At 74.0% G+C, this 54,686-nt stretch carries 56 protein-coding genes (2 of these 56 running past the window's edge); 42 read left to right on the top strand and 14 right to left on the bottom strand.

Annotated elements, in window-relative coordinates:
* Nucleotides 1-1,178: the 5' portion of a GAF domain-containing sensor histidine kinase gene (locus tag ACZ6SQ_RS06790; RefSeq protein ID WP_469557412.1), read on the bottom strand. 46 nt of this gene lie to the left of the window's left edge; the window shows 1,178 of its 1,224 coding nt (coding positions 1-1,178); its start codon is at nt 1,176-1,178; the stop codon falls past the left edge of the window.
* 354 nt (nt 1,179-1,532) lie between these two features.
* On the opposite strand from ACZ6SQ_RS06790, the gene ACZ6SQ_RS06785 reads away from it, so the two are divergent.
* The 10 genes from ACZ6SQ_RS06785 to ACZ6SQ_RS06740 all read left to right on the top strand — a co-directional run bounded on the left by ACZ6SQ_RS06785 (nt 1,533) and on the right by ACZ6SQ_RS06740 (nt 11,809).
* Nucleotides 1,533-3,215 (top strand): sigma-54-dependent Fis family transcriptional regulator, encoded by a 1,683-nt coding sequence (locus tag ACZ6SQ_RS06785; RefSeq protein WP_469557410.1) that lies wholly within the window; start codon nt 1,533-1,535, stop codon nt 3,213-3,215.
* 108 nt (nt 3,216-3,323) lie between these two features.
* A complete protein-coding gene (locus ACZ6SQ_RS06780; protein WP_469557408.1) occupies nt 3,324-4,820 on the top strand; it encodes an aldehyde dehydrogenase family protein in 1,497 nt (498 codons plus the stop codon).
* Nucleotides 4,821-4,890: 70 nt separating this feature from the next.
* Nucleotides 4,891-6,003 carry an NDMA-dependent alcohol dehydrogenase gene (locus ACZ6SQ_RS06775; RefSeq protein ID WP_469557407.1) on the top strand — a complete coding sequence of 371 codons (1,113 nt, stop codon included), beginning with the start codon at nt 4,891-4,893 and terminating at the stop codon, nt 6,001-6,003.
* A gap of 109 nt (nt 6,004-6,112) precedes the next feature.
* Nucleotides 6,113-6,226 carry a mycofactocin precursor MftA gene (gene mftA, locus ACZ6SQ_RS06770; protein ID WP_386381176.1) on the top strand — a complete coding sequence of 38 codons (114 nt, stop codon included), beginning with the start codon at nt 6,113-6,115 and terminating at the stop codon, nt 6,224-6,226.
* Nucleotides 6,227-6,248: 22 nt separating this feature from the next.
* Nucleotides 6,249-6,545, top strand: coding sequence for a mycofactocin biosynthesis chaperone MftB (mftB, locus tag ACZ6SQ_RS06765; RefSeq protein ID WP_469557406.1), 297 nt, complete (start codon nt 6,249-6,251; stop codon nt 6,543-6,545).
* Nucleotides 6,542-7,732: a mycofactocin radical SAM maturase gene (gene mftC / locus ACZ6SQ_RS06760; RefSeq protein WP_469557404.1), complete on the top strand. Its 1,191-nt coding sequence runs from the start codon at nt 6,542-6,544 to the stop codon at nt 7,730-7,732. The genes mftB and mftC overlap by 4 nt, the downstream gene beginning before the upstream one ends.
* Nucleotides 7,733-7,931: 199 nt before the next feature.
* Entirely contained in the window at nt 7,932-9,104 is a 1,173-nt protein-coding gene (gene mftD, locus ACZ6SQ_RS06755; protein ID WP_469557402.1) for a pre-mycofactocin synthase MftD, read from the top strand.
* A 54-nt stretch (nt 9,105-9,158) separates the two neighbouring features.
* Complete coding sequence (locus ACZ6SQ_RS06750; RefSeq protein WP_469557401.1) at nt 9,159-9,944, top strand: mycofactocin-coupled SDR family oxidoreductase; 786 nt, start codon at nt 9,159-9,161, stop codon at nt 9,942-9,944.
* Nucleotides 9,941-11,290 (top strand): mycofactocin biosynthesis glycosyltransferase MftF, encoded by a 1,350-nt coding sequence (gene mftF / locus ACZ6SQ_RS06745; RefSeq protein WP_469557399.1) that lies wholly within the window; start codon nt 9,941-9,943, stop codon nt 11,288-11,290. The genes ACZ6SQ_RS06750 and mftF overlap by 4 nt, the downstream gene beginning before the upstream one ends.
* 150 nt (nt 11,291-11,440) lie before the next feature.
* On the top strand, nt 11,441-11,809 hold the full coding sequence (locus ACZ6SQ_RS06740) for a low affinity iron permease family protein (protein ID WP_469557397.1): 369 nt from the start codon (nt 11,441-11,443) through the stop codon (nt 11,807-11,809).
* Between the two features lie 87 nt (nt 11,810-11,896).
* On the opposite strand, the gene ACZ6SQ_RS06735 is transcribed toward ACZ6SQ_RS06740, so the two are convergent.
* A complete protein-coding gene (locus tag ACZ6SQ_RS06735; protein WP_469557395.1) occupies nt 11,897-12,883 on the bottom strand; it encodes an alpha/beta hydrolase in 987 nt (328 codons plus the stop codon).
* Nucleotides 12,884-13,158: 275 nt separating this feature from the next.
* Entirely contained in the window at nt 13,159-14,646 is a 1,488-nt protein-coding gene (locus ACZ6SQ_RS06730; RefSeq protein ID WP_469557393.1) for a long-chain-fatty-acid--CoA ligase, read from the bottom strand.
* 151 nt (nt 14,647-14,797) lie between these two features.
* On the opposite strand from ACZ6SQ_RS06730, the gene ACZ6SQ_RS06725 reads away from it, so the two are divergent.
* The 3 genes from ACZ6SQ_RS06725 (at nt 14,798) to ACZ6SQ_RS06715 (ending at nt 19,231) form a co-directional block, all read left to right on the top strand.
* Nucleotides 14,798-15,967 carry a PucR family transcriptional regulator gene (locus ACZ6SQ_RS06725; protein ID WP_469557392.1) on the top strand — a complete coding sequence of 390 codons (1,170 nt, stop codon included), beginning with the start codon at nt 14,798-14,800 and terminating at the stop codon, nt 15,965-15,967.
* A gap of 229 nt (nt 15,968-16,196) precedes the next feature.
* Nucleotides 16,197-17,849 (top strand): SDR family oxidoreductase, encoded by a 1,653-nt coding sequence (locus ACZ6SQ_RS06720; protein WP_469557390.1) that lies wholly within the window; start codon nt 16,197-16,199, stop codon nt 17,847-17,849.
* 5 nt (nt 17,850-17,854) lie between these two features.
* The gene (locus tag ACZ6SQ_RS06715; RefSeq protein WP_469557389.1) at nt 17,855-19,231 is read left to right on the top strand and encodes a cryptochrome/photolyase family protein; all 1,377 of its coding nucleotides are present in this window, start codon (nt 17,855-17,857) and stop codon (nt 19,229-19,231) included.
* Nucleotides 19,232-19,274: 43 nt separating this feature from the next.
* Here ACZ6SQ_RS06715 and ACZ6SQ_RS06710 read toward each other — a convergent pair whose 3' ends face one another.
* Nucleotides 19,275-20,354 (bottom strand): MerR family transcriptional regulator, encoded by a 1,080-nt coding sequence (locus tag ACZ6SQ_RS06710; RefSeq protein ID WP_469557388.1) that lies wholly within the window; start codon nt 20,352-20,354, stop codon nt 19,275-19,277.
* A 182-nt stretch (nt 20,355-20,536) separates the two neighbouring features.
* On the opposite strand from ACZ6SQ_RS06710, the gene ACZ6SQ_RS06705 reads away from it, so the two are divergent.
* Nucleotides 20,537-21,058, top strand: coding sequence for an ATP-binding protein (locus tag ACZ6SQ_RS06705; RefSeq protein ID WP_469557386.1), 522 nt, complete (start codon nt 20,537-20,539; stop codon nt 21,056-21,058).
* A gap of 61 nt (nt 21,059-21,119) precedes the next feature.
* Here ACZ6SQ_RS06705 and ACZ6SQ_RS06700 read toward each other — a convergent pair whose 3' ends face one another.
* Nucleotides 21,120-21,578, bottom strand: coding sequence for an ATP-binding protein (locus tag ACZ6SQ_RS06700; RefSeq protein WP_469557384.1), 459 nt, complete (start codon nt 21,576-21,578; stop codon nt 21,120-21,122).
* Nucleotides 21,579-21,764: 186 nt separating this feature from the next.
* Nucleotides 21,765-22,619 carry a SigB/SigF/SigG family RNA polymerase sigma factor gene (locus ACZ6SQ_RS06695; RefSeq protein WP_469557382.1) on the bottom strand — a complete coding sequence of 285 codons (855 nt, stop codon included), beginning with the start codon at nt 22,617-22,619 and terminating at the stop codon, nt 21,765-21,767.
* A gap of 305 nt (nt 22,620-22,924) precedes the next feature.
* Between ACZ6SQ_RS06695 and ACZ6SQ_RS06690 the strand changes: the two genes are divergently transcribed.
* The 15 genes from ACZ6SQ_RS06690 (at nt 22,925) to ACZ6SQ_RS06620 (ending at nt 35,810) form a co-directional block, all read left to right on the top strand.
* Nucleotides 22,925-23,800 (top strand): RNA polymerase sigma factor SigF, encoded by an 876-nt coding sequence (locus ACZ6SQ_RS06690; RefSeq protein WP_469557380.1) that lies wholly within the window; start codon nt 22,925-22,927, stop codon nt 23,798-23,800.
* Between the two features lie 143 nt (nt 23,801-23,943).
* Entirely contained in the window at nt 23,944-24,306 is a 363-nt protein-coding gene (locus tag ACZ6SQ_RS06685) for an STAS domain-containing protein (protein ID WP_386381142.1), read from the top strand.
* A gap of 161 nt (nt 24,307-24,467) precedes the next feature.
* Entirely contained in the window at nt 24,468-25,337 is an 870-nt protein-coding gene (locus tag ACZ6SQ_RS06680; RefSeq protein ID WP_469557834.1) for an STAS domain-containing protein, read from the top strand.
* The gene (locus tag ACZ6SQ_RS06675) at nt 25,334-25,759 is read left to right on the top strand and encodes an STAS domain-containing protein (RefSeq protein WP_469557378.1); all 426 of its coding nucleotides are present in this window, start codon (nt 25,334-25,336) and stop codon (nt 25,757-25,759) included. Before ACZ6SQ_RS06680 ends, ACZ6SQ_RS06675 begins: the two co-directional genes overlap by 4 nt.
* A complete protein-coding gene (locus ACZ6SQ_RS06670; RefSeq protein WP_469557376.1) occupies nt 25,756-26,199 on the top strand; it encodes an anti-sigma regulatory factor in 444 nt (147 codons plus the stop codon). The genes ACZ6SQ_RS06675 and ACZ6SQ_RS06670 overlap by 4 nt, the downstream gene beginning before the upstream one ends.
* Nucleotides 26,199-27,257, top strand: a complete 1,059-nt coding sequence (locus ACZ6SQ_RS06665; protein ID WP_469557374.1) for an ATP-binding SpoIIE family protein phosphatase — start codon at nt 26,199-26,201, stop codon at nt 27,255-27,257. The genes ACZ6SQ_RS06670 and ACZ6SQ_RS06665 overlap by 1 nt, the downstream gene beginning before the upstream one ends.
* A complete protein-coding gene (locus ACZ6SQ_RS06660) occupies nt 27,257-29,014 on the top strand; it encodes a PP2C family protein-serine/threonine phosphatase (protein WP_469557373.1) in 1,758 nt (585 codons plus the stop codon). Before ACZ6SQ_RS06665 ends, ACZ6SQ_RS06660 begins: the two co-directional genes overlap by 1 nt.
* Before the next feature lie 41 nt (nt 29,015-29,055).
* The gene (locus tag ACZ6SQ_RS06655) at nt 29,056-29,550 is read left to right on the top strand and encodes a MarR family winged helix-turn-helix transcriptional regulator (RefSeq protein WP_469557372.1); all 495 of its coding nucleotides are present in this window, start codon (nt 29,056-29,058) and stop codon (nt 29,548-29,550) included.
* 438 nt (nt 29,551-29,988) lie between these two features.
* A complete protein-coding gene (locus ACZ6SQ_RS06650; RefSeq protein ID WP_469557370.1) occupies nt 29,989-31,230 on the top strand; it encodes an NAD(P)/FAD-dependent oxidoreductase in 1,242 nt (413 codons plus the stop codon).
* Between the two features lie 94 nt (nt 31,231-31,324).
* Nucleotides 31,325-32,017, top strand: coding sequence for an SDR family NAD(P)-dependent oxidoreductase (locus tag ACZ6SQ_RS06645; protein WP_469557368.1), 693 nt, complete (start codon nt 31,325-31,327; stop codon nt 32,015-32,017).
* 238 nt (nt 32,018-32,255) lie between these two features.
* Complete coding sequence (locus tag ACZ6SQ_RS06640; RefSeq protein ID WP_469557366.1) at nt 32,256-32,870, top strand: sigma-70 family RNA polymerase sigma factor; 615 nt, start codon at nt 32,256-32,258, stop codon at nt 32,868-32,870.
* A 187-nt stretch (nt 32,871-33,057) separates the two neighbouring features.
* Entirely contained in the window at nt 33,058-33,891 is an 834-nt protein-coding gene (locus ACZ6SQ_RS06635) for a hypothetical protein (RefSeq protein WP_469557364.1), read from the top strand.
* A gap of 110 nt (nt 33,892-34,001) precedes the next feature.
* A complete protein-coding gene (locus ACZ6SQ_RS06630) occupies nt 34,002-34,433 on the top strand; it encodes a hypothetical protein (RefSeq protein WP_469557362.1) in 432 nt (143 codons plus the stop codon).
* Nucleotides 34,434-34,564: 131 nt separating this feature from the next.
* Complete coding sequence (locus ACZ6SQ_RS06625; protein ID WP_386381222.1) at nt 34,565-34,711, top strand: hypothetical protein; 147 nt, start codon at nt 34,565-34,567, stop codon at nt 34,709-34,711.
* Nucleotides 34,712-34,886: 175 nt separating this feature from the next.
* Entirely contained in the window at nt 34,887-35,810 is a 924-nt protein-coding gene (locus ACZ6SQ_RS06620; protein ID WP_469557360.1) for a hypothetical protein, read from the top strand.
* 102 nt (nt 35,811-35,912) lie between these two features.
* Here the strand turns inward: ACZ6SQ_RS06620 and ACZ6SQ_RS06615 are convergent, their stop codons facing one another.
* Nucleotides 35,913-36,368 (bottom strand): DUF3618 domain-containing protein, encoded by a 456-nt coding sequence (locus ACZ6SQ_RS06615; RefSeq protein WP_469557359.1) that lies wholly within the window; start codon nt 36,366-36,368, stop codon nt 35,913-35,915.
* The gene (locus ACZ6SQ_RS06610) at nt 36,365-36,802 is read right to left on the bottom strand and encodes a phage holin family protein (protein ID WP_469557357.1); all 438 of its coding nucleotides are present in this window, start codon (nt 36,800-36,802) and stop codon (nt 36,365-36,367) included. Before ACZ6SQ_RS06610 ends, ACZ6SQ_RS06615 begins: the two co-directional genes overlap by 4 nt.
* 245 nt (nt 36,803-37,047) lie before the next feature.
* Between ACZ6SQ_RS06610 and ACZ6SQ_RS06605 the strand changes: the two genes are divergently transcribed.
* Together ACZ6SQ_RS06605 and ACZ6SQ_RS06600 are read left to right on the top strand one after the other, a co-directional pair.
* Nucleotides 37,048-37,728, top strand: coding sequence for an adenosylcobinamide amidohydrolase (locus ACZ6SQ_RS06605; RefSeq protein WP_469557355.1), 681 nt, complete (start codon nt 37,048-37,050; stop codon nt 37,726-37,728).
* 73 nt (nt 37,729-37,801) lie between these two features.
* Entirely contained in the window at nt 37,802-38,167 is a 366-nt protein-coding gene (locus ACZ6SQ_RS06600) for a UBP-type zinc finger domain-containing protein (protein WP_469557353.1), read from the top strand.
* 93 nt (nt 38,168-38,260) lie between these two features.
* Here ACZ6SQ_RS06600 and ACZ6SQ_RS06595 read toward each other — a convergent pair whose 3' ends face one another.
* Complete coding sequence (locus ACZ6SQ_RS06595; RefSeq protein WP_469557351.1) at nt 38,261-38,821, bottom strand: snapalysin family zinc-dependent metalloprotease; 561 nt, start codon at nt 38,819-38,821, stop codon at nt 38,261-38,263.
* 283 nt (nt 38,822-39,104) lie between these two features.
* Here ACZ6SQ_RS06595 and ACZ6SQ_RS06590 point away from each other — a divergent pair, with 283 nt between their 5' ends.
* Nucleotides 39,105-40,472 carry a pyridoxal phosphate-dependent decarboxylase family protein gene (locus ACZ6SQ_RS06590; RefSeq protein ID WP_469557349.1) on the top strand — a complete coding sequence of 456 codons (1,368 nt, stop codon included), beginning with the start codon at nt 39,105-39,107 and terminating at the stop codon, nt 40,470-40,472.
* Nucleotides 40,473-40,481: 9 nt separating this feature from the next.
* Here the strand turns inward: ACZ6SQ_RS06590 and ACZ6SQ_RS06585 are convergent, their stop codons facing one another.
* Together ACZ6SQ_RS06585 and ACZ6SQ_RS06580 are read right to left on the bottom strand one after the other, a co-directional pair.
* Nucleotides 40,482-40,838, bottom strand: coding sequence for a PRC-barrel domain-containing protein (locus ACZ6SQ_RS06585; protein ID WP_469557347.1), 357 nt, complete (start codon nt 40,836-40,838; stop codon nt 40,482-40,484).
* 255 nt (nt 40,839-41,093) lie between these two features.
* Nucleotides 41,094-42,182: a LysR family transcriptional regulator gene (locus ACZ6SQ_RS06580; RefSeq protein ID WP_469557345.1), complete on the bottom strand. Its 1,089-nt coding sequence runs from the start codon at nt 42,180-42,182 to the stop codon at nt 41,094-41,096.
* 182 nt (nt 42,183-42,364) lie between these two features.
* Here ACZ6SQ_RS06580 and snpA point away from each other — a divergent pair, with 182 nt between their 5' ends.
* On the top strand, nt 42,365-43,024 hold the full coding sequence (gene snpA / locus ACZ6SQ_RS06575) for a snapalysin (RefSeq protein ID WP_469557343.1): 660 nt from the start codon (nt 42,365-42,367) through the stop codon (nt 43,022-43,024).
* Between the two features lie 146 nt (nt 43,025-43,170).
* Here snpA and ACZ6SQ_RS06570 read toward each other — a convergent pair whose 3' ends face one another.
* Entirely contained in the window at nt 43,171-43,899 is a 729-nt protein-coding gene (locus ACZ6SQ_RS06570) for a GNAT family N-acetyltransferase (RefSeq protein ID WP_469557340.1), read from the bottom strand.
* A 407-nt stretch (nt 43,900-44,306) separates the two neighbouring features.
* The gene (locus ACZ6SQ_RS06565) at nt 44,307-44,744 is read right to left on the bottom strand and encodes a hypothetical protein (RefSeq protein ID WP_469557338.1); all 438 of its coding nucleotides are present in this window, start codon (nt 44,742-44,744) and stop codon (nt 44,307-44,309) included.
* An 82-nt stretch (nt 44,745-44,826) separates the two neighbouring features.
* Here ACZ6SQ_RS06565 and ACZ6SQ_RS06560 point away from each other — a divergent pair, with 82 nt between their 5' ends.
* From ACZ6SQ_RS06560 to ACZ6SQ_RS06535, 6 genes are all read left to right on the top strand, one after another.
* The gene (locus ACZ6SQ_RS06560; RefSeq protein ID WP_469557336.1) at nt 44,827-45,897 is read left to right on the top strand and encodes a YihY/virulence factor BrkB family protein; all 1,071 of its coding nucleotides are present in this window, start codon (nt 44,827-44,829) and stop codon (nt 45,895-45,897) included.
* Between the two features lie 149 nt (nt 45,898-46,046).
* Nucleotides 46,047-46,736 carry a GAF and ANTAR domain-containing protein gene (locus ACZ6SQ_RS06555; RefSeq protein WP_469557334.1) on the top strand — a complete coding sequence of 230 codons (690 nt, stop codon included), beginning with the start codon at nt 46,047-46,049 and terminating at the stop codon, nt 46,734-46,736.
* A 264-nt stretch (nt 46,737-47,000) separates the two neighbouring features.
* Nucleotides 47,001-47,519: a toxin-antitoxin system HicB family antitoxin gene (locus ACZ6SQ_RS06550; protein WP_469557332.1), complete on the top strand. Its 519-nt coding sequence runs from the start codon at nt 47,001-47,003 to the stop codon at nt 47,517-47,519.
* Nucleotides 47,520-47,634: 115 nt separating this feature from the next.
* Complete coding sequence (locus tag ACZ6SQ_RS06545; RefSeq protein ID WP_469557330.1) at nt 47,635-48,477, top strand: DUF4097 family beta strand repeat-containing protein; 843 nt, start codon at nt 47,635-47,637, stop codon at nt 48,475-48,477.
* A gap of 107 nt (nt 48,478-48,584) precedes the next feature.
* Nucleotides 48,585-49,577, top strand: a complete 993-nt coding sequence (locus ACZ6SQ_RS06540) for an ATP-binding cassette domain-containing protein (protein ID WP_469557328.1) — start codon at nt 48,585-48,587, stop codon at nt 49,575-49,577.
* The gene (locus tag ACZ6SQ_RS06535) at nt 49,574-50,392 is read left to right on the top strand and encodes an ABC transporter permease (RefSeq protein ID WP_469557326.1); all 819 of its coding nucleotides are present in this window, start codon (nt 49,574-49,576) and stop codon (nt 50,390-50,392) included. Before ACZ6SQ_RS06540 ends, ACZ6SQ_RS06535 begins: the two co-directional genes overlap by 4 nt.
* A gap of 111 nt (nt 50,393-50,503) precedes the next feature.
* Here ACZ6SQ_RS06535 and ACZ6SQ_RS06530 read toward each other — a convergent pair whose 3' ends face one another.
* Nucleotides 50,504-51,706, bottom strand: coding sequence for an MFS transporter (locus ACZ6SQ_RS06530; RefSeq protein ID WP_469557324.1), 1,203 nt, complete (start codon nt 51,704-51,706; stop codon nt 50,504-50,506).
* A 100-nt stretch (nt 51,707-51,806) separates the two neighbouring features.
* On the opposite strand from ACZ6SQ_RS06530, the gene ACZ6SQ_RS06525 reads away from it, so the two are divergent.
* The 3 genes from ACZ6SQ_RS06525 to ACZ6SQ_RS06515 all read left to right on the top strand — a co-directional run.
* Nucleotides 51,807-52,892: a DUF5937 family protein gene (locus ACZ6SQ_RS06525; protein ID WP_469557322.1), complete on the top strand. Its 1,086-nt coding sequence runs from the start codon at nt 51,807-51,809 to the stop codon at nt 52,890-52,892.
* Between the two features lie 217 nt (nt 52,893-53,109).
* Nucleotides 53,110-54,354: an MFS transporter gene (locus ACZ6SQ_RS06520; protein WP_469557320.1), complete on the top strand. Its 1,245-nt coding sequence runs from the start codon at nt 53,110-53,112 to the stop codon at nt 54,352-54,354.
* 191 nt (nt 54,355-54,545) lie between these two features.
* Nucleotides 54,546-54,686: the beginning of a hypothetical protein gene (locus ACZ6SQ_RS06515; protein WP_469557318.1), read on the top strand. It continues 462 nt past the right edge of the window; only the first 141 of its 603 coding nucleotides appear in the window; its start codon is at nt 54,546-54,548; its stop codon lies beyond the right edge, outside the window.

Here is a 54,686-nt window from a genome sequence, read left to right as displayed (position 1 = left end):
GTCCCGTCCTCCTCCCGCACCAGCCGCAGCGCCCCGCCGAGCCGTTCCACCCGGGCGCGCAGGGCGGGCAGTCCGGCGCCGGTGGCCCTCGCGGCCGGCACGCCTCCCGCCGTCCCCGCGTCGGCCGCGCTCCGCTCGCCCGCCGGTTCCTCCGGCTCCGGGGAGCCCGTGCCGTCGTCCATGACCGCGACGCTCACCCGGTCGTCATGGGCGGCGAGGGTGACCACCACGGAGCGCGCCGAGGCGTGCTTCTCCACGTTCAGCAGCGCCTCGCCGACGGCCCGCACCAGCACCGCCCGGCGTTCGGGGTCCAGTTCCGGGGTGCGCCCGACCGGCACGAAACTCGCCGGGACGCCCGTACGGACCTCGAAGCTGTGCACGAACTCCGCGACGTCGGCGGCCAGCCGGCCCGGGTCGTGGTCGGAGTTCGTGTCCCGCAGCCGGGAGACGGACTCGCGCAGGGTGCTGCCGGCCAGGGACAGCTGGTGCTCGATCAAGGCGAGGCGCTGGGCGACGTACGGCGTCTCGCGTGCCTCGGTCTGGAGCCGGCGCAGGGAGGAGCCGATGCCGAACAGCATCGCGCCGACGCTGTCGTGCAGGGACTCGGCGATGCGCCGCCGCTCCGCGGCCACCGAGGTGTCGGCGAGGGTCGCCGCGCCGTCGGCCACGTCCACGGCCAGGGTCGCCAGCCGCGCCAGCCGGCCCAGGGCGTCCACCGTCCGGTCGCCGATCTCCGCGGAGTCGCGTTTGGCGCCGTAGATGACACCCCGGGTCGTGCCGCTGCCGATCGGCAGGCCGATCATGCCGGTGACCCGTTCCCGGCTGACCTGGGAGTCGAAGTCATGGGTGATCCGGGTGGAGCGGCAGTAGTCGCCGACGACCACCGGACGTCCGACGGCCGCGACCCGGCCACCGACCCCGAGCCCCAGCGGAACGGGCAGGTCGTGCAGGGCGTCGAACTGTGTGCCCGACCAGACGCGCAGCACCAGGGCCCGGTCCTCGACAAGGCCCGCGAGGGCGATCTCGAAGTCGTGCTCATGACGTATTCGGTCGGCGAGGGCGCGCAGCACGGCCTGGGTGTCGAGGAGGCTGAGGCGCTGCTCACGCTCCGTGTCCAGACGCAGCAGGACGTCCAGGGAATCCAGGACCTCGTGCTCGCGCTCGCTGTGACCGCTCATGGGGGAGCCCTTCTCGCATCGGCATCGTACGCGCGGGCCCGTCTCGGCAGCCAGAGGCGTCCGACGACGGCTCCGCGGCCACCTTTGCGTGGCGCGCGTCACAGCACCACCCCCAGACGGAGAGGTCGCCTCCACCCCACGCCCCCGACCACGCACGCGCCTCTCCATCCGGGGGTGGCGGAGCGCCAGGGGGCACCGGTATGCCGCACGAAGGGCGTGGCGGGACCGGGCGGGACGGCCGCGCCGCACCAAGGGCATGGCCGGTCCGGGCGGGTGGGACGGCCGTGCCGCACGAAGGGCATGGCCGGACCGGGTGGGCGGGAAGGCTGTGCCGCAACACGAGCGGAGGCACCCATGCGGACACCGGACGAATCCTTCATCGCCGAGGCGGGGCTGCGGCCGGAGATCTCGCAGTCGTGGCGCCGCTCCCTGCTCAGCGGCCTGCGCCCGGACACCGCGCTCGCCCTGGAACCGAGCGAGGACTTCGACCGGCGCGGCCGGCTCCAGACGGCGGCCGCCCCGGTCCTCGACCAGCTGGCCGCGGAGCTGGCGGGCAGCGGATTCGGCATCCTCCTCGCCGACAGCAGAGCGCGGATCGTCGACCGGCGTTTCGGGGTGGACCACCTCGCCGGGGCCTTCGACCGGGCCGGGGTCGTCGTCGGCAGCCGCTTCCTGGAGGAGAACACCGGCACCAACTCCATCGCCACCGTCTTCGAGATACGGCGTGGTGTCACCGTGCGGGGCGAGGAGCACTACATCGAGGCGCTCAAGGCCTTCACCTGCTACGGCCATCCCCTGGTCAGCCGCGTCACCGGACGGCTGGAGGGCGTGCTGGACATCAGCTGCCCGGCCGAGCTGGCCAACCCGCTGCTGGCGCCCTATCTGGTCCGGGCCGCCCGGGAGATCGAACAGCGGCTGCTGCAGGGCGCCCGGGAGTCCGAGCAACGGCTGCTGGCCGCCTATCAGTCGGCGTCCGTCGGCGGGCGGCGCGCGGTGGCCGCGCTCACCGAGGGCGTGGTCATGGCCAGTTCGGCGGCGATGGAACTGCTGGAGCCCTCCGACCACGCGCTGCTGCGCTGTCTCGCGGCGGAGCTGCCCGCCCGCAGGCCCGCCCGCCGGGAGCTGCGGCTGTCGTCCGGGCGGACGGTCGTCGCCGACTTCCGGCCCGTGCCGGGCACGGGTGGGGTGCTGGTCGCCCTGGACGACCCGGCGCAGACCCGGGCCGCGGTACCCCGCGGCCGGGAACGGACCGCCGCGGCCCCGTCGGCGGAGCACGGCGGCGAGCTGGAGCGGCATCGCCTGGCCCGCAGACCGGTCCTGGTCAGCGGTGAGCCCGGCACCGGCCGGACCACCACGGTGGCCGACCTCACCCGGGGCATGTCGGTGTGCCGGCTGGACGCCGTCGAACCGGCCGGGGCCCTGGACCTCGCGGAACGGATCGAGGCGGCCGGCGCCGATGTCGTCGTGGTCGAGGACCTCCAGCTGCTGTCGCCCGCGCAACTCGCCCAGGTGGCCCGGCTGCTCGGCCGCGGCGACCTGTGGACGGTGCTCACCAGCGCCCCCGTCCCCGAACTGGGCCCCGAGCACGCCGCCCTCGCGTCCCGCTGCCTGGCCCGGATCGACCTGCCGCCGCTGCGCGCCCGCCGGGAGGAACTGCCGTCCCTGGTGGGCGCGTTCGTGGCCCGGCTGCGTCCGCAGGCCCGGCTGCGGTTCACCGCCCAGGCCATGCAGGCCCTGGCCGCACACCCCTGGCGGGGCAATCTCCACGAGCTGCGCGAGGTGCTGCTGCACGTACTGGAGAACCGCTCGGCCGGGGACGTCACCCGGCGGGACCTGCCGCCGACCCTGCGCGAGGCCGCCCGCACCCGCGGCCTGAGCCTGCTGGAACGGGTCGAGTACGAAGCGATCGTCACGGCGCTGCGCGACTGTTCGGGCAACAAGGTGCACGCCGCGCGACGGCTCGGGCTGAGCCGCGCCACGCTCTACCGGCGCATTCGCGCGCTGGGCATCGACGACACGGCCGCCGGGACGGGCTGAGGTGTCTCGGATTGCGACAGTTACAGCCAGGTGAACGGATGGATATTCCCTGTCACGCCCGTGTGACAGCCGACACACGGGGCCTCCTCCTCTCTTTCGGAGACTCACGTGACAGAACTTTCCCGTCCCGCGCTGCTGAAGCCGGTGCAGGACTTCGTGTCGACCGGGCGGCAGCTGCTCATCGGCGGCGAGTGGGTACCGGCGCTCAGCGGCGAGACCTTCTCGACCTACGACCCCGCGACGGGCGAGCGGATCACCGACGTGGCCAAGGGCGGCGCGGCGGACGTCGACCGGGCGGTCGCCGCCGCCCGCAAGGCCTTCGAGGAGGGCCCCTGGCCGCGGTTCACCCCCTCCGAGCGGCAGCGGCTGATCTGGAAGATCGGTGACGCGCTGCTGGAACGCGCGGAGGAGTTCGGGCAGTTGGAGGCCCTCGACAACGGCAAGTCGGCCGCGGTGGCGCAGGGCGTCGACGTGGTGTGGGCGGCCGACCTGTTCCACTACTACGCGGGCTGGGCCACCAAGATCGAGGGCCGGACGATCCCGGTGTCGGTGCCCTGGGTGCCCGGCGGCCAGTTCCACGCGTACACCCTGCGCGAGCCGGTCGGCGTGTGCGGCCAGATCATCCCCTGGAACTTCCCGCTGCTGATGGCCGCGTTCAAGATCCCGGCCGCGCTCGCCGCGGGCAACACCGTGGTCCTCAAGCCCGCCGAGCAGACTCCGCTCACCGCGCTGCTGCTGGGCGAGGTCATCAACGAGATCCTGCCGCCCGGCGTCGTCAACATCGTCACCGGCTACGGTGACGCGGGTGCCGCGATCGCCGCCCACGACGGGGTGGACAAGGTGGCCTTCACCGGTTCCACCGAGGTCGGCAAGAAGATCGTCGCGGCGGCCGGCGGCAACCTGAAGAAGGTCTCCCTCGAACTCGGCGGCAAGAGCCCGCAGATCGTGTACGCCGACGCCGACCTGGAAGTGGCCGTACCCGGCACCGCCAACGCCTGGCTGTTCAACCACGGCCAGTGCTGCGTGGCCGGCACCCGGCTGTACGTCGAGGACAGCATCTTCGCCGAGTTCACCCGCGCGGTCGCCGACTTCGCGGCCCAGGTGAAGATCGGGCCCGGTCTGGACCCGGCCACCCAGCTGGGCCCGCTCGTCTCGCAGGACCAGCTCGACCGGGTCACCGGTTACGTCCGCCAGGGCCTGGCCGACGGCGCCCGCGCGCTGACCGGCGGCAACCAGGTCGGGGACCAGGGCTTCTTCGTGGAGCCGACGGTCCTGGTCGATGTGAAGCCCGACATGAGCGTCGTGCGCGAGGAGATCTTCGGCCCGGTCGTGGTCGCGGCTCCCTTCAACGCCGAGCGCGGCGCCATCGCCGAGGCCAACGACTCGCCGTACGGCCTGGCCGCCGGGGTGTGGACCCAGGACGTCTCCAAGGCCCACCGCGTCGCGAAGCAGCTCCAGGCCGGGACCGTCTGGGTCAACTGCTACAACGCGTTCGACACCGCGATGCCCTTCGGCGGCTACAAGCAGTCCGGCTGGGGCCGTGAGCTGGGCGCGGCCGCACTGGAGCAGTACACGCAGACCAAGGCCGTGAACATCCAGCTGTAGAGCGGTAGTTCCGGAGTTCCCTTCCCGCAGCCACGGGGTGCCTGGGTGTCCCCGCTCAAAGGAGAGCCGCATGAAAACCCGAGCCGCAGTCCTCACCGGAATCGGCAAGTCCTTCGAGATCGTCGAGATGGACCTCGACGAGCCCACCACTGGCGAGGTGCTCATCCGCTACGTCGCCGCCGGCCTGTGCCATTCCGACCTCCACCTCAGCGACGGCGATCTGCCGCCGAGGTTCCCGATCGTCGGCGGGCACGAGGGCGCCGGCGTCATCGAGCGCGTCGGCCCCGGCGTCACCAAGGTGAAGCCCGGCGACCACGTCGTCTGCAGCTTCATCCCCAACTGCGGCCATTGCCGCTACTGTTCGACCGGCCGCCAGAACCTGTGCGACATGGGCGCCACCATCCTCGAGGGCAGCATGCCCGACGGCACCTTCCGCTTCCACCGGGACGGCGCCGACTACGGCGCGATGTGCATGCTGGGCACGTTCTCCCAGTACGGCGTGATCTCCGAGCACTCCGTCGTCAAGGTCGACCCGGGCCTGCCCCTGGAGACCGCCGTGCTCGTCGGCTGCGGAGTGCCGACGGGCTGGGGCACGGCGACCAACGCCGGTGGCGTCCGGGCGGGTGACACCGTGGTGATCTACGGCGTCGGCGGTCTCGGTATCAACACCGTCCAGGCGTCCGCGATCTCGGGCGCCACCCATGTGGTGGCCGTCGACCCCGTCGCCCTCAAGCGCGACACCGCGCTGAAGCTGGGCGCCACCCATGCCGTCGCCACCGCCGAGGAGGCCAAGCGGCTGGTCGACGAGCTGACCCGGGGCCAGGGGGCCGACCAGGCGCTGATCCTGGTCGGCACGGTCACCGAGGAGGTCGTCTCGGCCGCCTTCGACGTCGTCGGCAAGGGCGGCACCGTCGTGGTCACCGGTCTCGCCGACCCCGCCAAGCTGACGATCCATGTGTCCGGCGCGGTCCTCACCCTCTGGGAGAAGACCATCAAGGGCACCCTCTTCGGCAGCGGCAACCCGCAGTACGACATCCGGAAGCTGCTCGACCTCTACCAGTCCGGGCAGCTCGAGCTGGACGAGCTGGTGACCCGGCGGTACACGCTCGACGAGGTCAACCAGGGCTACCAGGACCTCGTCGACGGCAAGAACATCCGCGGCGTGCTGGTGCACGACCACTGACGCACCGCGGAGCGCGGGGCGCCGCCGTGCGACCGGCGGCGCCCCGGTCCACCCCACCCCCTGCAGGGCCGCCCCGAGAGGACACGGCCCGTCCCGAAGGAGGAACACCGTGCCCGAGAACCCCCGACAGCACCAGGAAGAGCCCGAGTCCACCGACACCGAACCGGAGCAGGACCTGCTGATCGAGGACGTCTCGATCGACGGCATGTGCGGCGTCTACTGACGCCTTCCGAAGGAGGACCACCATGTTCGACCCGGACCGGCCCTACCGGTGCTCACCCCGTGTCGCCCTACGCGCGGAGCCGTTCGGCGCGCTGGCCTACCACTTCGGCACCCGGCGGCTGACGTTCCTGAAGTCGCCGGCCCTGGTCGACCTGGTGTCCGCGCTGGACGACCACCCCGACGTCCGCACCGCCCTGGCGGCCTCGCCCGTGCCCCCGGACCAGCACGGCTTCTATCTGACCGCGCTGGCCGGGCTCGCCGACGCCGGAACCATCGAGCCCGCCGACCGCCCAGCCCACCGCGCCGGAGCCGCACCATGAGACTCACCGAACACTTCAAGCACGGGCTGAACTCCCCGATCTGCCTCACCTGGGAGCTGACGTACGCCTGCAACCTGGCCTGCGTCCACTGCCTCTCGTCCTCCGGCCGGCGGGACCCGCGCGAGCTGGACACCGCCGAATGCCGCGCGGTAATCGACGAGTTGCAGCGCATGCAGGTCTTCTACGTCAACATCGGCGGCGGCGAACCCACCGTGCGCGCCGACTTCTTCGAGCTGGTCGACTACGCCGTGGACCACCAGGTCGGCGTCAAGTTCTCCACCAACGGCGTCCGAATCACCCCCGACCGGGCCCGGCGGCTCGCCGCCACGGACTATCTCGACGTACAGATCTCCCTGGACGGCGCGACCGCCGGGGTCAACGACGCGGTCCGCGGCCCCGGTTCGTACGCCACCGCCGTGCGGGCGATGGAGAACCTGGCCGAGGCGGGCTTCGGCGAATTCAAGATCAGTGTGGTGGTGACCCGCCACAACATCGGCCAGCTGGACGAGTTCGCCGCCCTCGCCGACCGGTACGGCGCCCAGCTCCGGCTCACCCGGCTGCGCCCGGCCGGCCGCGGCGCCGACACCTGGGACACCCTGCACCCCCTGCCCGCCGACCAACTCCGCCTCTACGACTGGCTCGTGGCGCACGGCGAGAAGGTGCTCACCGGAGACTCCTTCTTCCATCTCAACGCGCTCGGCGAGACCCCGCTGCCGGGCCTGAACCTGTGCGGAGCGGGCCGGGTCGTCTGCTTGATCGACCCGGTCGGCGACGTCTACGCCTGCCCGTTCGCGATCCACGAGCAGTTCCTGGCGGGGAACGTGCGCGACTCGGGCTTCGGCGCGGTCTGGCGCGAGTCCGAGCTGTTCGCCTCGCTGCGCACGCCCGGCACCGGCGGCACCTGTGCGTCCTGTCCGGCGTACGACTCCTGTCAGGGAGGCTGCATGGCCGCCAAGTTCTTCACCGGCCTGCCGCTGGACGGGCCGGACCCCGAGTGCGTCAAGGGCCACGGCGCCCCGGCCCTCGCCGCCGCCGACCGGTCGGCGGCCCCTCGCCCCAGCGGCGACCACTCCCGCACGGCACCCGCCCGCGCCCGCGCCGTCGCGCTGGGCATGCCCGCGCTGCGGACCGCGCCCGCGGCCCGGCACTGCGACGAGAACCCGCTGGCCGGGACCGGCCCGCGATGAACCACGGGTCCGCGCCCGCGGCCCGCCACCTCGACGGGAACCCGCCCGCAGGGTCCGGTGATCGCCACCGCGGCGAGAACCCGCCCGCAGGTACCGGTTCTCGCCTCGACGGGAACCCGCCCGCAGGGTCCGGTTCCGCGACGGACCACGGGACCTCGAACACCCGGCACCACGGCTTCGCGAAAGGACGACGACAGGCATGAGCAGTTGGTTCGAGACCGTCGAGGAGGCCCGCCGCCGGGCCCGCAGGCGGCTGCCGAAGTCGGTCTACAGCGCCCTGCTGGCCGGCTCCGAGAAGGGCGCCTCCTACCGGGACAACACCGAGGCCTTCACCGCGCTGGGCTTCGCGCCGCATGTCGCGGGGCTGTTCCCCGAGCGGGACCTGGCGACCCGGGTCATGGGCCAGGACATCTCCCTGCCCGTGATCATCTCGCCCACCGGTGTGCAGGCGGTGCACCCCGAGGGCGAGGTCGCCGTCGCCCGCGCCGCCGCCGCCCGGGGCACGGCCATCGGGCTGAGCTCCTTCGCCAGCAGGTCGCTGGAGGACGTCGCCGCCGCCAACCCGCAGGTGTTCTTCCAGCTGTACTGGATGGGTGACCGCGACGCGATCCTGCGACGCGTGGAACACGCCCGCGCGGGCGGCGCCAAGGGGCTCATCGTCACCCTCGACTGGTCGTTCTCGCACGGTCGCGACCGGGGCAGCCCCGTCATCCCCGAACGGCTGGACCTCAAGGCCCTGCTGCGCTTCGCCCCCGAGGGCCTCGCCCGGCCGCGCTGGCTGCTGGACTTCGCCCGGAGTCTGCGGCTGCCCGACCTGACCGCGCCCAACCTCGCCGAGGCCGGACAGCCGGCGCCCACCTTCTTCGGCGCGTACGGGACGTGGATGAACACCGCGCCCCCGTCCTGGGACGACATCGCCTGGCTGCGCGAACAGTGGGACGGCCCCTTCATGCTCAAGGGCATCGGCCGGGTCGACGACGCCCGGCGCGCGGTCGACGCCGGCGTCACGGCGATCTCCGTGTCCAACCACGGCGGCAACAACCTCGACACCACCCCGGCACCGATCCGCGTACTGCCCGCGGTCGCCGACGCCGTGGGCCACCAGGTGGAGGTCCTGCTCGACGGCGGCGTCCGGCGCGGCGGCGACGTCGTCAAGGCGCTCGCCCTCGGCGCCCGGGCCGTGATGATCGGCCGCGCCTATCTGTGGGGGCTCGCCGCGGGCGGACAGAGCGGAGTGGAGAACGTCCTGGACGTCCTGCGCGGCGGCATCGACTCCGCCCTGCTGGGCCTCGGCCGTTCCTCCGTCCAGGAACTGACCGCCGACGACGTGGTCGTGCCACCCGGTTTCCTCCGCCCCCTGGGCACGGCCTGAGATGGGGCGGCCTCGCGTGAGGCGCCGCCGGGCACAGCGGGCGGGCCGCGCCCGATGAACGGCCGGGTCGCAGTGGTCACCGGGGCGGCGCGCGGCATCGGCGCCGCCGTCGTCGACCAACTCGCCGCCGACGGTTGGCGGGTGGTCGCCGTGGACGTCTGCGAGGACCTGCCGGGCCTGAGCTATCCGCTGGCCCGCCGGGGCGAACTCGCCGCCCTCGCGCAGGCCTGGCCCGGCTCGGTCGTCGACATGGCCGCGGACGTCCGCGACCCCGAGGCCGTGGCCCGCGCGGTGGAACTGGCCCGGCGGGAGTTCGGCGGCCTGGACGCCGCCGTCGCGGCCGCCGCGGTGATGGCCGGCGGCGCGCCGCTGTGGGAGACGACCCAGGACGAGTGGGACACGCTGTTCGACGTGGGCGTGCGGGGTGTCTTCCATCTCGCCCGCGCCGCCGTCCCCGAACTGCTGGCCCGGCCGCAGCCGCGCGCCGGCCGCTTCGTCGCGGTCGCCTCCGTCGCCGCGCACCGGGGCCTGTGGCGTCTGGCCGGGTACAACGCCGTCAAGCACGCCGTGGTCGGCCTGGTCCGCGGACTGGCCTGCGATCTGCGCGGGACCAGGGTCACCGCGACGGCCGTCTCGCCCGGCTCCACCCGGACCCGGATGCTGCGGGCGACGGCCGACCTCTACGGGCTGGTCGACCCCTCGGACTTCGCGCGGCAGCAGCTGAACGAGCGGCTGCTCGAACCGGAGGAGGTCGCGGCGGCGGTGGCCTGGCTGTGCGGTCCGCACTCGTCGGCGGTCACCGGGACCGTGGTGCACGCGGACGGGGGCTTCACCGTATGAGGCTCACCCCCGACACCACCCTGCGGGTGCTCGCCGACGGCCGGACCCTCATCGGCGGCTCCCCGCTGCGGGCCGTACGGCTGTCCCCGGACGGCGCCCGGCTCGTCGGGCGCTGGCTGGCCGGCGAGCCCGTCACCGCACCGGCCCACCACGCCCTGGCCCGGCGGCTCGTCGCGGCCGGGCTCGCCCACCCGCGCCACGGCGCCGGCCGGTACCGCCCCGAGGACGTCACCGCCGTGGTCCCCGTCCGCGACCGGCCCGAGGAACTGCGCGAACTGCGCGCCTCCCTGGGGGAGTTGGACCACGTCCTGGTGGTCGACGACGGCTCCGCCGTGCCCGTGGCCGGCGCGGTGGCCCGGCACCCGTCGCCCCGGGGCCCGGCCGCCGCGCGCAACACCGGCGTGCGCTCGGTGACCACACAGGTCGTCGCTTTCCTCGACTCCGACGTCGTACCCCGCCCCGGCTGGCTCCGGTCCCTGCTGCCGCACTTCGAGGACCCGGAGGTGGCCGCGGTGGCGCCCCGGGTCCGCAGCCGGCCCGGACCCACGGCACGGGAGCGCTACGAGGCCGCCCGCTCCCCGCTCGACCTCGGACCCGAACCGGCCGAGGTGCGCCCCGGCGGCCGCGTCGGGCATCTGCCCACCGCCGCCCTGCTGGTGCGCACCTCCGTGCTGCGCGCGCTCGACGGCTTCGACGAGTCCCTGCGGTACGGCGAGGACGTCGACCTCGTCTGGCGGCTCCTGGAGGCCGGGCACCGGGTGCGGTACGAGCCCGCGGCCGAGGTGCTCCACCGCCCGCGCGCCGACTGGCCCGCACTGCTCCGGCAGCGCTTCGACTACGGCGGCTCCGCCGCGCCCCTCTCCCGCCGCCACGGCGACGCGGTCGCGCCCGCCCGCCTCTCCCCGTGGACGGCCGCCGCCTGGACCGCCGCCCTCACCGGGCATCCCCGCACCGCCCTCGCCGTCGCCACCACCACGGCCGCGCTGCTGCCCCGCACCCTGGCCCCGGCCGGCGTCCCGGCCCCCGAGGCGCTGCGGATCGCGCTGCGCGGGCACCTCGGCGCCGCACGGATGCTGGGCCAGGCCGCCCTGCGCACCTGGTGGCCCGTCGCCCTGCCCGCCCTCGCGGCCGCCCGGCCCGGCCGTACGGCCCTCGCGGCGCTCCTCGTCTCGCGGCTGCGCGGCCGGCCGAGGGACGTCCACCCCCTGCTCTGGTGTGCGGCCGGCCTCGCCGACGGCCTCGCTTACGGCGCGGGCGTGTGGCACGGCGCCCTGCGCGAGCGCACCGCACTCCCGCTGCTGCCCGCGTGCACCGGACCGGCCCGGGGGAATCGCCGCCCTCCGTGAGCCCGGCCGCCCGCCGGGTACTCGAACGGCGCGGCCGGGACGCCGCCCGCGATCCGGGCGTCCCGGACACCGGCCGGCCTGGGCGTGCCGCCGTCCGCGACCGGGCGTCGAGGGCACCGGCGGTCCGGTGCCCGTGGAGAGCGAGGACGAATGACTTTCGAGCATCCCGCCGACCGGGGCGGCGACCGCCGCAGGAGGTTCGAGCGGTTCTCGGAGTCCGCGTCGAAGTTCACCAGCTCACCCGTGTTCTTCCTGCTGTGCCTGGCCCTGGTCGCCTGGATGGTGAGCGTCCACGTGGCCGGGCTGGGCACGGAGTGGCAGGTGCTGGCGGGCGACTGCATGACGGCCGTGACCCTGATCCTGCTGGCCCTGCTGAAGAACTCGGAGCTGCGGGCCGAGCGCGCGATCCAGCGCAAGCTGGACGCCATCGCCGCGGCGCTGCTGGAGGCGCAGGAGGGGTCGCCGGGCAAGGCGCACGAGGACCTGAGGGCCGCCATCCGCATGGAGGAGGAGACCTGACCGTGCCCGGCGGCCGGGGCAGCGGCCGGGAGCGCGGTGCCGGGCATCGGACGCCCCGGCCGGGGAACGACGTTCGGGCCCCGGCGATCAGTTCTGGGGCACGGGACGCCGGTCGGGGGTCCCGGCCAGTACCCGGCCGACCCAGTCCGTGCGGGTACGGCGGGCCGAGACCGAGATCCGGGCCTCGGGGTACAGGGTGTCGAAGCCGTGGAAACCGCCCGCCCACACATGCAGCTCGGCCTGTCCTCCCGCGGCCCAGATACGCCGGGCGTAGTCGGTGTCCTCGTCGCGGAAGACCTCGGCGGAACCGGTGTCGACATAGGTGGTCGGCAGGCCCGAGAGGTCGTCGGCCAGGGCGGGGGAGACGTACACCGGCACCTGACCGTCGGCGAGGTCACCGAGGACCGCGCTCCAGCCGAAGGCGTTCATCTCGGCGGTCCACACGCCGGGCACGCCGGAGTACTGGCGGCTGGAGACGCTGGTGTTGCGGTGGTCGAGCATGGGGGAGATCAGCATCTGCGCGGCGACGGCCGGGGCGCCGAGGTCGCGGGCCAGGAGAGTGACACCGGCGGCGAGGCCACCGCCCGCGCTGGCCCCGGCGACGACGATCCGGGCGGGGTCGACCCCCAGTTCGGCGGCGTGCTCGGCGACCCAGAGCAGTCCCTGGTGGCAGTCGTCGACCAGGGTGCTGCCGGTGGCCTCGGGGGCGAGCCGGTAGTCGACGGAGACCACGACCGCGCCGAACCGGTCGAGCCACTCCAGCGGAATGTCCAGCTGCGCGAAGCGGTCGCCCATGACCATGCCGCCGCCGTGGATCCAGTACACGCAGGGCGCCCCGTCGGCGCGGCCGGTCCCCGCGGGGCTGAACACCGACAGGGGGATCCGCGCACCGTCCTTCGCGGGCACGACGACCTCGCGCCGGTCGACCCGGCGGTTCTCCAGCAGGGAGTCGACGGGTGCCGACGGCAGCCGGCGCAGTTCCGCGAGCACCTCCGCGTCGAGTCCGGGCAGCAGGGGCAGGCCGGCGAGCAGCTCCCGGAGTTCCGGGTCCAGGGACGGGCGCGGAGTCGTCATGGCCGTTGCCTTCCGTGACGTGGCGGGCATGTGTGGGGGTACGGGTTCCCGGACCGAAGAGTCTCGTGCCCCCTGGTGCCGCGATGAACCCACGCCTCTCGACGAGCTCCGCGCCCCACCGGACCGGAACGCGCGGCCCGCGCCCCCGCGGTCCGGCCGGCCCGGGCGAGGTGACGCGTCCCGCCGGGCAGGCCCCGGGCCGCCGCCCGGGACCGGCCCGGCGCGTCGGCCCGAGGCCTGCGCCAGGGCCCGGCGGGAAGGAAGGGCGGGCCGGATCAGCCCGCCGGAGCGGTGATCTCGCGCTTGAGGATCTTGCCGCTGGGGCCCGTCGGCAGCTGGTCCACCAGCCACACCGCACGCGGGTACTTGTACGCAGCCACCCGCTCCTTGACGAACTCCCGCAGCTCGTCGGGGGTGGCCTCGGCGCCGGGGCGCAGCACGACCGCGGCGGCGATCTCCTCGCCCAGGCTCGGATGGGCGGTGCCCACCACGGCGGCCAGGGCGACGGCCGGGTGCTCGTGCAGCACCTCCTCGATCTCGCGCGGGTAGACGTTGTACCCGCCGCGGATGATCAGGTCCTTCTTGCGGTCGACGATGTAGAAGTAGCCGTCCTCGTCCTGCCGCGCGAGGTCGCCGGAGCGCAGCCAGCCGTCCTGGATCGTCTCCGCCGTCTCCTCGGGACGGTTCCAGTAGCCCTTCATCACGTTGGGCCCGCGCACCGCCAGTTCGCCGATCTCACCGGGCGCCACGTCCTGGCCCTTGTCGTCCAGCAGCCGCACCTCGACGTCCTTGATCGGCGTACCGATGGAACCCGCCTTGCGCGGCCGGTCGGGGTGGTTGAAGGTGACGACCGGGCTGGTCTCGGACATGCCGAAGCCCTCCAGGACCGCGCAGCCGAAGCGCCGCTCGAAGCCGTGCAGGATCTCCACCGGCAGGGACGCCCCGCCGGAGATGCACATCCGCAGGCTCGACACGTCCGCCTCGGACGGGTGCTGGAGCAGTGCCGCGTACATGGTCGGCACACCCTCGAACACGGTGGCGCCGTCCCGCGCGATGGCGTCCAGGACCGCCTGCGGCTCGAAGCGGGGGATCAGCGTGAGGGAGGCGCCGCTGCCGAGAGCCACGCTCATCGTGCAGATCTGGCCGAAGATGTGGAACAGCGGCAGACAGCCCACCACCACGTCGTCCGGCGTCATCCGCTGCACCTCGGTCATGTTGACCTCGGTGTTGTGCCGCAGCCCCGCGTGGGTGAGCGCGGCGCCCTTGGGCCGGCCGGTGGTGCCGGAGGTGTACAGCAGCACGGCGACGTCGTCGCCGTCCGCCGGCGCCGTGCCGACGAGCGGCTCGTGCCCGGCGAGCAGCTCCGCGAAGGCCGCGGGCTCGACGGCGAAGTGCCGGACCCCGGCGTCCGCCGCGCCCTGCGCGCCCTCACCCGGCGCCTGGTGCCACTCCCACAGCAGCTCCGCCCCGGAGTCGGTCAGGTGGTAGGCCGTCTCACGGGCCTTCAGCAGCGGGTTCATCGGTACGACGACGGCACCCGCGCGCAGCGCGCCGTAGTAGAGGATCACGAACTGGGGGACGTTCGGCAGCATCAGGGCCACCCGGTGTCCCGGCCGCACCCCCTCGGCCCGCAGCAGCGTGGCGGCACGCGCACTGGCCTCCTCCAGTTCCGCGTAGGTGATGACCCGGTCGCCGAAGCGCAGGGCGGGCCGTGCGGGCTGCCGCCTCGCCGTCTCCACGAGAAACTCCGCCAGATTGGCCATGGTCCGCCCTCCACGAATGGTGCTGTTGAAATCCGCAGTTAACGTCGACGACATGGTGCTGTCGTGCCGGGCGGCCGCCTATGGCCGGCCGGACAGCGTCTCCCGTCACAGTTTGTTCCTGGACACAAGAAGGCGCCGCTAAGCTGGGGCGATGGTTCTTTCGGGAGTGGCCGCGGCACTGCACGCACGGCTGCCGGAACTCGGCGAGCGGATCGCGGAGACCATTCGCGCGGACGTCGAGGCGTACCAGGACGAGTCGCTGATCCCCTTCGAGTCGCTGCGCCGCTCCTGCACCGCCAACGCCGACCTCGTCCTCGGCCACTTCCACCGCAAGGGTGTCGCGGACCCCAGCCCGGCGCGCGACACCGGCCGTATCCGCGCCGAGCAGGGCATGCCGCTGGCCGACACCCTGCACGCGTACCGGATCGGCTTCGAGCTGCTGTGGTCGGAGATCCTCGAGGAGGCACGCGCGCATCCCGAGGTCTCCGACGCCGAGCTGGTGTCCCAGTCGGCGGACATCTGGGCCCTGTTCGGCCTCTACGCCGAAGCCGTCGCGGCGGCCCACCGGGAGACCTCGGCGGAGCTGACCCTCCAGCGCGAGGCCCGGCGCTCGGCACTGGTGGAAGCCCTGTTCACCGGCGTCATCGCCGACCGCAGCACCCTGTGGGAGGCCGCCCGCGAGCTGGGCCTGCCCGAGCACGGACCGTACGCGGTGGCCGTCGCGACCGCCACCGCGCCCGGCGAGGAACCCCTGACCGGCATCGAGACCGCGCTGCGCCAGTCCCAGCTGGCCTCCGCCTGGCGGCTGCTGCCCCACCAGCAGATCGGCGTGGTCGCCCTGACCGCGCCGGACGCCGAGCAGACCTGCGTCCGTGTGCTGCGGCGCGCCCGCGCCCGGGTCGGCCTCAGCCCGGGCGTCGCCTCCCTGCGCGACGTCCCGCAGGCCCTGCGCTTCGCCCGGCTGGCACTCGCCGGGCTGCCGGGCACCGCGCCCGGTGTCGCACGGTTCGACGACAACCCCCTGGCCATGCTGGTCGCCGCCGCGCCCGCCGAGGCGGCCCAGCTCGTCGAGACCGTCCTCGGGCCCGTCCTCGCCCTGCCCGCGGCGGAGCGCGCCCGGCTGCTGGAGACCCTGGAGCACTGGTTCGCCGCGGCCGGCTCCGCCGCCGACGCCGCCGGGTCCCTCTTCGTTCACCCCAACACGGTCCGCTACCGCCTGCGCCGCGTCGAGGAACTGACCGGCCGGTCCCTGGCGGACCCGCGCACCGTGGCCGACCTCGGCGCCGCCCTCGCCGCCGTGCGCAGCACCGGCGTGGACTGAGCGGGTACCGAGCCGGTACCGCACTCCGCCGCACCGGTGTGGACCGAGCCCGTGCCGCACCGCCACACCGGTGTCGTCCGAGCCCGGCGGACCGGCTCATCCTCCGCACGGCCCCCGTCACCCAACCGCCACGGGCACCGGGCGCATCCGCCCGCGACCCGCGCAGGGTAGTGATCGGTGACGGAGTCACGACCGGGCTCCGGCGACGACGGCAGGCTGAGGCGGCGGCATGGGCGACGAGCGGAACACCGGGACCGGCGCACACCCCTCGCTCGGGCGGCACTCCCTCACCTGTCTGGTGACCGGCGCCAGCGGCTACATCGGCGGGCGGCTGGTGCCCGAGCTGCTGGCAGCAGGGCATCGGGTGCGCTGCCTGGCCCGTACCCCGGGCAAACTGCGCGACCACCCCTGGGCCGGCCAGGTCGAGATCGTCCAGGGAGACGTCATGGACGCCGAGTCGACGGCCGCGGCGATGGACGGCGTGGACGTCGCCTACTACCTGGTGCACGCGCTCGGCACCGGCGACGACTTCGAACGCACCGACCGCGAGGCGGCCCGCGTCTTCGGCGAACAGGCCCGCCGCGCCGACGTCGGTCGCCTCGTCTACCTGGGCGGACTCACCCCCGCCGGCGTCCCCGAGACGGAACTCTCCGCCCATCTGCGCTCGCGCGCCGAGGTCGGCCGCATCCTCATGGACTCCGGCGTACCGACCGCCGTCCTGCGCGCCGCCGTCATCATCGGCTCCGGTTCCGCCAGCTTCGAGATGCTCCGCTACCTCACCGAGCGGCTCCCCGTGATGGTCACCCCGCGCTGGGTGCACACCCGCATCCAGCCGATCGCGGTACGGGACGTGCTGCGCATCCTCGTCGGCTGCGCCGGACTGCCCCCGGACGTCAACCGCGCCTTCGACATCGGCGGCCCCGAGGTGCTCACCTACCTGGACATGATGCGCCGCTACGCCGTCGTCGCCGAACTGCCCCGGCGGCTCATCCTGGCCGTGCCCGTGCTCACGCCCGGACTGTCCAGCCACTGGGTCGGGCTGGTCACGCCGGTGCCCGCCTCCATCGCCCGCCCGCTGACCGAGTCCCTGCGCCACGAGGTCGTGTGCCAGGAGCGGGACATCGAGAAGTACGTGCCGAACCCGCCCGGTCACCCCCTCGGCTTCGACCGCGCGGTCGCCCTGGCGCTGCAGCGCATCCGGGAGGCCCAGGTCGTCACCCGCTGGTCCTCCGCCTCCGTGCCGGGCGCGCCCAGCGACCCGCTGCCCACCGATCCGGACTGGGCGGGCGGCAGTCTCTACACGGATCTGCGCGAGCGGGAGGCGGACGTCGCTCCCGGAGCGCTGTGGCGGGTCATCGAGGCCATCGGCGGGGAGAACGGCTGGTACTCCTTCCCGCTCGCCTGGGCGGTACGCGGCCGACTGGACCGCCTGGTCGGAGGCGTCGGACTGCGCCGTGGCCGACGGGACGCCCGCCTGCTGCGGGCGGGCGACTCGCTCGACTTCTGGCGGGTGGAGGAGATCGAACGCGGACGGCTGTTGCGGTTGCGTGCCGAGATGCGGCTGCCCGGACTGGCCTGGCTGGAGATGCAGGTCGACGGCGGCGAGGACGGCGGGCCCGTCCGGTACCGGCAGCGGGCCCTGTTCCACCCGCGCGGCCTGCTCGGACACCTGTACTGGTGGAGCGTCGCGCCCTTCCACGCGATCGTCTTCGGCGGCATGGCACGCAACATCGTCAAGACCGCCGCCCGCGCCCGCGACGAGGCGCGGGAGCAGGAGCGACGCGAGGAACGGACGGCGGCCGGGACCGCATCCGCACACCCCGTGACGGCGGAAGACAGTGCCGTCCGCACCGGCCGACGCCGTCCACCGGAGAGAAGCTGAAGCCCATGCACGTCTCAGTCGTCCTGTTCACCTCCGACCTGCGCCTGCACGACCATCCGCCGCTGCGCGCGGCCCTGGACTGCGCGGACGCCGTCGTCCCGCTGTTCGTCCGCGACCGCGCCGTGGCCGCCGCGGGATTCGACACCCCCAACCGCGCCGCGTTCCTCGCCGACTGCCTGGCCGACCTCGACGCCTCGCTGCGCGAGCGCGGCGGACGGCTCGTGGTGCGCTCCGGCGACCTGGTCACGGAGGTCTGCCGCGCGGTGGCGGAGGCGGACGCCGACGAGGTGCACATGTCGGCCGCCCACAGTCACTTCGCCACCCGCCGCGAGGACCGGCTGCGCCGCGCGCTGGAGGCCGACGGCCGCCGTCTGTTCGTCCACGACGCCGCCACCGTGGCCGTTCCGCCCGGCGAGGTGACGCCCTCCTCTTCGGACCACTTCGCCGTCTTCACGCCGTACTACCGGCAGTGGTCGCAGGTCCGGCTGCGGCCCGTCGCGGGCGCCCCGCGCCAGGTGCGGGTCCCCGACGACGTGAAGGGCGAGCAACTGCCCGCACGCGACGAGGTCGGCGGCGTCTCGGCCGGGCTGGCCGCCGGCGGCGAGAGCGAGGGCCGCAAGCGGGTGACCGCCTACTGGCGCCGCGGCCTCGACGCCTACGACGACACCCGCGACGACCTGGCCGCCGACGCCACCTCGCAGCTCTCCGCGCATCTGCACTTCGGCACCCTGTCCCCGGTGGAACTCGTCCAGCGGGCGCGGCGGCACGGCGGCACGGGCGCGGAGTCGTTCGTACGGCAGCTCGCCTGGCGCGACTTCCACCGCCAGGTGCTCGCCGCCCGGCCGCAGGCCTCCCACGCCGACTACCGCACCAAGCACGACCACTGGCGCACCGAGCGCGGCGCGCGAGCCGACATCGAGGCCTGGCGCGAGGGCCGCACCGGCTATCCGGTGATCGACGCGGCGATGCGCCAGCTGCTCCACGAGGGCTGGATGCACAACCGGGCCCGCCTGCTGACCGCGAGCTTCCTGTGCAAGACCCTCTACGTGGACTGGCGGATCGGCGCCGCGCACTTCCTGCACTGGCTGGTCGACGGCGACGTCGCCAACAACCAGCTCAACTGGCAGTGGGTGGCGGGCACCGGCACCGACACCCGCCCCAACCGCGTCCTCAACCCCGTCACCCAGGCCAAACGGCACGACCCCGACGGTGTCTACGTCCGCCGCTGGGTGCCCGAGCTCAGGGACGTCGACAGCCGGGCGGTGCACGAGCCGTGGAAGCTGGCCGGGCTGGACCGGGCCGCACTCGACTATCCCGATCCGGTGGTGGAGCTGTCCGAGGGGCTGGACCGGTTCCGGCGGGCCCGCGCCCGGGAGGACTGAGCGGCTCCCCGGTGCGGGCTCCCGGGCGCCGGCACTCCGGCGTTCAGTGCGTCCGTACGGTCGGCGCGTCGTCCTGGTAGAGCCGGGTCAGGGTCTCCACCGCCTCGCTCAGCCCGGCACAGCGCGGGAAGCCCGTGGACGCCCGTCGGTCCCAGCCCGGTCCGGCGGGCAGCACCAGCGGTCGCCCGCGCGCGCCCGCCGCCCCCCACTCCAGACCGGCGAGATGCCGGGCCAGAGGCACCGACGCCGTGGAGCGGGCCTGCGCCCAGAGCACCACCGCGGCCGGTCCGGTGCGCCGTACGCTCGCCAGCAGCGCCTCCGCCGGCACGGCCGCGCCCAGCATCCGGGTCGGTACGCCCCGCTCGCTCAGCGCGGCCGTCAGCGCCTCGAGCGGCAGCGAGTGCTGCTCACCCGGCGTACAGGCCAGCACCACCGGGGCGGCCCCGGGGAGCGGCCGCGCGCGGGGCAGCAGCATCGGCATGCCGCGCAGGGTGCAGGAGACGTGCCAGGACAGCAGGTGCTCCACCTCCACATAGCGGTCGCCGGACGACTCCCACTTGCGGCCCACCGCGTGCAGCGTCGGCACCATCACCTCCTCCCAGGCGACGGTCAGCCCGTGCCGTTCCACGGCGGCCATGAGCTGCCGCTCCAGCTCCGGGGCGTCCAGCCGGACCGCCGCACGGGCGAGGCCCCGGCACTCCTGGCGCACCTCGCCGAGCGGGAGCCCGCTGCCCGCGCCGCCGGAACGGGCCGCGTCCGTGGCCGGGGGGAGCGCCGCCGCGTCCGGCTCCGGACCGTCCCGGTCCTGGCCGCCCGGCAGATCGTCCGTGCCGTGGCGCAGCCGGGCCACCCGGGCCGCCTCGGCGGGCGGCGCCCCCGTCGCCGTCAGCCGGCACATCTCCTCCACCATCGCGATGTCCGCGGGAGCCCACCGGCGGTGCCGGCCCTCCGCGCGCAGCGCCGGGCCGATGCCGTAGCGGCGGTCCCACGAGCGCAGCGTGGTCGGGGAGACACCCAGCCGGCGGGCCAGCGCCCCGGTCGTCACACCGGCGTCGGCGGACATGGTGTCCATGGCCCCGGTGTCCTCGGACGCGCTCTCGGCGGACCTGCTCTCGGCGGTCATACGGCAGCCGCTTCCTGTTTCGACGCGGTATCGATGCGAGATCCTCCCATGATCCTTCGGCGCGCGGCGCCCGGCAAGGTCAGGATGGATCTGAGTGCGTAGTCGCTCCAGGTTGGGGAACCAGGGGCGGAGGGAGAGATCAGAGGCCACACAGTTCGCAGTGAAACGGCCGGGAAGGTGCGATGTCGACCGAACCGCGATGGAGCGACCAGCCGTCGTCCGGACACACGCTCGAGTGCGTCGCCGCGTTCGCGGGGCGCCTCGAGGACGTCACCGACGCCAGAGTGACGGCGGAGCTGTTCCTCGCCGTCCTCGGCAGGACGCAGCCGCCCTCCGCCCCGGAGCACTGGGACGACATCCTGCTGGTGGTGACGGAACTGGCGGCCAACGCCGTCCAGTACGCGCCCGGACCCTTCCGGCTGACCCTGCGCAGGACCTTCGACGGCGTGCACGTGACCCTGGGCGACACCAACACCACCCCGCCCGCGCCGCGCGCCTTCCGCCCCGGCAAGGGCGGCGGGGGCATCGGCTGGTACCTGATCCAGACCCTGTGCGACCAGGTCAGCGTGGTGATCCACAAGGAGCCCGAGAACCCCGTGCACCCCGGGAACCCCGAGGACCCGTCCGGCGGGACGGGCGAGGGCGGCGGCGCCGAGGTCGCGGGCGAGGTGGGCAAGGACGTCCACGTGTTCCTGCCCTGGTGACGCCCCCCCTGGTGACGCCCCGCCGGGCCGGCGAACGCCCCCCTGGCCCGGCGCCCGCGGCTCAGACCAGCGGCACCAGGACGCTGATCGCCTTGCCGCCCTGCGGACGGCGCTCGACATGGATCTCGCGGGCCAGGCGGATGATCAGCGGCCAGCCGAAACCGCCGCTCGCGTTCGGCAGCGGGAACGTGCCGTGGCCGAACGCGGCCGGGGGAACCGTGCCGCTGTGGTCGTGCACGTCCAGCCGTACGCCCTCCGCCACCGGTGTCACCTCGAAGCGGGCGAGGCCGCCGCCGTGGCGGATGGCGTTGGTGACGAGTTCCGAGACGACCAGCAGAAGATCGACGACGGCCTGCTCGTCGGCCGGGCCGGACGGTCCGCGCCAGCGCTCCCGCACCAGGTCCCGGACGTACTGCCGCGCGGCGGCCGCGCTCCCGACCACGGCGGGACCGCCGACGGGGGCCGGGCGCACGGCCGCCGACCCGCCGCTGCCGGCGGCCGAGGGCTCGGCGGGCTTCATCGCTCTCCGTCCGTGGCCGTGGCCGGCGGGCCGTGCGGGGGAGCGGCGGCACCGCCGGTGCCGGGAAGCGGATGCGTGGTGGGGGAGAACAACTGCCTTCGCACCTCCGTCACATGCCACTCGTGGACGGACCCGAGTGTGGCCCACCCGCCCGGGTCGGTGCCACGGGGCGCGCCCGCGCGACGGTCACCGGCGCCGCCCGCCGCCGTCGGAGCCGGGCTTCAGCCCCAGGGCCTCCTGCCGCACCTGTGCGCAGCAGCGGTTGATGAGCCGTGAGACATGCATCTGGGAGATGCCCAGCCGGTCGGCTATCCGCCGCTGCGTCATGTCCTCGAAGAAGCGCATGTAGAGGATGGCGCGCTCGCGTTCCGGCAGCCGCCGCAGTCCCGCCTTGGCGGCCTCGCGGTCGACGACGACGTCGTACGCCTCCTCGCGCACGCCGAGGGTGTCGCCCAGGCTGTAGCCGTCGTCGTCCCCGGGCCCCTCGGCGTCGAGGGACAGTGTGCGGTAGCTCTCCAGTGCCTCGGCGCCCGCCTTGACCTCGTCCTCGGTCAGGCCCGTGTGGGCGGCGATCTCGGTGACGGAGGGCTCGCCGCCGCCGGCCGACTGCAGGAGCTCGCGGCGGGCGAGCCGCACCTTGTTGCGCAGGTCCTGGACGCGACGGGGCACGCGCAGGGCCCACATCCGGTCCCTGAAGTGCCGTTTGATCTCCCCGGTGATGGTGGGCACGGCGTAGCTCTCGAAGGCCCCGCGGCCCGGCTCGTAGCGGTCGATGGCCTTCACCAGGCCCAGTGCCGCGACCTGGCGCAGGTCCTCGAGCGACTCGCCGCGGTTGCGGAAGCGGCCGGCGATGCGATGGGCCATGGGCAGCCAGGCCTCGGTCAGTTCCTCGCGCACGGTGTCCCGTTCGGGCCCGGCGGGCAGTGCCGTGAGCCGGGCGAAGGCCGCCCCGGTCTCGGGCGCGTCGTCGTGGCGGTGCCTGCGCGACGCGGCGGGACGGGGGGTGGGACCGGAACCGTGTGCGGACGTCTCAACCAGCATGCGAAAACGCTCCTGAACGAAGGTGTCAGGCAGTTGCGTGGGAAACGCGGAGGGGCTGTCGGCAGCCCTGGACGGGCGCGGCGCCTCCGCCGGTGCCTCTGTTCCGAAGCACGATCTGGCGCCTGCCCCGCCCTCGGCCGGGCAAACAGGGCGAGCTTCGCGGCGACCGGACGGGACGTCGTGGAAGGGAGGATTCCGGCCAGAACCGGGTGCCGCCCCGGTGTTCACGCACTGGTGGGGAGTGAATCCCGCGAAGCCGGGCAGTCGGGGGGATGACATTCGGATCCGGCACAGGGGAGGGCGGCATGGCAGCCGTGACGGCGGCACGGACGACGGCCACGGCGGGGGAGACGAGCACGGCGGACGGGGCGGCACTGCCGCTCATCGAGGATCCGGCCGCGGTCGGGCCCAAGGACGCGCGGGAACTGTCGCGCCGGTTCTTCGACCGCCTGGCCGTGCTGGAAGAGGGCACCCCCGACCACCAGTACGTGCGCAACACGCTGATCGAGATGAACCTGTCGCTGGTCAGGTACGCCGCCTCGCGCTTCCGCACCCGCGGGGACTCGCTGGAGGACGTCGTCCAGGTCGGCACCATCGGGCTGATCAAGGCCATCGACCGTTTCGAGGTGTCGCGGGAGGTGGAGTTCACCACCTTCGCGGTGCCGTACATCGTGGGGGAGATCAAGCGCTTCTTCCGCGACACGAGTTGGGCCGTCCATGTGCCGCGCAGGCTCCAGGAGGCCCGGGCGGAGCTCGCCAGGGCGACCGACGAACTGCGTTCCCGGCTGGGCCGCACCCCGACCACACGGGAGCTGTCCGAGCTGATGTCCCTGTCCGAGGAGGACGTCATCGAGGCGCGCAAGGCGGCCAACTGCTACCAGTCCGCCTCCCTGGACGCGGCGCTGTCCACCGAGTCGGAACGGGGCGACACCGTGCTCGCCGACCGTCTCGGCGAGGAGGACCCGTCGCTCGAACTCGTCGACGACCTGCACTCGTTGGCGCCCCTCGTGGCGAGCCTCGACGAGCGGGACCGGCGCATCATCCACCTGCGGTTCGTGGAGGAACTCACCCAGGCGCAGATCGCGGCCCGGCTGGGCGTCTCCCAGATGCATGTCTCACGGCTCATCAGCCGCATCATCAAGCGGCTGCGCAAGGGGCTGCTGGAACCGGGCGTGGCCTGAACGGCGCCGGCCGCTCAGCACCGTCCGTGCCGGACGCGCCGACCCCGGCGCCACCGGCCGCACCCGGGCGACCGGGTGCCCCGACGCATGGAATCCGCCCGACGGGACACCCGTCCCGTCCGCCAGCGCCTGTGGGAGGCCTCGTGTCCGAAGCTCAGAACGCTCTGTCCGTCAAGGTGGAGGTGCTCCGCGAGGACGCCGTGCTGCTCACGGTCGCGGGAGACCTGGACTCGGCCACGGCGGCCGAGCTGAACCATCACCTCGCCAACCAACTCCACCACGGGCGGCGCCACTTCCTGCTCGACATCCGCGACGTGCCCTTCATGGACTCGTCCGGCATGAACATCATCCTGCGGGTGTACCAGGAGGTCCGGGAGGACTCCGGCGGCGTCTATGTGATCTCCCCGGCGCCCGCCGTCCGGCGCATCCTGGACCTGACGGGCGTGAGCCTCACCGTCCCGCTGCTCGCCGATGTCGACGAGGCGCTGTCGGCGGCGGCCGGCTGAGCACCCGCGGGAGGGGCTTCACCTCGTAAGGATTGCAACGGATCAACGCTTCCCTACAGTGGGGTGCGGCCCGCACGGAACCGGTTCCGCGGTCCTGTCGGCGCGGAACAGAGCGACAAGGAGTGACGTAAGTGCCGGAACAGCCGAGGCCAGCGCAGCCGATGCCGCCGACGGAGGAGGTCGCGGAGTTCCTCCGCAGACGGCGGGAGCAGATCGCCCAGCGCTGGGCCGACGCGTCGCTGTTCCGCACGGTCTTCACGGTGTCCCGGGACGAGGCGGTGGAGGCGGGCCGCGCCGTGGCGGAGGCGCTGGCCGCGGTCGCCGCCGCCGGGCGCCCGGAGGACGCGGACGCCGGGGCCTTCGCCGTCGTACGCGACCAGCTGGCGCGGACCGCCGACGCCCGGTCCCGGGCCGGTGCCGACGCCGCCCGGATCTCCGCCGAGGTGGACGCCCTGCGCCCGCCGGTCACCGACCTCCTCGCCGCCGAGCTCTCCGGGGCACCGGCGGAGCACGTCCTCGAGTGCACGACGACGCTGACCGTGCTGATGGGCACGCTCCGCCTGGTCGTCCAGGACACGGCGCTCAGCGCGGGACGGGACGTCATCGACCGCCAGCGGCTGCAACTCCTGGAGGTGGCCACGCCGGTGATCCGGCTCTGGGACGGCATCGTCGCCGTACCGCTGATCGGCACCCTCGACAGCGCCCGCAGCCAGGTGGTGATGGAGACGCTGCTGAACGCCGTCGTCGACGAGCAGGCGCACTTCGCCATCCTGGACATCACCGGCGTCCCCACCGTCGACTCGCTGGTGGCCCAGCATCTGATGAAGACCGTGGCCGCGGCGCGTCTGATGGGAGCGGAATGCATCGTCTCCGGAATCCGGCCCGCCATCGCGCAGACCATCGTCCATCTGGGCATCGACCTGAGCTCCGTGCTCACCCGGGCCAGCCTCGCGGACGCGCTGTCGTACGCGCTGCGCCAGCAGGGCGCCGACATCGTGCACCGGGCGGCGCACGCCACGGCACCGCGGTGACCGGCGTGTTCACCTCGCCCTACGAGAGCCGGGTGCCCGTCCTGAGGCTCGGCGGTGTCCTGCTGGTCACCCTCCAGGGCGATCTGCACGACGGCACGGCGGAGCAACTCCAGCAGGACATCGGCGAGATGGTCGCCGACAGCGGTGTCGCCGGGGTCGTCATCGACCTGTCCGGCGTGGAGATCATCGACTCGTTCATGGGCCGGGTACTCAGCGACATCGCCTCCCAGACACGGCTGCTGGCCGCCCGGACCGTGGTCGCCGGGATGCGTCCCGCGGTGGCCATCACCCTGGTCGAACTCGGTCTGACGCTGCCGGGGCTGCGTACGGCGCTCAGCACCGAGGCGGCCATGCGCGACCTCGGCGCCGACGCCGCGCACAGCCTTCTCGGGGACGGCCGGACCCACCGGGAGCGTCCGTGACCCACACCGGCGGCGAGGTCTCCGCCTGCCTGCCGATCCACTCCGACCTCGATCTGGTGTGGGTGCGCCAGCAGGTCCGCCAACTGGCCGTCACCGCCGGATTCGGCCTGGTCGACCAGACCAAACTGGTCACCGCCGCCAGCGAACTGGCACGCAACGCCCTGGTGCACGGCGGTGGCGGCGAGGTGGAGTGCGCCCTGGTGAACCGGTCCGGGGTGGCGGGCCTGCGGCTGGCCTTCGCCGACGAGGGCCCCGGCATCGCCGACCTCGACCAGGCCCTGTGCGACGGCTACACCTCCGGCGGCGGACTCGGCATGGGCCTCGGCGGCGCCCGGCGGCTCGTGCACGACTTCGCCGTCGACAGCCGCCCGGGCGGCGGCACCGTCGTCACCGTCACCTCCTGGGTCGACCGGCCGCCCCGCCCCCGCGAGGCGCGCTGATGCCCCGCGTCCGGGAGGTGCCCGTGCACGACTCCACCCGCGTCCGTGACGTACGGGTGGCAGCCGAGGCCGTCGCTGTTCTGGCCGGGCTCGACGAGGACCGCACCGCCGAGGCCGCCCTGGTGGCCACCGAGCTCGCCACCAACCTGCTCAAGCACGCCGGCGGCGGCCGAGTCCTGCTGGAGGCCGTGAGCCCGGCCGTGCCCGCCCACGGCGACACCGAGGCGGCCGTCGTACAGATACTGGCCGTCGACCACGGGCCCGGCATCGCCGATGTCGCCGCGGCGCTGCGCGACGGGCACTCCACCGCCGCCTCCCTCGGCGCCGGACTCGGCACCTGCCTGCGCACCGCCGACGACTTCGACCTGCACAGCACCCCCGGCAGAGGCACGATCGCGCTGGCCCGGATCGCCCCCCGCGGTGCCCCGCGCCGCGCCCGCGCGTCCGGTACCGCGCGGGCCGGAGGCATCAACATCCCCTTCGCCGGAGCCGAGTTCTCCGGCGACGCCTGGGCCTGGGCCCGCTCGGGCGACCGGCTCACCCTGATGCTGGCCGACGGCCTCGGACACGGCGAGCACGCCGCGCGGGCCTCCTCCGCCGCCGTCACGGAGGTCCGGCGCCGCGCCGATCTGCCCGTGGACCGGCTGCTGCGCACCCTGCACGAGGCCCTGCGCGGCACCCGCGGCGCAGCCGTCGCGGTCGCCCAGCTCGACACCGCGACCGGGCGGCTGTCCTTCAGCGGTGTCGGCAACATCGGCGCCAGGCTGCGCCGCGGCGACCGCTGGCAGCCACTGCTGTCCCGGCCCGGCATCGTCGGCGCCCATCTCCCGGCCACCCTCCCGTGCCAGGTGGAGGAGTGGACCGGCGACTGCCTGCTCGTCCTGCACAGCGACGGCCTGCCCAGCCGCTGGAGCGCCGACCCCTTCCACCACGACCCCGCCCGCGACCCCGCCGCCGTCGCCGCCGCGATCGTGCGCGACGCCAGCAGCCCCGCCCGCCCCGTGCGCGACGACACCGCGGTCGTCGTGCTGACCCCCACCCCGCCGGACCGCCCCTGATGAACCCCACCTGGAACGTCCGCGGCGTCACCGACGCCGCGCGGGCCCGCATCGCGACCGCCCGGCTGGCCGCCGCCTGCGGAGTGCAGCCCGTCGAGCGCACGCGCCTGATGGCCGCGCTCACCGCCCAGCTCAGGCAGTGCCTCATCAAGGGCGGTGCCTGGGCCGTGACCGCGCGCACGGACGCGCCGCCCGGCGAGATGCGCCTCACCGTCGAGGTACGGCCGGCCGACGGGCGACCCGTCTGGCAGGCGTCCGTCGTCCGCTTCCCGGACCCCGACGCCGCCCCCGTTCCCGCCGCACACGTCCCGGACGACGAAGTCACCCTCGCCGAGGCCCTGTTCTCCGCCGACGAGGACGCGGGCCTGCTGCTCGACCAGCTCGACGAACAGCAGGCGCTGGTCGGCTTCCACCGGGAGGAACTCCACCAGACCAACCAGGGCGTCGTCGCCCTGCACGCCGAGCTGGACGCCGCCGGAGAACGCCAGCGCGAGCTGTTCGCCGCCGAACAGAGCGCCCGGCGCGAGGCGGAGAACGCCCGGGGCAGGCTCACCTTCCTCGCCGACGCCAGCGCCGTCCTCACCGCCTCCCTGGACCCCGACGCCGTCGTACGGCTGCTCCCGGATCTGCTGGTGCCGCGCTACGCCCGCACCGTGGACGTCTGGCTGTTCGACGCGCCGGACGACCCGCACCGCGCGATGGCAAGGCCGGCCGCCGCGGTCGTCGCCGCCCGCCGCGGCCGCCCCCAGTACGCCGCCGACCACGCGGGCGGGCTGCCCGGCGTCGACGACCGGCCGCCGTCCGCGCTCGCCCCAGACCGACCCCTGCTCTGCATCCCCCTGCTCACCCACCGCACGACCCAGGGCGTCCTCACCCTCACCCCGCCCGAGGAGCGCTGGGACCCCGACGACGCGGTCATGCTCGTCGAACTGACCCGGCGGGCCGGTATCGCCCTGGAGAACGCCCGGCGCTACGAGCACAACCGCGACATCGCCGAGACCCTCCAGCGCGCCCTGCTCACCGACCTGCCCACGGTCCCCGGCATCGACCTCGCGGCCCGCTATCTGCCCGCCACCCGCGGCATGAACATCGGCGGCGACTGGTACGACGCCTTCCGCCAGCCCGACGGCAGCCTGATCACCGTCGTCGGCGACGTCACCGGGCACGGACTGCACGCGGCCGTGATGATGAGCCAGCTCCGCACCGCCCTGCGCGCCTACGCCGTCCACGGCGCGGGCCCCGGCCGGCTGCTGACCCAGCTGCACCAGTTCCTGCACCACCTGCGGCTCGACCTGTACGCCACCGCGGTCGTCGCCCGGTTCCGTCCCGGCACGGCCGAACTCACCTGGGCGGCCGCCGGACACCCGCCGCCCGTGCTGCACACCCCGGACGGACAGGTGCGCACCCTGGACGCCCGGCCGGGCGCGATGCTCGGCATCCCCCTGGACCAGGAGATCGCCGAGCACACCGAGCCCCTGCCACCCGGCTCCACGCTCGCCCTCTACACCGACGGCCTCGTGGAACGCCGCACCCAGGGCATCGACCCCGGGATCGAGCGGCTGGCACGCGCCCTGTCCGCCGTCCGCCCGGGAGACCTCGCGGGGGATCTCGACGGCTGCGCCGACGGGCTGCTGCAGCCGCTGCTCGACGACTCCGAGCACGACGACGACGTATGCCTGTTGCTGTGCCATGTGCACGACGCGGAGAGGGCCCGGACGGGGGAGGGGCGGGACGGCGTGCCACGGGCGGGCCGGTGACGGCGGGCGGAGCCGGGCGGGCCGCCCAGTACGCTGACCTCGTGGCCAGGGGACAGCAGAACGAGACCGGCGGCGCCGTCGCCGGGAGCACACCGACCGACCCGCAGGGGTTCGCCGTCGCGCTGCGGCGGACCATCGGGGAGATCAACCGGCTGGTCCACGGCTTCGCCCTGGCACAGGGACTGCACCCCACCGACGTCCAGGCGCTGTCCTTCGTGCTGGACAGCCCGCAGCCGCCGACCCCGGGCATGCTGCGCGAGCACCTCGGTCTGACCTCCGGCGCGGTGACCGCCTGCCTCGACCGGCTGGAGAAGGCCGGACACATCCGCCGCCTGCGCGAGAGCGCCGACCGCCGGGTCGTCCACATCCACTACGAGGAGGGCGGGCGGGCCGCCGCGCGCACCTACTTCATGCCGCTCGCCCAGGCGGCCGAACAGGCCCGTGTCCAGTTCAGCGAGGACGAACTCGCCGTGGTGCTGCGCTACCTGGACGCGCTGAACACCGAACTCGGCGAGGTACGCGTACCGCGACGCTGATCCGTCGCGACCTTCCGTACGGCGTCCCGGGCGCGACGGCACGGCCGCCGTGCCCGTGCTCCTCGCGGACGTCACCAGCCGGTGACGTCCGGGCGCATCCGCCGGAGCCCTTCGAGGGGAAACGGGGACAGGTGCCACTCGACAGGAAGGGAGCCGTCGTGGTGGAGGCGGACGCGGCCGTCCGGGAAGCGGGAGCCGCAGGGCTTTCCCGGGCGCGCCGGGCGAGCGGACACGTCCCGGGAACACGGCCCCCCTTCGTGTTCCCGGGACCCACCGCCCGGCCCGCCGCGTCCGCCGCCGCGCTCCGGGTGCCCCCGGGAACCCGGCCACGGCAACCCCGACAGCACCGCCCGGCCACGCCCGCGCGACCGGCGGCCGACCCAAGTCCCCGTCGAGGACGGCGTCCCGCCCCTGAGGTACGAGCGAAGAGGTGGTCATGTGGCCGCGGTCCGGGAGACGACGGACGTGCTGGTGATCGGCGCCGGGGTCGCGGGGCTCGCCTGTGCCCGTGACGTGGCGGACGCGGGCCTGCGGGTACGGGTGGTCGAGGCCTCCGACGAGGTCGGCGGGCGCATGCGCTCCGACCGGGTCGAGGGCTTCGTGGTGGACCGCGGCTTCCAGGTCGTCAACACGTCCTATCCGCAGCTGCGCCGCAGGGTGGTCCTGAAGGACCTGAGGCTGAGGCCCTTCACGCCCGGGGTCCTCGTCCACACCCCGACGGGCCGGCTGCGGTTCAGCGACCCCACCCGGCGCCCGCGCTCCCTGCCCGACCTGCTGCCGGGACGTCTCGCGGGCCCCCGCGACCTGGCCGCCCTCGCGGCGCTCACCGCCCGCGACCTGCTCGCCCCGCCCCGGCGCCTCAAGAGACTCCCGGACACCACGACCCGTACCGCCCTCGCGGACGCGGGGATCTCCGACGCGCTCGTGGAACGGTTCCTCAGGCCCTTCCTCGCCGGGGTCTTCCTGGAGGACGACCTGGCCACGTCGAGCCGCTTCTTCCACCTGGTGTGGCGCAGCATGCTGCGCGGCACCCTGTGCCTGCCCGCCGACGGCGTCGGAGCCGTCCCGCGCGCCCTGGCCGCCGCCCTGCCCACGGGCACGGTCCGGCTGGAGACCCCCGTGGAACGCCTGACACCCGGCGGTGCGCTGACTGCCGACGGCCGGGAGCTCCCCGCCCGCGCCGTCGTGGTGGCCGCCGGCCCCCGGTCCGTCACCGGCCTGCTCCCCGGCGTCGACGTCCCCGCCTACCGGGTCGTGACCACCTACTACCATGCCGCGCCGCGCTCCCCGCTGGGCGAGCCGACCCTGCTCGTGGACACTCGCCGCCGGTTCCTGAACACCTGTGTGCTGAGCGACGTCGTGCCCGGTCACGCGCCGCCCGGCCTGGCCCTGATCGCCACCTCGGTCCTCGGCCCGGACGCCGAGGGCCGCGAGAACGGCCTGCGCTCCGCGCTCGCCGAGGCGTACGGCACCGGCACCGAGGGCTGGCATCTGCTGACCGTGCGCACGGTCCAGGAGGCCCTGCCCGTCATGACACCGCCCCAGCCCCTCAGCCGCACCAGCCGGGTCTCGCCCGGCCGGTACGTGTGCGGCGACCACCGGGCGACCGGGTCCGTCCAGGGCGCCATGGCCTCGGGCGCGCGGGCCGCGCGCGAGGTGCTGCAGGATCTGCGGCCCTAAGGCCCTGGGACCAGGAGCCGGAGCGGGCCCCACCGCCGAAACCGACCGTCCCCGGCGGCCGCACCCGGCCGTCGGGCCGAGGCGGGAGACGAACGTGGACATCGAAGGAGCACGGGTCCTGGTACCCGGCGCCGGCGGCGTCATCGGGAGCGCGCTGGCCGCACGACTGCACGGGCTCGGCGCCCGGGTCGCCCTGGCCGGCCGCACCCCTGCGCCCCTGACACGCGCCGCCGCATCCTGCGGGGGAGCGCCGGTCCACCGGATCGACGCGTACGACCTGGAGGGCTGCGCCCGCACCGTGCCCTGGGCGGCGGACGCGCTGGGCGGGCTGGACGCGGTCGTCGTCTGCGTCGGCGTCGCCGGGTTCGGCCGGGCCGACACCGTGCCGGACTCGGTCGCCGAACACCTCCTCACGGTCAACGCGCTCGCCCCGATGGCCCTGCTGCGGGCCGCGCTGCCCGTCGTGCCCCGGGGCGGTGCCCTCGCGGCGGTGACCGGTGTCGTGGCCGACGCCGCACCGGCGGGCATGGCGGACTACGCGGCCTCGAAGGCGGCGCTCGCGGCCTGGCTGACGGCCGTCCGGCGCGAGCGGCGGCGCGAGGGAGTGGCCGTCCTGGACATCCGGCTGCCGCATGTCGAGTCGGGGTTCGCCGCCCGCGCCGTGGCCGGGTCCCCGCCCGCGCTGCCCCCCGGCCTGACGGTCGCCGCGGCGGTGGACGAGATCCTCGACGCCCTGCTCCGGCCCGCCCCGGCCGCGGCAAGGCACACCGCGCACCGCCCGGAGTGAGACGGCCCGCCCGCCCCGGAGTCACGACACCCCGCGGCGCCCGGGGGCACCGAGCGCTCCGGGCAAAGCGATGCAAAGACGTTGCGACTTGTGGGGCGAGTTCCGCGCCGAGCACGGTGGAGATGCCGCAGTCGCTCCGGGCTACGGACGTCCGGCGGCCGGCCGCCGAGGACGCGGTCCGGGCCGATCCGCCCGGGGGCGAGGCGGCCCGGCCACCGCCGCACGAGGAGTGGACACCATGAGCGCAGTGCAGGCCCCCGACCGCGTAGCCGACGCGGCTCCCGCGAGGCCTCGGGGCGGGGACCACCCGGACGACGAACTCGCGGCCGGCTTCGTCGCGGGCGACGAGAGCTGCCTGGAAGCGGTCTACCACCGGTGGGGCGCGCTGGTGTACACCCTGGCGTGCCGCTCCCTGGGCGACGCGCGGGAGGCGGAGGACGTCACCCAGACGGTGTTCCTGGCCGCGTGGCGAGGGCGTTCGGGGTTCGCCCCGCAGCGCGGCGCCCTGGGCGCGTGGCTGGTCGGGATCACCCGGCGCAAGGTCGCCGACGCGCTGTCGGCCCGGACCCGCCGGGCGGAACTGGTGACGGCGGCGGGGACGAGGCTGGCCCTGGAGCCCGCCGACCGGCAGGAGCAGCCAGAAGGTGTGCTGGACCGCGTCGTGCTGACCGGGGAGCTGTGCAAGCTGCCCCACGCCCAGCGGCGCGTGCTGACCCTCGCCTTCTACGACGACCTCACCCAGACCCAGATCGCCGAGCTCACCGGCTGGCCCCTGGGCACCGTCAAGAGCCATGCCCGACGGGGCCTGCTGCGGCTCGCGCGCTGCCTGGAGGCCGACGCCGTCCGTGGATGACGTCCGGCGGCGAGGGGCTCGCCCCCGCTCGGCGTCGCGGGCCGCGCGGGGCGGCGTGCGAGCCCACCCGTACGGGCCGAACGAGGGGTGGCGCGCGGCCTCACCCGTACGGGCCGCGCGGGCTGGTGGCCGGGAGGGGCCGGTGTTGCGCTGGGGACATCGTCCGTGATCCCCGGAGGCACCCGTCATGATCCGTCGCCCGTCCCGTCCCGCTCGTGTCGCCGCCGCCGTCCTGGCCGCGGGAGTCCTGCTGGCCACCGGGGCCTGCTCCGACGACGGCGGCGACGAATCGACGGCCGGGGAGAGCACCAGGTCGCCGTCCGACACCGCCTCACGCCCCGCGGTCCCCGAGGCCGCCACGCCGTCCGGCGCCCTGACCGAGGCACAGGCCAAGACGGCACTGATCACGGAGGCGGACATCGAGGACGAGTGGACGCAGGTCGACGACGCGGCGAAGTGGCGGGACTCGCTGCTGGCCGGTTCCGTCGACGTCGACGACTTCCTCACCGGCAAGGCGGACGCCTCCGACTGCCAGCGCCTGATGGACGGCCTCTACAGCGAGGATCTGCTCGGCAAGCCGTCCGGGGCGTCCGCGCTCACCGGCTTCGAGGAGGGTGACTCGCGCCTCCTCTACCAGGTCGCCGCCTACAGCGGTTCCGGCCTGGACGACTCCATGGACTGGCTGGAGTCCCTGCCCCAGAAGTGCGACGAGTTCACCGTGATCGGTTCCGGGAACTCGAAGCGCACCGTCCAGGTCATCGAGACCACGCTGCCCGACGAGGGAGACGCCCGGCAGGGCCTGGAGGTCACCGTCCAGGGCACGGCCGACGGCGCTCCGACGACGTTGACGCTGAACGTCGGCGTGGTCCGCGTCGACGACAACGCGATCACCGTGACGGCGGGCGGCCCGGACGGCGGACAGCCGGACTCCGTGGACACCGCCGTGAAGCAGGGCACCGGCCGGCTCGAGACCGTCCTCGAGGGCGGTACACCCGCCGCGTCCCCCACGCAGGGCGACTGACCGGCCACGGCGGTCGTCGCGCGTGTGCGGGCGGGTGGCGGGGCGCGGGCGGGACTCCTCCGGGCCAGGGTGGATGATGTCTGTACATCGACAATCATCCTGGGGGGACGATGAGTTCGCGCACCACCCTGTCCGCCGTCGGCCTGCTGCTCCTGGCCGTCACCGCCTGTGGGGCCGGGGACGGCGAAGGGACCACCGCGGGCGGCGACGAGGCCGCCTGCAAGGCCGCCCTGAGCCGGCAGGCCGATGAGTTCGCGCGGGCGGGCGGGCCGCCCGCCGACGCCGAGGACCCGGCCGCCTGCGCCGGACTGGACGAGCGGACTCTCCGGCGCGTCCACACGGAGATCATCGGGGAGGTCGTCGGGGGCGACGAGTTCCGCGAGCACGTCGAGGACGCCCTCGGGGACCCCGCGCTGTCCGGCCTCCCCGAGCCCACGGGAGCGTTCGGGACCCCCGGTCCCGACGAGCTCGAGGAGGAACTCGCCGACCTCCAGGACGAGATGGACGCGATGGAGAGCGCCCTCGCCACCGCGTCCCCCTGACCCCGGCCGGGGCGGGAATGCGCCGCGGCGAGGGATGGGCCGACGATCCGCGGGTAGACGCGTCCTTACACCCGCTCCGCGCCGCCGAGGCCGGTGCGGGCCTTGTCGTCAACCGTCCCAGGAGGTCAGCCGTGCCAGGCATGCTGGAGAAGCTCATGCGGTTCAGCCGGAGCCCACAGGGGCGCCGCGCCGTGGAACAGGTGCGTCGCGCGTCCGCCGACCCGCGGCGCCGGGCCCAGGCGCAGCGGCTCCTCGGCAGGCTGCGGCGGCGCCCCTGAGGGCGCGGCCCGGCGGTGACGACCGGGGCGGGGCGTCCCTCGTGGCGTCCTGGCCCGCGCCCGTCCGGCCGCTGCCCGCATCCGTCCCGGCGTCGGGAAGCGAATCGCTGCACGACACCGGTCCGGACGGCGTGACCGGCGCGGGCCGGCGCACGCCGGCCCCGAGGAGGCGAGCATGCAGGGTGTGACGGCGTACGGGACACAGGCGGATACCCCGGGGTCCGAGGCGCGGTCGGTGCGGGAGAACCCCGCCGACGTCTTCCGGGCCTGGCGCAGCATCGGGCTGCGGACCATGTCGGCGATGCTCGTCCTGTCTCTTCGGCGGGTGGGCGCCCGCGCGTTCGAGGCCCGCTGCCAGTGGCCCCGTCTGCATCCCCTCAACGAGCGCCGCGTTCCCGTCGCCCATCACCCGCTGATCATGGTCGAGTCGCTGCGTCAGCTCGCCGCGCTGCTGGAGCGCGGGTACGCCCGTCAGGCCACTGTGCTGGAGCCCGTCTCGGTACGGCTGGGGCTGCGGGCCGACGCACAGCCGCTGGAGTCCGGCGACGCCACGGACGTCGATGTACGGCTGACCGTGGCCGACATCCTCCGTGAGGAAGACGGGGTCGCCGCCTGCCGTGTCTCGGCCGACTATCTGCACGACGGCGGCACCTTCGGATCGTGCACCATGCGTCTGGTCCGCCGTCCGCCGGACACCGGCGCTCCGGACCCGGCCGGTGCGGCGCCGCCCGCCGGTCTGCTGCGTCCCGGCGCGGAGGCCGTGGGAGCCGCGGCCGAGACCGATGTCCTGCTGGCCCGCACCCCGCAGGGCCGGCTCGTACTCTCCCCGCGCGACCCCGGCCATCCCGTGCTCCTGCCCGGACGGCCGCCCTTCCTCCCGGCGGCGGCCCTGCTGGAAGCCGGACGCCAGGCGATGCTGCTGGCCTCGGGGAGGCCGGCCGCCGCGGTGACCGGCCTGAGCGTGGACCTGCACAGCCCCGTGCCGAGCGGCGGCAGCGCCTTCGTCGAGCTGACCGGACAGGCGCTCAGCGCCCGATTCGCCGTTCTCACCGACGGACGGCCGGTGGCGACGGGGACGGTCGGTCTGCTGGGGGCCTGAGGGAGCACCTGGAACGGGGCGAGTGGTGAACCGGGCGAGTGGCGCGGCGACGAACCCCACCACCCGCCGGATGTGCCCGGGACGGCGGTCGCCGTCGCCCGTTCACCTCCTGCCGCTCCTGGGCCGGTACGCCAGCCACACCAGCACGGCTCCGCCCGCGGCCGCCGTCAGCACCACGACGCGCCGGCCGCGCAGCGCCCGCGCCCCCTGGACCGCCGTGCGGCGCACAGGCTCGGGCGTCCGGTCGCCGAGGAGACGACCGGCCCGCGCGGTCTTCGCCCGGGCCTGCCGGGAGACCTGACCGGCCTTGTCCTTCACGGGGTGGGCGACCCTGTCCTCGACGGCATGGGTGACATCGGCCGCCTTGGTCCTCAACCGCCCTGCCTTCTCGGCCGCTTGCTGCTTGACCTCGGCCGCCTTCTGCCGTGCCCTGGCCCCGACGTCGGTCTTGGCGGCCAGTGCCTGGACGGTCCGGCCGAGGTCGCCGCGGACGTCCTCGACGTGCTCGCGCAGTTCCTCGCAGGACGCGGTCCGCCCGTTGCGGGATGGCTGGTTCATCGTCGTGCACTCTCCTTGATCTCGTTGAGGTCGGCCTTGAGGCCGTCGATGGCCTGTCGGGGTGCGGGCGGCGAGCCCTGCGCGACCTGCTTCTTCCCCCCGCGGGCCAGCACCGCGGTGACCAGGCCCAGGACGGCGGTGACGATCAGCGCCGCCGCCCAGACCGGCAGGGGCACCGCCAGCGCGGCCACGGCCGTGGCCACCAGGGCCTGCAAGGTCAGGAAGCCGGACACACCGGCTCCGCCGAACATCCCGCCGCCCTTGCCGTACCGCCTGCCCTTCTCCTTCATCTCCTCCTGGGCCAGCCGCAGTTCGCCGCGCACCAGCTCCGTCAGCTGCCGCGTGGCGCGCTCCGCGAGCTCGCCCGCCGACTCGTCGTCCGAGGGCCGCGCACCGGGCCCGGCCTCGCGGTCGAGGGGTCGTGCACTCGACACGACGATCACCTTCCGTCTCTCACGTTCGCGCCGATTCCGTTTCGTTCCGGTTCTCCGGACGCCGTACGTCGCGAGCGGTGCCGCTTCCATGTGCCACTTCCGTACGGCGCGTGAGGTCGCGAGTACCCCGAACGCGCGGGATCACGGCACCCGATCCGAGACGGCCCGCGAGGCCCGGCGGACGGGCCCGGCGGGGCGCCGCATAGGATCGCCCGGTCCCCGTCACCCCAAGGAGTGCCCGCCCGGTGAGTGCCGTCGTCCCGCCCCGTACCGCCGCCGGCCCGCTGGAGTTGCGGGAACTGACCCGCGTCGAGGACGGCGAGACACTGCACGCCCTGCTGTGGCGCGCGGGCGGCGGCTGGCGGATGGTCAGCAGCGCGGTCCTGGGCGGCGGTCTGGGGGAGCGGTCCTGGGTCCTCAACGCCCAGGTCTCCCACGGCTACCGCCGTACCGACCCGGACCGGCACCTGGCCCGACTGGCGGCCGACGCGGGCGCGTACGGCCCGGGAGTGGGCCTGATGACGGCCGCCGACGTCCAGGCGTACGGCCGTGCGCACGACGGCGGTGTCCACGCCGTCGCCACCGCAGGACTGGGCGTGCGCGGCTGGGCCGCCGCACCGGCAGAGGGCGCGTACGGGCAGGCTCCGCCGGGCACCGTCAACATCGTGGTCGCCCTCCCGGTCGCCCTCACCGACGCGGCCCTCGTCAACGCGGTCGCCACCGCCACGGAGGCCAAGGTCCAGGCCCTGCTCGACGCCGGGTACGACTGCTCCGGGACGCCGACCGACGCGGTGTGCGTGGCCGCGCGCCGACCCGGTGGCGAGGCGGAGACCGTGGCCTTCGCCGGTCCCCGTTCGGTCTGGGGCGCCCGGCTGGCCCGGGCGGTGCACGGCGCCGTGCGCGCTGCCGCCGCGCCCGGGGCGTGACACACCCGGCGCATCCGTTCACGGCCCTCGGAGGGAACTCAGCACAGCCCACCACCACGCGAGGAGGCAGACCATGACCGCCCACGCACCCGGCGACGCCTTCGACCCCGCGACCACGGTGTCGTTCCGCGCCCTCTGGCGGGTCGCGCCCGACGCCGGCCGCCTCACACCCCCGCGCTGCGCCCATCTGGACGCACCGGCCGTGCCCCGCGACCTGGCCTGGCCGGCCTGCGCGCAGTGCCTGGCGCGAGGGTGGACCTGGCGGAGGCTGCGGTGGTGCGCGACCTGTGGGCACGTCGGCTGCTGCGACAGCTCCCGCGGCGCCCACGCCTTCGGCCATCACGTGGAGACGGGCCATCCCGTCGCCGCGTCCCTCGCCTCGGACGAGGACTGGGCCTGGTGCTTCGCCGACGAGGTCTTCCTGCTCCCCGAGCCGTGAGGTGAGGGCGGGGCAGGAGGTGTCCGAGGGGCGGGGGTTCGGGGTGTCCGAGGGGCGCGGGGAAGAGCGCTTCCGTCCCCGCGCCCCGGTGCGTCAGTCCACCAGCACCACGCTGTGCCGCACACCCTCCGGCCGCGCGGACGCCAGTCCGAAGTTGCCCTCGACCTCCGCCTTCTCGGCCGCGTCGGGGTACGGGTTCGTGCACGGCACACCCGCGCTCGAGCCCGACATCAGGCTGGAGCACGGGCCGGGCTTGCGGTCGGGGAGCCCCAGGATGTGCCCGAGCTCGTGGGACGAGATCCGGACCGTGTTGTAGCCCTGGTCGACCGCCTGCCGGCCGATGTAGACGGTGCCGTTGCCGAGCGAGGTGGTCAGCGCCCTGGGCCAGCCGTTGTCGGCCAGGACGCGGATGTTGGCCCGCTGTCCAGCCGCGACGGGGCGCAGCTCGACGTTGTCGACGCTCTCGTTCCAGATGGCCGCGCCACGGTCGACGGCTGCCCGGAACTCCGCCGACGCGCTCGCGTCGTAGGTGACGACCCGGGCGGCGAGGGGGCGGGCGTCGGCCTCGGCGGGCGCGGCCTGGGCCTGGCCCGCCGTGATCAGGCCCGCCGCCAGGGTCGCGGCGAGGATGGGGACGAACGTGCGTGCTTGCAAGGTCGACCTCCTGTGGGGAAGGAAGGTGGGCGTGCTCATGCCACGTTCTGCGGGGCTCTCTGCCCGTGCTCGACGCGCCCCAATCCGGTAATCGGCCCGGGCCGTGCGTCGGCACCGGACGGGCGGGGCGGACCGCGGCCGTGAGCGGCGGTCCGGGTGGCCGCCACGGGCGACGGGTGCCGGATGCGGGACCGCCGAAACGCCGCCGCCCCCGCGGGCAGCCGCCGTGGAGACGTCACCGCCCCGCTTGCACCCCGGCGGGCGCCGTCCCATAGTGCGAGGTATGGACGCGCGCGACGCGGCGCTCTCCCAGGCCCACCGCCACGCCGAACGCTGGCTGGCGGGCCTGTCCGACCGGCCGGTCCCCCCGCGTGCGCAGGTCGAGGACATCGTGCGTGCGCTCGGCACGGATCTGCCCGCCGGGCCCACGCCCGCCGCCGAGGTGATCGACCTGCTGGCCACGGCCGGTGAACCGGGTCTCACCGGCTTCCCCGGCGGCCGCTTCTACGGCTTCGTCGTCGGCGGCACCCACCCCGCCGCGCTCGCCGCCGACTGGCTGGTCAGCGCCTGGGACCAGAACTGCGTGATGCGTGCCGTGACCCCCACCTACTCGGCGGTGGAGGACATCGCCTCCGCCTGGCTGCTCGATCTGCTGGGTCTGCCCCCGGACAGCGGGGTCGGCTTCACGACCGGTGCCACCATGGCCAACTTCACCTGCCTCGCCGCAGCGCGGGACACCGTGCTGCGCAGGGTCGGCTGGAGCGTCGTCCGTGACGGGCTGGCCGGCGGGCCGCCGGTGCGCGTCGTGGTCGGCGAGGACCGGCACATCTCCGTCGACCTGGCCCTGCGCTACCTCGGCCTCGGCACCCCGGAGACCGTCCCCGCCGACGCCCAGGGGCGCATCCGCCCCGACACCCTGCGCGAGGCGCTGGCCTCGGGCCCGCCGGTGCCCACCATCGTGGTCCTCCAGGCCGGCGACATCCACACCGGCGCCTTCGATCCCTTCGAACCCGCGGTCCACCACGCGCGCGAGGCGGACGCCTGGGTGCACATCGACGGCGCCTTCGGGCTCTGGGCGGCCGCCGGACCGCGCCACGCCTCGCTGACCGCGGGCTGCGCGGACGCCGACTCCTGGGCGACCGACGCCCACAAGACCCTCAACGTCCCCTACGACTGCGGACTGGCGATGGTCCGCGACCCCGCGGCGCTGCGCGAGGCGATGGGGCACCAGGGCGCCTATCTGATCCACGACACCCGCGGCGACCCCATCGACACCGTCCCCGAACTCTCCCGCCGCGGCCGCGCCTTCCCCGTCTGGGCGGCCCTGCGATCCCTCGGCCGTTCGGGGGTCGCCGACCTGGTCGACGGGCTGTGCCGGCACGCGGAGGCCTTCGCCCGCGGCATCGACGCCATCGACGGGGCGACCGTGCTGAACGACGTGGTGTTCACCCAGGTCTGCGCCGCCTTCGAGGACGACGCGCGCACCGACCGGGTCATCCAGCGGCTCCTCGACGACGGCACGGCCTGGATCAGCGGTTCCACCTGGCGGGGCCGCCGGGTGCTGCGCATCTCCGTCAGCAACTGGTCCACCCGCGACGACGACGTCGTACGGTCGCTCGACGCCCTGCGGCGCGCGGCGGCCGGTGCCTAGACCGGTACGTCAGCGGCGGGCCAGGCGGCGTTCGCCGCGCGATCCGGTGGCGTAGTCGAGCTTGTAGTGCGCGAACACCGGGGGCTCCTCCTCGGCCGGCAGGACCCCGTCGGTGCCGATGGAGGGGGCCTCCTTCACGAGGGCCCTGTCGTAGGGGACCTTCACATAGCCGGGTCCCACGGTCGCGTCGGTGAGGGGGACGAAGACCAGCCGGTGCCGGGTCAGCAGTCCGACGGTGACGGTGGCGAACGACGGCTCGTCCGTGGCGGTGTCCACGTAGACCGATTCGAGCGTGCCGATCTTCTTGCCCCGCTGGTCGACGACGTCGTGGTTGCGCCACTCCCGGATGTCGGCATTCTGGATCATCCTCTGGCCTCCGTGTCCAGTGCGCCCGCCGTCCGCGGTCCCTGTCGGCCGGGTGACCGCGTCGCGGCGGCTCATGCATCCAGGGTGCGGGGAAAGCCCCCGCCCCGCGCGACGGAACGATCTGCGGGAGTGGGTCCCGCCCGGGGGCACGTCACGGCCAGGGGCCGGGTCACACGACGCGGCGGCGGGCCGTGCCGGGGCACATGGGCACAGTGGCGAGCTGGGGCACACGATCGCGGCGGCGGGCCGGTGGCCTCACCGGCGTCCGCGGGAACCCGGCCGGTCGGGCCCGGCCGGCGGAGGGCCGCAGGTCACCGGTGAGCGGTCCGGGAGCTGCCCGTGGCCGTGCGGCGTGGGACCCGGGCCGAGGCTCGCCCAGGTGCCCGGCGTGCCGGGGGCGTTCCGGGCGAGGGGTGAGCGCGTCCGCTCCAGCCACTCCAGATAGGCGGGCGCCTGCCGGGCCACGTCCCAGTACGCCTCCTCCAAGGCCGGGTACACCTCGTCCAGTTCGGCCTGAGAGCGGGCGGCCAGCAGCAGCCGTACCCCGATCGGGTCGCCCTCCAGAGGACGGATCGCCAGCTCGGGGCGGGGATGCGCGGTGGGCTGGCTGACGGTGACCACCTCGCCGATGGCGGCCAGGGAGTACGCGCTGAGGTAGTCGCCGTGCAGCAGCTCGGGCTCCAGCCCGGCGGCCCGCAGCACCCGGGACAGGCCGTCCCATTCGCCGTCGACCGTGGAGTCGACCATCCACCGGTCTCCGGCCAGGTCGGCGAGCCGCACCTGCCGCCGCGACGCGGCCGGGTGGTCCGCCGAGAGCGTCACGAACTGCGGCTCACGCTCGACGAGTACGCGCAGGGCGAGACCCGGCGGGATGCGCAGCGGGCTGCCCTCCACCTCGTGCACGAACGCCATGTCCAGCCGGCTCGAGGCGACCATGGCCAGCAGGGAGTTGGCGGACACGTTCATCTGCAGGGCCGGTTCGAGCCGGGGGGAGCGCGAGCGCAGCCGGCTCAGCCAGCCCGGGACCGCCCGGCTGGCCGTGGCGCCGATGCGCAGCCGGAACCCGCCTGCGGACCGGGCGGCCGCGGCCCTGGCCTCGGTCACGATCGCCGCGAACTCCGCGACCAGCGGCCTGGCCCGGCTCAGGACGACCAGACCCAGCGGGGTGGGCCGGCAGCCGGTGCGGGCACGGACGAAGAGCTGGGCGCCGAGCGTGCTCTCGATCCGCCGCAGCTGGGTGCTCAACGAGGGCTGGGCCATGCCGAGTTCACGGGCCGCTTTGTGCAGACTGCCGGTGTCGGCGATGGCGCAGAGAACGCGCAAGTGCCTCACCTCGAGCTCCATGCAGGGAGCGTAGGGCGAGGCGGGTGGCCGCACCAGATGTTCAAGTTCCAACGAAAGTGGACGAGTCGGCCACCGATAGCTCCGCTCTATCCCCAAGTGCCATCATCCGCGGCCGGGTTGACTGCCTGAGAATCTCTGGCAACCGATCGTTCAACCCCACAGGACGAGTAGGAGCCCCCCGCATGCACATCAGCTCGAAGCACTCCACGAGACTTCTGGTCCTCGCGCTCGGCCTGGCGTCCGCCGCCCTCGGCACCGCGAGCCCGGCGAGCGCCCGGACCCCCGTGGAGGCCCCGGCCCGCACCGCCGCCGGCTATGTCGGCACCGCCGAGAACGCCGCCGACAAGGCGTTCTTCGAGGCCGTGGTGAACTCGGTCGCCAAGCGGCAGGCCGCCCAGCCCTCCCTGCTCGCGGTGACCGTCTACTACAACGCCACCAACGCCCCGAGCTTCCGCAACCAGATATCGAGCGCCGCCTCCATCTGGAACAGCTCGGTGTCGAACGTGAAGCTCCAGGCGACCTCGGGCAGCGGCGACTTCGCCTTCTACGAGGGCAACGACTCGCGCGGCTCGTACGCCTCCACCAACGGCCACGGCCGCGGCTACATCTTCCTCGACTACGCCCAGAACCGGCAGTACGACTCCATCCGCGTCACCGCGCACGAGACCGGCCACGTCCTGGGTCTGCCCGATCACTACAGCGGCCCGTGCAGCGAACTGATGTCGGGCGGCGGCCCCGGCACGTCCTGCACCAACCGCTACCCGAACGCCACCGAGCGCGCCCGGGTCAACCAGCTCTGGGCCAACGGTCTCGCCAAGGCCCTCGCCCGAACGGCGCGCTGACCCCTCGCACCCACCCCGGCTGACCCCACAGCAGCCGGATCCGGCCGGCTCCCGCACCCCGGCCACCTCCGGTACGGACCGCGGCGCCGACCGCGGTCCGTACCGGCGCGTTTTTCAGGGCCTCGGACCCGGTCCGGCAGGGGGGCCTAGGCCGGGACGAGCCGCTCGCCCAGGCCGCTCTGCCGGGAGGTGGGCCCGGCCGGCGTTCGCGGACAGCTCGCCGCCGCTCCCGCCGCGGCCAGACGGAGTTCGATGATGCCCCGGACCGCCGGCCACTCCTCGTCGAGGATCGAGTAGAAGGCGGTGTTGCGCACGACGCCGTCGAGGCCCCGGGAGTGGGCGCGGCGCACGCCCTCGCAGGTCGCGCCGAGCCGTTCGATCGCGGCGCGGGAGCGGAGGTTGCGGGCGTCGGCGCGCAGGGAGATCCGGCGGACGTGCCAGGTCTCGAAGGCGTGCCGCAGCATGAGGAGCTTGGCCTCGGTGTTGATGCCGGTGCCCTGGGCCTGGGAGGAGAGCCAGGTGTTGCCGATCTCGGCGGCGTCGGGGACGGCGGAGAGCGGGTTGCCGGGAGGGGCGTCCGGCACGGCGGGCCACACCAGGGGGCCCTGCCAGTAGTGCAGCCGCAGGAAGCGGGTCGAACCGACGACGCGTCCGTCGTCCGCCCGGACCACGGCATAGGGCACAGCTCGGCCCGCCGCCTGATCGGCCAGCGCCTGATCCACGTAACCGAGAGTCGCGTCCAGGCCGTGCGGCACGGGCGTGAACGCATACGAGGTCCGGTCCTCGGCCGCAGCCTGGACGAGGCCTTCCACGTGATGCGGAGCGAGGGGCTCCAGCCGCGCCAGGCGGCCGCTGAGTACGACGGAAACGGGCACGGGGCCTTCGGTCTTTCTGGGGGGAGGGGAACGCTGCAACTCACCGGCGCCCCGGTGAGAGGGAAAAGGAAAAAAGGGATGTGCTCGACGTCCCGTTGCACGAGGAACGAGGACGTGAAGGACAGTAGAAGGCCACAGGGCACCCCTCCACAAGCCCCACGCTCCGTTGTCGACCACAGAATTCACCCGGCCGTCGGAGGATGGTCGTGTCCCCCCGCTCACCTGCGCCTCTGTCCCGCCGCCGACGGCCCCGAACCGCACTTTCCGGCGCCCCCTCCTCGCGTTCCCGGTCGGACTTCGGGCATACGTACGGCAGGCCGTCCGGCGCCCGGAGCGGCACGGCGCGATCACCCTGACACCCGGGCCCCCGCGGCCCCCGCGGACCTCAGGGCAGTGGCGCGCCACGCTCAGGGGCGTGCCGTGTGATCGGGGTGTCCACGGGTGCGGCGGGACTCCTTCATCTCCGCCTCGTACAGGTGGTCCCGCCCGCCCACGAGTTCCCCCACCGCGCCCCGCTCCAGCCGCCGGAACGGCTCGTAGTACGTGTCGTCGTAGGCCTCGACGATCTGGAAGGTCCAGTGCCCGGGGATGACGTTGCGCCCCAGGATCTCCTGCTCGATCCGGTCCGCCCACTCCGGATGCCCGGCCTCCCGCAGCAGGCGCACCGCGCGGTCCAGCTCGGCGTCCGCGCCGCCGGTGAGCTGGTGGAAGTCGTAGAGGCGGCCACGCGCGCGTTCGGTGGTCTCCAGCGCCTTGGACAGTGAGCCGAGCGCCTCGACGGTCCTGTCGTCGACGCCGTCGGGCCGCCGGTGCGCGCGGTCGGGGCCGTCCTGGTGGTCGCTCATGCAGCTCCCCTCTCCGGTCGTCGTCCCCGCCTCCGGGACATCCCGAAGGCGTGACGGATGCCCCGCGGGTTACCCGGTGACCATGGCCAGACTGCATCTTCCCCACAGACACCGCGACCCCGACGAGGCCCGGGGGCCGGAGACCGGTCCCGGTCCGGCGCCTGAGACCGGCCCCGCCCCGGAGGTCGAGCGGCAGGCACCCGACGCGCCGACCGAGCTGCCCAGCAAGGCCTGGGGCCGGGCGTTCAAGGGCGCGGTGCGCGAGTTCAGGGACGACGAGCTCACCGACCGTGCCGCGGCCCTGACCTACTACGGGGTGCTGTCCCTCTTCCCGGCCCTCCTGGCGCTGGTGTCCCTCCTGGGGATCGTCGACAGGTCCGCCACCGAGAAGGTCGTGGACAACCTGGAGCAGCTCGCCCCCGCCTCGGCCCGCGAGATGGTCACCTCGGCCGTCGAGCAGGTGCAGGGGCACGCCGGGGTCGGCTCGCTCACGGCCGTGATCGCGCTGGTCCTGGCGGTGTGGTCGGCGTCCGGATACGTGGCGGCGTTCATCCGCGCGTCCAACGCGGTCTACGACATGCCCGAGGGCCGCCCCGTGTGGAAGATCCTGCCGATCCGGCTCGGCGTCACCGTCGTGCTGATGATCCTCGCCGTGGCCAGCGCCCTGATCGTCGTCTTCACCGGCGGCCTGGCGCGCCGCGCCGGGGACGTCCTGGGGGTCGGGGACACCGCGCTGACGGTGTGGTCCTACGCCAAGTGGCCGGTCCTGGTCCTCCTGGTGATCGTCATGCTCGCGATCCTGTACTGGGCGAGCCCCAACGCCAGGGTGAAGGGCTTCCGCTGGGTCACCCCGGGCAGCTTCCTGGCCCTGGTGATCTGGATGACCGCCTCCGCCGGATTCGCCTTCTACGCCGCCAACTTCGGCTCCTACAACAAGATCTACGGCACCATGGCCGGGGTCATCGTCTTCCTGGTCTGGCTGTGGATCACGAACCTGGCGATCCTGCTCGGCCTGGAGTTCGACGCGGAGACCGCGCGGCAGCGGGCCATCGCCGGCGGACACCCTCCGAAGGCCGAGCCGTACACCCGGCCGCGCGACACCCGCACCTGGGACGAGGAGGATCTGCGACGCCTGCGGGACGGCGCCGTCTGACCGGGCGTACCGTACGTCGGCCCCGCCCCGCCCCGCCCCGCCCCCCGCCTCCCGGGCCGGGGCCTTCGACTCCACTGTGCGGGGGCCCGCGTGGAATGCTGGGCTTACGGCTTCGCCGGTCCGGACTCGGGACAGGGAGGTGGAACGCGATGGACTGGGCTCACTTCGCGCAGCAGATGGCGTCGATGGCCCGGGACCTGCTGGCGCAGACCTCGGTCGACGCCACGCTGGAACGGATCACCGGCTCCGCCACCGAACTGGTGGAGGGCTGCGACGCCGCCGGCATCCTGGTGCTGAACGGTACGAAGGTGGAGTCGCTGGCGCCCTCGGAGCAGCTGGTCGTCGACAGCGACCGGCTTCAGGAGCGGCTCGGCGAGGGTCCCTGCTTCGACGCCGCCCGCACCCGGCTGGGCGAGCGGGTGTTCCGCATCAAGGACTTCACCCAGGGGCAGCCGTTCTGGCCCTCCTTCACCCCACAGGCGCGTGAGCTCGGCATCGGCAGCATGATGGGCTTCCTGCTGTACACCGAGGACGAGGAACTGGGCGCGCTGAACGTCTACTCCCGTAAGCCCGGTGCGTTCACCGAGGCCAGCGAGCTGATGGGCTGGCTGCTCGCCTCCCATGCCGCGGTCTCCTTCTCCGCCGCCCGCACACACGCCCAGATGGAGCACGCCCTCGCGACCCGCCACAACATCGGTGAGGCCATGGGCATCCTCATGGGCAGCCACGACCTCACCGAGGAGCAGGCCTTCGACGTCCTGCGGCGCTACTCCCAGGAACGGAACATGAAGCTCCGCGAGGTCGCCCGGCTGATCTGTGAGCAGGGCGGCCTGTCCTGACGGTGCCCCGGTGTGGCGTTGCGTGGCATTGAGCTGGCACCCGATGGTGCTCCACGTGGCACCACTGGGCGCCGGCATGGCGCCATCAGGTGTCAGGTGGTGCCACTGCGCACCCTCGGGGGACTGTGAAGAGGTGTGACGTCACCCCGGTGCCCGTCATTTTTCAGCTGTTTCAGCAGGTGGGATGGGCTGGCGTCACTTTGCGGCCCTGAGTGGTGCCACTGATGCTTGCCTTTGGCGCCAAAGTGATGCCATCATTGCGTCATGGACCTCACCCCGTATGTCGACACCCTTCGTCGCGAACTCGCGGTGGCCGCCGAGGCCGGCGGCGAAGATGCCCGTGAGCTGGCCGAGCGGCTCACCGCTCCGCTGGAGTCGGCGACCCGGCTGACCATGCTCCATGTGCTCTCCGCCGCGATGGACGAGATCACCCGTGAGCTCGCCCCCGGCTCGGTCGACGTACGGCTGCGGGGGCTGGACCCCGACTTCGTGGTGACGCTGCCGCCCGTCGGCGACAGCGCTCCCGCGGAGCCGGCCGGGCCCGCCGAACCGCTCCGGGCGCAGGTGCCCGTCGAGGGGGACGACGGTGGCACGGCCCGCGTCAACCTGCGTCTGCCGGCCCAGCTCAAGGCCCGCGCCGAGGAGGCCGCGAACCGCGAGGGCCTGTCGGTCAACGCGTGGCTCGTCCGGGCCGTCTCGGCCGCGGTCGACGGCGGCACCCGGCCGCGTGCGACGGAGAGGTCCCAGAGCATCGGCCAGAGCTTCACGGGCTGGGTGCGCTAGCCGCCCGCGCCGCCATCCGGGCAAGGGCGCTGCGCTCCACCACCCCCGCACCACTTCACCCACACCACGTCCCACCAGCAGGGACGCCCCGAGGACTCAAGAGGACGGGACAGTCATGCCTTCTTTCGAAACCCCCGAAGCGATCACGGTCACCGCTCGTGTGGAGGCTGGTTCCATCCAGTTCACCGCGAGCGAGCGCGCCGACACGGTGGTCGAGGTGCGGCCCCGTGACCCGAAGAAGGACCTGGACGTGCGCACCGCAGGGCAGACCGAGGTCACGTACGTGGGCGGTGTCCTCAACGTCCGGACGCCCAAGTCCGGCCTGTTCGGCCGCACCGGTGTCGTCGACGTGTCGGTCGAACTGCCCGTCGGCTCGCGGATCGACACGTCCGGGTCCTGGACCCAGGTGCTCGGTGAGGGCCGGCTCGGCGAGGTCCGTGTGAAGACCTCGTCCGGCGACGTCCGCCTCGACGCGACCGGCCCGCTGCACCTGACCGCGTCGCACGGCTCGATCACCGTCGACCAGGTCGAGGGCAAGGCCGAGATCACCACCAGCTCCGGCAGCGTGCGCGTCGGCCTCCTCGACGGCCCGGCCGTGCTGAAGAACTCGCACGGCAGCACGACCGTCGGGGCCGCGACCGCTGAACTCCGGGTCAGCGGCGCCAACGGTGACATCGACATCGCCCGTGCCGACGACTCGGTCACCGCCACCACCGCCCACGGCACCCTCCGGGTGGGTGAAGTGGCCCGTGGCACGGTGCAGTTGGAGACTTCCTACGGCGCGATCGACATCGGCATCCGGCAGGGCACCGCCGCCTGGCTCGACGTCAGCGCGGGCTCCGGTCAGGTGCGCAACTCGCTCACCGCGTCGGACACCCCGCAGGAGGCGGAGGACACCGTCAAGGTCCACGCCCGCACCCGGTACGGCAACATCGACGTCCGCCGCGCCCGCGCCTGAGCTCTGGTCCTTGGGCGGTCCTCCCTGCCGGCCGCCCTCGGCGCACTCCGCCTCCAGCCCGTCCCACCCCACCCCTTCCACCGGAGGGCCCCATGCCTTCATCTGTCATGCCCACGTCCAGGCAGGGGGACGGTCACCCGTCACCCGCCGCTCTCTCCGCGACCGGTCTGCGCAAGTCCTACGGCGACAAGACCGTCCTCGACGGCATCGATCTGCACATCCCCGCCGGTTCCGTGTTCGCCCTGCTCGGCCCGAACGGCGCGGGCAAGACCACGACGGTGCAGATCCTCTCCACGCTCATCTCCGCCGACTCAGGACAGGCCCGGGTAGCCGGGCACGACCTCGCCACCGCCCCGCAGTCCGTGCGCGCGGCGATCGGTGTCACCGGCCAGTTCTCGGCGGTGGACGGTCTGATCACCGGCGAGGAGAACATGCTCCTCATGGCGGACCTGCACCACCTGTCCAAGGCCGAGGGACGCCGGGTCGCCGCCGAGTTGCTGGCCCGCTTCGACCTCACCGAGGCCGCGGGGAAGCCGGCTTCGACGTACTCGGGCGGGATGAAGCGCCGCCTGGACATCGCCATGACCCTGGTCGGCAGCCCGCGGATCATCTTCCTCGACGAGCCGACCACCGGCCTCGACCCCCGCAGCCGCCACAACATGTGGGGAATCATCCGCGAGTTGGTCTCGGACGGCGTCACGGTCTTCCTCACCACGCAGTACCTGGAGGAGGCGGACGAACTCGCCGACCGGATCGCGGTGCTGAACGACGGAAAGATCGCGGCCGAGGGCACCGCGGAGGAGCTGAAGCGTCTGATCCCCGGCGGCCATGTCCGGCTCCGCTTCACCGACCCGGCCGCGTACCGGTCGGCCGCCGCCGCCCTGAGCGAGACCACACGCGACGACGAATCCCTCGCCCTGCACATCCCCAGCGACGGCACCCAGCGCGAGCTGCGCTCGATCCTCGACTGGCTGGACGCGGCCGGGGTCGAGGCCGACGAACTGACCGTGCACACCCCCGACCTCGACGACGTGTTCTTCGCCCTGACCGGCGGCACCGTGCCGGGGCAGCCGAACCAGACCAAGGAAGACGCCCGATGAGCTCCCTCCTGGCCCCCGCCCGCCCGACCAGGCTCACCCTCGCCGTGCGCGACTCGGCCACCATGCTGCGCCGCAACCTCCTGCACGCCCGGCGCTACCCGTCCCTCACCCTGAACCTGCTGCTCACGCCCGTGATGCTGCTCCTGCTGTTCGTCTACGTCTTCGGTGACGTGATGAGCGCCGGGATCACGGACGGCGGTCCGGACCGCTCCGCCTACATCGCCTACCTCGTCCCCGGCATCCTGATGCTGACCATCGGCGGCACGACGATCGGCACGGCGGTCTCCGTCTCCAACGACATGACCGAGGGCATCATCGCCCGCTTCCGCACGATGGCGATCCACCGTGCGTCGGTCCTCGTCGGACACGTCGCCGGCAGTGTGATCCAGTGCGTGATGAGCGTCGTCCTCGTCGGCGCGGTCGGCGTGGCCATCGGCTTCCGGGCCGAGGGCGCCACCGCCCTGGAACGGCTCCTGGCGCTGGGGCTGTTGGCGCTCGTCGCCCTGGCGCTCACCTGGATCGCGGTCGGCATGGGCCTGGTCAGCCCCAACGCCGAGGCGGCCAGCAACAACGCGATGCCGCTGATGATCCTGCCGCTCCTGTCGAGCGCCTTCGTCCCGGTCGACGCGATGCCGGGCTGGTTCCGGCCCTTCGCCGAGTACCAGCCCTTCACCCCGGCCATCGAGACCCTGCGGGGCCTCCTCCTCGGCACCGAGATCGGCCACAACGGCCTTCTGGCCGTCGCCTGGTGCCTGGCCCTCACGGCACTCGGGTACGTCTGGTCGAAGTCACTGTTCGACCGCGACCCGCGGTAGAGGCGGGCCTCAACGAGGCGCACCTCGGAGAGACGGACCTCGTCCCTCGTCACGAGCAGGGACCGCGCCCCGGCGGACGCCGTCGGGGCGCGGTCCCGTGCGTGGAGCGCGTCAGCGGGTCTCCGTGTCCTTCTCGGCGGCCACCGCCGACGCCGAGACCAGTGTCGCGGTGGCCAGGCTGCCCCACAGCGCGGCCGGGCCGTGCGGGGCGAGTGCCGTGATGACCGCGGGGGACACCGCGAGGCCGAGGCCCGTGGAGAGTTCGAAGCGGGCGAGGGTGCGTCCGAGGACCCGGGCCGGGGCCAGGACGGTGACGAGGGCGGTGGCGCTCCCGGCGTAGACGATCTCGCCGAGGGTGCACACCACGGACACGGCGGCGACGGCCGGGGCACCCCAGCCGGGGCCCAGCGAGGCGGCCCCGAGGAACCCCAGGTAGGACACGGCGAGTACGACACCGGCGAAGGCCAGCACCGTCCGCCGGGGGAAGCGGGACAGCGCGACGGTCACCGGGACCTGGAGGGTGACCACCAGGACGGTGTTGGTGACGAAGACGGCCGCCGACCACACCGGGGACGCGTCCAGCTGCGTGACCAGGATCAGGGGCAGCGCGATCTCGGGGACGTTGAGGCAGAAGACGTAGACCACGTTGGCGGCCAGCAGCGCGCGCATCCGGGGCGCGGGCCCGTCGCCCTCGGCCGGTCCGTCTGCGGCCGGATGCGCCCGCAGACGGACCGACCCGGCCAGTGCCGCGGCGGCGAGGTAGGCGACACCGGTCACGGCCGCCAGCGCCCGCAGTGCCGTCGTGCCGCCCGCCAGGCACACCATGGCGAGCAGTGCGCCCACGCCCAGGGCGGCGTTGCGCAGGGCACGGCCCGCCGCGAGGGCGGTGTCGCGTTCCCGGCCCCGGGCGACGGTGGCCACGAGCGCCGCGTGGGCGGCCGGCCAGGCCTGGTTGCCGATCCCGAGGAACAGCGCCGCCGTCGCGAACAGCCAGACATGCCCGGCTGGGGTCGCCAGCAGAAGCGCCACACCCAGCACCCGCACCAGCATCGACGCCGCCACGACCGTGCTGCGCGCGCCCCGGTCCAGCCAGTGGCCCACCGCGGGCATGCACACCAGGCCCGCGACCACACCGGCCGTCATGGCGAGGCCCGTGACCGGCGCGGACAGCTTCAGCACGGTCACGCCGTAGAGCAGGAGAAAGGGCCGCAGCAGTCCGGTGCCCAGGGCGTCGACGGCCAGGGCGACGGCGTAGCGGGGGCCTCCGGAGGCGCGGACGAGTGCGCGGGGGCCGGTCTTGGTCAGGGTTGCCATGGCGTCACACGGTGCGCGGGGCGGCCGTGCCGGGCACGTCGGTTGACGGAGACCGTCAATCGACGCTGCAGTCGGCCGTCGCGACCGTGATGATCGGAGGATGACGTTGAGGATCGACATCGGCGGACTGCCGTCCGAGCGGCTGCTGTTCGCCGCGTCCCCGCTGGCGGAGCTCACCGCGATGCTGCATGTGCTCGCCGAACCCGGGCACCATCCGCAGCTCGCTGACTGGGCCGCGGACGTGTGGGCCGCGCTGCCGCCGGAGCTCGCCGAGCGGTTGCGGGAGGCCGAGTTCCTCTGGCGTTCCTCGCAGGCCGACTTCCTGATCCCCGCCCGGCCGCGGCCGACCCTCGCCGAGGAACTCGACGACGTGGACCGGATCGACGACGAGCGGTACGTGACCGCGGCGCTCGTCATCACCTGCGGCGGCAACCGGGCGCACCTCGCCGTTCCGTCACCGCTCACCGACGCGGCCGCGCGCGAGCGGGCCCTGGACCTGGCACAGGCCCGCGGCCCGCGTCAGGAGGCCTTCGCGGAACGCCTGCTCTCGGACCCGGCCGCCGTGCGGGCACGGGTGCGCCGGACCCTCGAACAGTGCGCCGAGGCGTTCTTCGACGCCGCCTGGGCGGGTGTGGCCGTGCGCCTCGCCGGCGATCTGCGCCTGAAGAACGACCTGCTCAGACACCAGGGCGTCGCCGCGGCGCTCGCGTCGGTCTCGGGCGCGGTCACCCTGGCGCCGGACGGCGACTGCATCGTCGTCGACAAGCTGCAGGACAAGGCGACCTCCGCCCAGGGCACCGGAGTCACCTTCGTCCCCAGCGTCTTCGGCCGCCCGCACCTGGCGGTGGTGCACGCGCCCGGCTGGCAGCCGGTGGTGCAGTACCCCGTGGCCGAGCCGACCCCGTCGGAGCCGGTACCGCTGGAGACGGTCACCCTGCGGCTGGAGGCCCTCGCCCATCCGGTACGGCTGCGGCTGCTGCGCACCCTGGCCCGCGGCCCGCACACCACCGGCGAACTCGCCCACGCCTGGGAGCTCTCGCCGCCGGAGGTCTCCCGCCACCTCGCCGTGCTGCGCCGCGCGGGCCTGCTCACCGCCCGACGCCACGGCCGCTACGTCCGTCACACCCTCAACGTGCCCGATCTGACGGCCCTGGGCACCGACCTGCTGGCGGCCGTCCTGCGCTGAACCGCCGTCCTCGAGCGCCACCATCCCAAGTGGCCGTGCACTGCCTCTAACTGATTGATTGTCAGTGGAGCCCATCAGTGTCGATCAATCCGGTGTTTGGCTGAAATGTGACGACACAGCTGTGCGGGGCGCCTTGCAGGCGCCCCGCGCTGTCTCATCACCAGCCCCCCGGGCCGCGCGGCGGGTCCGGCAGAACACCGAATCGAGGACGAGAACAGTGAGTGTCACGCAGGCGGTACAGAAAACAGATCGCGCGCCGGGCGTCTTCGCCGTGGTTCGCGCGACACCGGTCTCCGTGCGGTATCTGCTGGGCGGAGTGCTCGTCAACCAGATGGGCGCCTTCGTCCAGACCTTCCTGGTGCTGTATCTGACGGCACGCGGAATGACCCTGGGCCACGCGGGCCTCGCCCTGACCGCGTACAGCGCGGGCGCCGTACTCGGCACGCTGCTCGGCGGCGAGCTGATCCACCGCATCGGGGCCCGCGCCACCATCGTCACGGCGATGGCGTCCTCCGCGTCGGTCCTGGCACTCGTCCCCTGGCTGAGCAGACCCTCGCACTTCGCCTACCTGCTGGTCGCGGTCACCGCGGCGGGCCTGGTCACCCAGTCCTACCGCCCTGCCGCGGCGCTGATGCTCAGTGAGCTGATGCCCGCCGAGCACCGCGTGATGGCCTTCTCCATGATGCGGATCGCGATGAACGCCGGTGCGGCCGTCAGCCCCCTCATCGCGGCGGGTCTGATCCTGATCGACTGGAACCTGCTGTTCTGGCTCGACGCCCTCACCGCGCTCGCCTGCGCGGTCGTCTCCTACACCCTGCTGCCGAACCTGCCCTCCGACAGACCCCCGGCGGCTGCCGCGGGCGACGCGGAACCCGCCGCGCACCGGCGTTCCGTGTACGCCGTGCTGCTGCGCGACACCAAGTACCTGCTCTTCCTGGCCTCGGTCCTGCTCGGCTCGCTGATCTACGTGCAGTACACGGTCGCCCTGCCCCTGAAGATCACCGCGGACGGCGGGTCCGCCGGAATGTACAGCGCGGTGCTCACCGCCTCCTCCGTGATCCTCATCCTCTGCGAACTGAAGATCACCAGCTACGTCAAGCGCTGGCCGCCCCACCTGGCCGGTGGCGTCGGCACCGCGCTGATGGCGCTCGGGGTGACCGGGTACATCCTGGAACCCGCCGTCCTGCTCATCCTCAGCACGGCCGTGTTCGTCGCCGGCGTGATGGTCAGCGGGCCGACCATGTTCGCCCACCCGTCCACCTACCCGGACCCGTTCAAGGCCCGCTACATCGCCGCCCACCAGGCCACGTTCGGCCTCGGCATGGCACTGGGACCCACCCTCGGCGTCCTCGCCTGGGCCACGCTCGGCAACACCGTCTGGCTGCTGTGCGGTGCCGTGGGCGCCGTCGCCGCGCTCTGCGCCCACCTCGGCATGCGCGACCATCTGCCGTCCGAGGACTGAGCCCACGGCCCGCCGCTGCGCCCCGCCGCCCGAACACGGCGTGGGGCGCTCCGGCACCGCGAGCCGCGGCACGACGGCCGTTTCCCGGGCGCGGGCCATCCGGGCGGGATGCCCGGCCCCGTACGGCACGGCACCCCGCACCGCCACCCCGCCCGGGGGACGCTGAGACCTCCCCTGCGCAGGAGAGACTCGTGATCGCTCCCAGCTCCCGAACGGCGCGGCGGCCGGTGTCCGCCGCGCCGGGCGACCCCGCTCCCGATCCCGGCGTCATCGGCATCGGACTCGCCGCCGTGCTGACCTTCGCCCTCGCCCAGGGCTCGTGGCAGTGGTTC

This window comes from Streptomyces sp. NPDC048600 (genome assembly GCF_055587025.1).
This window is presented reverse-complemented; position numbering and strand designations above follow the sequence as displayed.

Excerpts from the sequence above, each read along its gene's own strand:
- ACZ6SQ_RS06785 (WP_469557410.1), top strand. The coding sequence starts at position 1,533 with ATGCGGACACCGGACGAATCCTTCATCGCCGAGGCGGGGCTGCGGCCG.
- ACZ6SQ_RS06775 (WP_469557407.1), top strand. The coding sequence starts at position 4,891 with ATGAAAACCCGAGCCGCAGTCCTCACCGGAATCGGCAAGTCCTTCGAG.
- mftB (WP_469557406.1), top strand. The coding sequence starts at position 6,249 with ATGTTCGACCCGGACCGGCCCTACCGGTGCTCACCCCGTGTCGCCCTA.
- mftC (WP_469557404.1), top strand. The coding sequence starts at position 6,542 with ATGAGACTCACCGAACACTTCAAGCACGGGCTGAACTCCCCGATCTGC.
- mftD (WP_469557402.1), top strand. The coding sequence starts at position 7,932 with ATGAGCAGTTGGTTCGAGACCGTCGAGGAGGCCCGCCGCCGGGCCCGC.
- ACZ6SQ_RS06750 (WP_469557401.1), top strand. The coding sequence starts at position 9,159 with ATGAACGGCCGGGTCGCAGTGGTCACCGGGGCGGCGCGCGGCATCGGC.
- mftF (WP_469557399.1), top strand. The coding sequence starts at position 9,941 with ATGAGGCTCACCCCCGACACCACCCTGCGGGTGCTCGCCGACGGCCGG.
- ACZ6SQ_RS06740 (WP_469557397.1), top strand. The coding sequence starts at position 11,441 with ATGACTTTCGAGCATCCCGCCGACCGGGGCGGCGACCGCCGCAGGAGG.
- ACZ6SQ_RS06735 (WP_469557395.1), bottom strand. The coding sequence starts at position 12,883 with ATGACGACTCCGCGCCCGTCCCTGGACCCGGAACTCCGGGAGCTGCTC.
- ACZ6SQ_RS06730 (WP_469557393.1), bottom strand. The coding sequence starts at position 14,646 with ATGGCCAATCTGGCGGAGTTTCTCGTGGAGACGGCGAGGCGGCAGCCC.
- ACZ6SQ_RS06725 (WP_469557392.1), top strand. The coding sequence starts at position 14,798 with ATGGTTCTTTCGGGAGTGGCCGCGGCACTGCACGCACGGCTGCCGGAA.
- ACZ6SQ_RS06720 (WP_469557390.1), top strand. The coding sequence starts at position 16,197 with ATGGGCGACGAGCGGAACACCGGGACCGGCGCACACCCCTCGCTCGGG.
- ACZ6SQ_RS06715 (WP_469557389.1), top strand. The coding sequence starts at position 17,855 with ATGCACGTCTCAGTCGTCCTGTTCACCTCCGACCTGCGCCTGCACGAC.
- ACZ6SQ_RS06710 (WP_469557388.1), bottom strand. The coding sequence starts at position 20,354 with ATGACCGCCGAGAGCAGGTCCGCCGAGAGCGCGTCCGAGGACACCGGG.
- ACZ6SQ_RS06705 (WP_469557386.1), top strand. The coding sequence starts at position 20,537 with ATGTCGACCGAACCGCGATGGAGCGACCAGCCGTCGTCCGGACACACG.
- ACZ6SQ_RS06700 (WP_469557384.1), bottom strand. The coding sequence starts at position 21,578 with ATGAAGCCCGCCGAGCCCTCGGCCGCCGGCAGCGGCGGGTCGGCGGCC.
- ACZ6SQ_RS06695 (WP_469557382.1), bottom strand. The coding sequence starts at position 22,619 with ATGCTGGTTGAGACGTCCGCACACGGTTCCGGTCCCACCCCCCGTCCC.
- ACZ6SQ_RS06690 (WP_469557380.1), top strand. The coding sequence starts at position 22,925 with ATGGCAGCCGTGACGGCGGCACGGACGACGGCCACGGCGGGGGAGACG.
- ACZ6SQ_RS06680 (WP_469557834.1), top strand. The coding sequence starts at position 24,468 with ATGCCGCCGACGGAGGAGGTCGCGGAGTTCCTCCGCAGACGGCGGGAG.
- ACZ6SQ_RS06665 (WP_469557374.1), top strand. The coding sequence starts at position 26,199 with ATGCCCCGCGTCCGGGAGGTGCCCGTGCACGACTCCACCCGCGTCCGT.
- ACZ6SQ_RS06660 (WP_469557373.1), top strand. The coding sequence starts at position 27,257 with ATGAACCCCACCTGGAACGTCCGCGGCGTCACCGACGCCGCGCGGGCC.
- ACZ6SQ_RS06640 (WP_469557366.1), top strand. The coding sequence starts at position 32,256 with ATGAGCGCAGTGCAGGCCCCCGACCGCGTAGCCGACGCGGCTCCCGCG.
- ACZ6SQ_RS06635 (WP_469557364.1), top strand. The coding sequence starts at position 33,058 with ATGATCCGTCGCCCGTCCCGTCCCGCTCGTGTCGCCGCCGCCGTCCTG.
- ACZ6SQ_RS06630 (WP_469557362.1), top strand. The coding sequence starts at position 34,002 with ATGAGTTCGCGCACCACCCTGTCCGCCGTCGGCCTGCTGCTCCTGGCC.
- ACZ6SQ_RS06620 (WP_469557360.1), top strand. The coding sequence starts at position 34,887 with ATGCAGGGTGTGACGGCGTACGGGACACAGGCGGATACCCCGGGGTCC.
- ACZ6SQ_RS06615 (WP_469557359.1), bottom strand. The coding sequence starts at position 36,368 with ATGAACCAGCCATCCCGCAACGGGCGGACCGCGTCCTGCGAGGAACTG.
- ACZ6SQ_RS06600 (WP_469557353.1), top strand. The coding sequence starts at position 37,802 with ATGACCGCCCACGCACCCGGCGACGCCTTCGACCCCGCGACCACGGTG.
- ACZ6SQ_RS06590 (WP_469557349.1), top strand. The coding sequence starts at position 39,105 with ATGGACGCGCGCGACGCGGCGCTCTCCCAGGCCCACCGCCACGCCGAA.
- ACZ6SQ_RS06585 (WP_469557347.1), bottom strand. The coding sequence starts at position 40,838 with ATGATCCAGAATGCCGACATCCGGGAGTGGCGCAACCACGACGTCGTC.
- ACZ6SQ_RS06580 (WP_469557345.1), bottom strand. The coding sequence starts at position 42,182 with ATGGAGCTCGAGGTGAGGCACTTGCGCGTTCTCTGCGCCATCGCCGAC.
- snpA (WP_469557343.1), top strand. The coding sequence starts at position 42,365 with ATGCACATCAGCTCGAAGCACTCCACGAGACTTCTGGTCCTCGCGCTC.
- ACZ6SQ_RS06565 (WP_469557338.1), bottom strand. The coding sequence starts at position 44,744 with ATGAGCGACCACCAGGACGGCCCCGACCGCGCGCACCGGCGGCCCGAC.
- ACZ6SQ_RS06560 (WP_469557336.1), top strand. The coding sequence starts at position 44,827 with ATGGCCAGACTGCATCTTCCCCACAGACACCGCGACCCCGACGAGGCC.
- ACZ6SQ_RS06555 (WP_469557334.1), top strand. The coding sequence starts at position 46,047 with ATGGACTGGGCTCACTTCGCGCAGCAGATGGCGTCGATGGCCCGGGAC.
- ACZ6SQ_RS06550 (WP_469557332.1), top strand. The coding sequence starts at position 47,001 with ATGGACCTCACCCCGTATGTCGACACCCTTCGTCGCGAACTCGCGGTG.
- ACZ6SQ_RS06545 (WP_469557330.1), top strand. The coding sequence starts at position 47,635 with ATGCCTTCTTTCGAAACCCCCGAAGCGATCACGGTCACCGCTCGTGTG.
- ACZ6SQ_RS06540 (WP_469557328.1), top strand. The coding sequence starts at position 48,585 with ATGCCCACGTCCAGGCAGGGGGACGGTCACCCGTCACCCGCCGCTCTC.
- ACZ6SQ_RS06535 (WP_469557326.1), top strand. The coding sequence starts at position 49,574 with ATGAGCTCCCTCCTGGCCCCCGCCCGCCCGACCAGGCTCACCCTCGCC.
- ACZ6SQ_RS06530 (WP_469557324.1), bottom strand. The coding sequence starts at position 51,706 with ATGGCAACCCTGACCAAGACCGGCCCCCGCGCACTCGTCCGCGCCTCC.
- ACZ6SQ_RS06525 (WP_469557322.1), top strand. The coding sequence starts at position 51,807 with ATGACGTTGAGGATCGACATCGGCGGACTGCCGTCCGAGCGGCTGCTG.